This is a genomic window from Bacillus sp. OK048 (assembly GCF_900103525.1).
Classification (GTDB): domain Bacteria; phylum Bacillota; class Bacilli; order Bacillales; family Cytobacillaceae; genus Neobacillus.
Map to the genome: position 1 here is coordinate 1 of NZ_FNHN01000016.1, position 57,671 is coordinate 57,671.

Sequence of the window (57,671 nt, forward strand, 5' to 3'; positions counted from 1 at the left end):
ATACCAAATAAAATTAAAATCATAATCCCCCATTTCCAATTACAGATTAAATTTTTTATACTTAGATATTTTATGTATATAGAAATTCTATGTATTAAGACATAATAATATTATTACCATAAATAAGCAATAGTTATTGAACAAACCTGCCACGTTAGTTCAAGAACAAAAAGCCACCCCGTATGGCAGCTGGATCTAAAACTCTTGCCCCTTTTAGTTGATTAACCCTTTTACATTTTTGAAATGATAAAATTTGGCGATATCATTCTTATTTAAGAATTTTGCTTAATCATTTCTTCTACATAAGTTAGGAAATTAGTATATGGGGAGCTTCCTTTCAAGAATTGCGATACCACGAACAAAGGTAATATAACTATATCCCTCTTCCTAGAATAAAGAACACTCTGTGTTTCGATATTATTGTACACTCCATCAAGTTTGGGAGAATAATTGTATACAGAATCAAACTCATACCAGTAAAAGTCCTGCTTGATATTATTTTTAATAACCTCACCAATATATGCACCTATACGCACCACGAAATTATCAAAATGCTTATTCAACAGTTCAGTACCCATTTCCATATTCATTAATCTTTTTGTATACATATCAATATATCGAACGCTTTCAATAGTGAAATCTAAATTTCTTTTAGTAAGGTTCTCTTGATCCCAGGAATCGTCTGAGACATCCTGATACATTAATTTCGCAATACCTTTTAAATCATCTTTTTTTAATTTTGTTCTGTTTAAGAAACCAAACATACGATGGAATTTCTCCTTTATCAATTGTTTACAAGTTAAGCTATGCTAATTATATCTCTTATTCAGCTATCTGTCTCGTTAGTGGAACAAGAAAAAAGCCGCCGAAGCAGCTGGTGATCTTAAACTATCGCACCCATTACTTTAAGTATAATATTTCACAATAGTGACAATGTAGTTGCCTACTCCTTGTATTGAAAACCAATCTCCCAATGGAAACCAAATGGGTCAACCAAGCGTCCCACCCGCCAACCGTGTGCATCTTGCACAGGAAAAACTTCTGATGCACCAGCAGCTAGAGCTTGCTGAAATACCAAATCTGGGCTTTGCACTGTCAAGATCATCCGAACTGCATTGCAGTTTTCCGCTCCAGTATCTTCACTTACCCAGAATTCCGCCCCGCCTACTGCAAGCCTTGACACAATAGCACCACTTTGATCCTCTATATGATAGACTTCCTTTGCTTGAAAAGCACTTTTGTAAAATTCGACTGCTCGTGCTCCACTACGTACCGACAGCCAAGGAGCTATCGTACATACTAACGAAGAAATATCTGTCTCCTTCACGTCAATCAACCTCCTTTCCCAGCTTTCAATAGCCTAACAATTGGTTTACGTCAAACATTATAAACTACAATCAAATCAGAAAGTCATATCCTCTATCTTCTTTGCAATCATGGTCGTAATTAAATGGATTATCTTTTATCATCAGGCGTTGTTGTACTAACCTGTCCGTTACTTCAATAAGATTAGTGATCCAACTATACCTTCACGGAACCATAATGACCTGAAACTCATTTCATTTAATCGTTAAATCCATATCGAGGGTTATGAAATCCTGCGAATAAGCGAGTATTCGTGAGAAAATCGTATTAAACTAAGTGAGTTGAACAGGGTGACATCTCTTATTTGAATACCTCGTCTATTTCATTTCTGTCGTAATCTAATATCCAATCGTTGTATTTTTCATAAACATCTCTTATTGTTTCGGGAGAGGTTGCCAATAAATCACAACCCCTGTCATCATAAACGTAAAATATAGTTTTCCTGTTTATGTTTATAAAATAGACGCTATTAAAAATACTTGGTCTTATTCCCATATCCTGATTACAGATTGCTTTTAACATAGGAATGTATTTGAAGTCAGACGTTTTACATTTTAAAGTAAATCTATGTGTTTTATAAGTTCCTTCTTCATCATCGTCAGGAAAAATATAAGGAATGGTTTTTTGGTTTAACCCATATAAAACTGATTTTTCTTTAATATAGCGAGAAAAGGTTTTTGATTTATGTTTAAAACCATCTGCATAATCGTTTACGTCAACTACGATATAAATATCATCGTTATGAGAATGCAAGGATTTAAATAAAGCGATAGCCCTTTTATATACTCCTTGTAGATATGGGCTATTTTCATAAGCGTAATCACTATCATAGTCCACACCTAATTCATAACGGATACCAATTTTCCAACTATAAAACAAGGGTGGTCTAAGTTCTAAGTTCGGGAAATTCTCATTCATAAAGTCGTTTAAAAGCATTTTGCACCCCGTTAATTTCCTTCATTGTACAATCTTTTTAAATTATAAGGTTAGCCAGAAGCAGGCGGGCAAAGGAAAAAGCGATTCAACCTAAAGCTGCGGCTGCACGTAATCCTTTTGAAAGACAGTCTATCAGAGTCATATATTAAGCCTTGGTATGTATATTAAAATGATTCTTCAATACAAAGAGCATCTAGCAAAGTTAGAGTCAGAGATGGATGCCCTCGCTAAAGATATTGAAGAATATAATATCATCAAATCTATCCTGGTATTGGAGAAAAAATCGCTGCAACGATTATTTCCGAAATTGGGGAGATAGATCGATTTACAGATCCTAAATAGCTGGTAGCTTTCGCTGGAGTTGATCCAAGTGTATTCCAATCTGGTAAGTTTACAGCCACAAAGAATAGAATCACATAACGAGGGTCAAGTAGGGGATTTCAATAACACATCCAACAGCTCTATAAAACCCACCAATTGCCAAAGTATATGATGCTAATAATGGTGTTGAAGAAAGTGATTCAGTAAGTATTCTGAACGTACTAACAGCAAGAATAAGAAAACTACATACAAGTGTAAAAATTATCCTATTTTTTTCATTATTCAACCCTTCTAGAAGCAAATAATTACCTATTCCAAATGTTAAAATAAATATCTTTTTGCGTTAACAAATATTCGACTAAACTTACCTTTACTTCAATAAGAAATGCCATACATCCTTCTTGCAGTATGACACCCGTTTGTTGCGAAAAAAATTAAAAACTCATTCTGTGTTCAACTTGTTATAAAAAATATCAGATAGAATACCTAATAAACCAATTATTAAAATGAACAAACCATAAATCATGGAACCACCAAAAAATGTATGATATACACCAATTCCTGTTGTCAAATAAGCAATAGAAGCAATTATAAATCTTCTCATTTTTACCCCCCTACCTATCTATATTTTTTTAAACTATCCTGCTTCGTAAGCACAATAAGAAAAGCAATCAAAATGACAGCTGGTTCTTCAGGTATCGCACCCGTTAGCTTAAGTGCAATTTGTCACAAACTCTTTATAATAAAGCATTATCATCATATAGAAATTGATTGGTTTTACTCAGAAAACTCTTTGTTTTTGAGGTGTTTTTTTATGAATCAGTTTTACAATAGTTAAGTTAAGCATTAAGAATACTCCGTATCCTATAAGTATTCCGAATGTATTTAAAATAACATCATCAATGTCGGTACTACGCCCAATAAACATTTGAATAATTTCAATAAAGCAAGTTACTGTTAAACCTAAAAAAAAAACTCTTTTAAAGGAATACCACTTTTTCCATATTAAGGGGATGAAAAAACCTATTGGTGAAAACAACAGTAAATTGGCAGAAATATTCAAAAGTGATACGCTATTCCAATCATCAACATTCGTATTTGTTTCAAAAATATATTGATAGAGAGTGTGAAAAGGTATTAGATTTACCTTAGAAATTTCATTTGAAAAATGAACATTAAAAAAGAATTCACCAGTATCACTAACTATCCCCATATTCCAATTTGGAATGATTGTTTGGGAAACTAAACCAACAAGATATAGAACAAAAATTAACATTAGTATTTCATTCATTATCATTATTTGATTTTGTCTCTTCTTTAAAAGAAAAATTCTCCCAACAACATAAAAAGGTAGTGCGACAATAATATATCCTATCATCCTCTGTATGTACAATAATAATAAGCCCATATTACGTTCCCTTCCTGACGGATTATATTTATCTAAATTATACCACTTCTACTAACACTAAACTGCTTCGTTTGTTCAATAAGGAATTCAACAAAAAAGATGCCTAATCCCTCCTGGATTTAAGCATCCGTTAAACAGCAGAAGGTTTCTTAGTCAAGAACTGCTCCAATCGTATTACGGCATTTAATATATATCAGAAGGTTCAAGCCTCAAAATAAATTCTTCAACATCCTTGCCTCTTGCGTAGGAAAAACCCTTATCTTCAGAGATGATTTTAAACCCGCATTTTTCCAATACCCTGATGGAGGCGAGATTATCTTTAGCTGCACGAGCATAGAGAGGGCGTACCTTAATATACTTCAGGAAATCTAACAACGCTTTAGTTGCAATACCTTGACCCCAATATTCCTTCCCAATCCAGTAGCTTACTTCGGGTTCGCCGAACTGTTCAAAGTTCGAGACGTGTCCAGTGACAATGCCATTGAATAATATGGTCTTAATTGTGACGGTTTCATCAGCGGTAATTTTTGTCCAATGGTCAAAAAATGCGTCCTTATCAGTGGGGTCTTTAGTTGTAAATGCAGCCATATAGTTCGCCGTTAAATCAAGTTGTTGTTCGAAAAAGATAGGAAGATCTTCCTCAGTGATATCTCGTAGCTTCACTTCGCTTTTACTAATGGATTCCATATAATTCACAAACTCCTAGACATATTTTAAAAAATAAATTCTTCTAAGTTTAGAGAAACTCCTTCTTCAACAATCCTGCTTCGTTAGTGGAACAAGAAAAAGCCGCCGAAGCAGCTGCACACCCGTTTACTTTAGGAAGATTGACGCAATTATAACTCCAATTACGAGTACAAGAATAAGTATCCCCGTACCTTTCCAACCTAAGCTGCCTACTAAATCTGCAAGACCTCCACTTTGAGCTCTATTAAAAGCATCGTTCAGAGTACCTGTCGGATTTCTTTTTAATTCTTCTTGTCTTAATCTCTCTCTTTTTCGTTCAGGAGTTTCTTTGTTTTCTTGCACTTAAGCACCCCCTATAAATTAAACAACCATTTTTTATATATTTTACCACAAATAAACATTATCCTGTTGAACTATCCTGCACGTTAGCTCAATAACAAAAAAGGACCGCCGCAGCAATCCCCGTTCTTCAACTCTTGCCCCCGTTACTTTAAGTACAATTCTTCACAAACAACTCAACTTTTTATTAATTATGTAGTAAAAAAACAACCGTGGAGCCATTGTCCATAAATCGAAATTTGACTAACAAGTTAACTACTAATTTCTTGTGAAAATCTCAACAAATAACCATCTGGATCTTGAACGAGAAATTCAATTTCTTTTATTACTGTCTCATTAGTTTTATATTCACTAACAGTAGGTTCTCTAAATAGCGAAATTTCATTTTGAATTAATCTTTCAACTATGGGTTGAATATCATCCGCTTTTATTTGAAAGTTAATGCCTCTGCCAAATGGATATTCTAACAACCCTGTATTCCAATATCCATTAATTTCTTCAATCATGATTTGTGCTCCGTCAAGTGATAAAAAAGCAAATTTATCATTTGTTCTTTCATATTCTAATTGGAATCCAAGTATCTCTATATAAAACCATTTTGACCTCTCAATATCCTTAACTGATAACTCTGGAATTAAAGCATTGAATTTCATTCTCTCACTCACCTTCCTTATTGTATTAAAGCTACCCGTTACTTTAATAACTTTTTTTATATTCTATTTGTAAAAGACCATATACATCGACATCTTCATACATATTTTTTAGAAGTCTATTTTGCCTTAATGTTCCTTCTTTTTGTAATCCAGCTTTCTCCAAAACTATTTTTGATGCTTTATTTCTGGAAATGGCTGATGCCCAAATTTTGTTTAGATTCAATTGAGTGAATCCAAATTCTATTATCTTATGTACTGCTTCCGTAGCAAACCCGTTCCCCCAATAATCTTTTCCAATCCAATAACCAAGTTCACCTTTATTATTACTATTATCAATCCTTATTGTAATAGTTCCTATTATTTCGTTTAATTCATTTGATACTATTGTTAAAGGGTATTCAACTCCCTTTTCGATTTGTTCTGGCTGGACAGCAATCCAATCCTCAGCATATTCCAATTCGTATGGATGTGGAAGACCGAGAATACTTGCTAATTCTTTGTTATTTGCCAAATCTTTAATTCTACTTGCATCTTCTTTTTTGAAAGGCTGTAAAGTTAAACGTTCAGTTTGTAATTTTAAAAACATAATTTAGCACCTTCTTTTCTTAGACTTCTTTTCCCCAAGATTTATTAATTTCCTTAAACTATCCTGCTTCTTATATACAGTATCAGCAACAAATCCTTGGAATGGTGCACCTTTTATCTTTGTTTATATGTATCTATTGATAGGCGTTTAAGGACTTGACTTGGAGCCTCCGTGGGTACGATTTGTCTTGAAAGGCTGAAGCAGTTGTTTCATCAGGCAGCCAAGCCTATCATACCCACCCCTCCAAATAAAGTCCTATGTTTGTTAACGTTGAAAACTATAAATACTTACTGAAGATAATAAGTAAACAAAGGTAGAAAATAGGCTATTTTTGTTTCGTTATTTACGATGAATACGGTCAAAAATCATACTGTATATAACTGCTTCTTTAGTTGAATAACGGTAATGAAACGGACTGCTGAAACAGTCCGTTTGTAGGTACTACCATAAATTACTTACTTTTCTTGCTAAAATAAGGACCGCACAACCCAGTTTCATGTGTTTGTATGTACGTCCAGTTAAATCCTTTATCTACAATATAAATATCTTGTTCATTTATTAGGTCACCAGTATTAAAAACCGAGGCAGTTTCTAAAAACATCACATAATCTGAATGCTGATAAAAAACATAACAATTATTCTTTGGCTCATTATTAAATGCGGCTTCAGCTTTTTCTCCTTCCAAACAATCTTTTTTCTCATAACTAAACAAGTGCCATAAATAGCCGCAATAACCACCAGTATCAAATAGGTAAATAGATTTCTTATCTTTATCGTTTAAATGATTTACAAAACTATTCTCCCATTGCTTTCGGAAATAAGGTCCCCATTTTGGAATTTCGGTTATCTTTATTTTTTTTGATTTAAGTCTATCGTATAGGTCATTCATTTTTTACCCTCCATAAATAAGGTGAAATTCGCCATAAGAAACGAAAACCCTTCTTCAAGTAAACTGCCCTTTACTTGAAGAAGAAAGGAGCTTTACCTTTGTTTCACTAATGCACCCGTTAGCCATCCATGCAGTACAAAATCAGTGCTGCACCACAGAGAATGAAAATGGTTAGGAAGTGTCAATACTGATACTGACCTTAATCCAGTCAACCCTAATCCATAGAGTTATTAATTACCGCTCTCCTCTTTTTTTAACGATTGAGCAGGGTCTTCTTAAGTATTGTCATTTTTCTATTCTTGAAGAAACTTATTTTCATGGTAGATTAAGTACATCCTTTCACAAACCGCATAAACTTCCTTAGCAGAACAACAATCAATTTGAAGTGGAATAAGTTATCAATACACCTTTGGGGGACAGACATACTATAAAAAATAATTAAAGAGAAAAGGAACCAATAAAACTAAAATAGAACCTATACCAAAAACACATATCACTTTTATCATGTCTTTTTTTATGTCCTTTTTCAAGATAACACCACCTATAACACAATTGTAGTTAACTGGCTTGTTTAACAAGGAAAAGGAGATGCCTAAGCTGCAACTCCTCGTTTAACTCTTGCACCCTTTACTTTAAGTACAATTCTTCACAATTGCACTCGTTCATACTATAAGAATTTAGTAATCTTATTATTGAGATTTCAATTTGATAATACGTTCACTAATAAACCCCACTAACATCCCAACTACGATTGGTAGTAGAGCAATCTCAGTATCCGAGAGTGAAATTTTCAATTTAAGAAAATCAATATCAGCTATAAAGCCTATTATATATAGTAATATCATCGTTCCAAATGAAGCCATTAACGGAATACAAAAGGACTTACTCACAACTCCACCTCACATTTATGTATTAATTGCTCAACTAAAGCACCCGTTACTTTAAGCACAATCCTTCACAATTTTTGGATTCTACAATCAACAAGGAAACGAAGAGAGATGTAGTGTACTTTAATAAGTATAAAATTAATGGTGGTTGCTGTTCGAATTAATGAGACTAACAGCAAGCTATTTTACAATTTCTAATTGGTGTATAATAGTGTCAAGAAATTTTATATTAACGGAGGGTAATGAAAATGAAGATTTTGTTTGATGAAACATTCACTTCAAATGACGGAAAGCGAAGAAGCAGGAATATTTGGTATGGTTATGCTGATATATCTGTTGATGGTGAGTAGGGAAAAACATTAAGCTTAATGAAGATATTATGGATAATTTATGCGAAATAATAAAAAATGACTTATCTAAGAATGCAGCAAATGCGCCTACTGAAACGAACTGGTATTTCTATGGAAGTGCTGTAACTCAGGACGCTATTGGCGACAATATCCGTCCGACAATTATGGTTCGTGAGAGATCTGACGAGTTTATAACTAATATTAATATCAGTGACCACGATTTTGCTGTAAATATTGATGCTATTCTGTTGTTTAAGGCGGATTTTGAAAAACGTTTAGCGAGTCATTGATTAGTAATATCAGTATAAGCATTTTCAAACTATTTGAGGGGGTGATTTCATAATGAATTCATTCTCCTTTTTCATGTGGTGGGAGTCTTTTTGTTTGGAGTAAAAGGACAATTAAAAATACAGATTGTGAATAATTACACTTAAATTAAACTGACTCTTTACTTGAATAAGGGAAAAGTGAACCTTCATTATTGAAGAATCGCATCCATTAGTGCAATAAATTGTTTTAAATTTCGCTAAAAATGTGACCTTCATTTTCTAGGACGACTTGTGCCTTTTCAATCGAATGGCTTTTAACAAGCAGGTAATCCGTATTAAAGGTTGAAATAGCAAAGATACTGATTTTATTTTTGGCTAACGGATTCGCTAATGAAGCTAATATTCCAGTTAAGCTAAAGTCTAAAACTCCCTCTACTTTTATACACTTCCAACCGTTTTCAACATCCATAAATGCTTCATTCATCGGTAAACTTTCAGAAGGACACACGATAGATAGTTCTTCATCTGTTCGAGTAATAGAAATTACATCGGTGTTTAATGCCCACAATGGTATTGTTTCAGTTGGGGGAAATTTCACAACGGAAAAATTTGAATCTAAAATTTTTAATTTCATTTTCAGCACTCCCTTTAGAGTTATCTTGTCATTTTTTAAGAATAGCTTTAATGTTCTCTTGTATAATACTTGCAATTTCTCCTGAATTATATTGGTTGCTGGTTCTTAATCCTTTAACAAGGTTTTGTTGTCTTTCTATCGAATGATTTTGGTTTAACTTCCATTTTCCTTCAATTTTATTAATTGAGATTTCAAATCCAACTATACCTTTCATTAAACCATCTATAAATTTATCATCGAATTGAGCATTCCACGGGTTAGGTAAAGATGCTTCATAAAAATTTACCGTCTTTTCCATTAATTCAACCAATTTTTCTTTTTCATTTATAATTCTAACGGTTCCATAGATATGAACTGCTACATAATTCCAAGTAGGTACAGTATTATCTTCGTTATACCAAGTTGGTGAAATATAAGCGTGTGGTCCAGAGAAAATCACCAGGACTTCTTTATTGTTTAAGGATTTCCAGTGGGGGTTTGGTTTTGCCATATGCCCTATTAATACATCGGCTTCACCTTTTTTTTCATCAATTAAGAAAGGTAAATGTGTTGCGAAAGGACCAAATTCTTCTTGGGAAAATAAAATTCCAAAACTGTTTCTTTTAATAAAATCATATAATTTAATTTTATCGTTAATTTCAAATGCTTTTGGTATGTACACAATTAATCCCCCAACTTTATACGTTTTTTATAATTATACAGTTAATTGAATTAACATACAATATATAACTATCATTCTTATTGTACTAACCTGCAACGTTAGCGTGAGTACATATTTTCACAAACTTTATTTCATCTTGACATAAATATCCAATTATAATGTCTATTCTACGCATTTTGTAAGTCTTTTTGTAAATCAAATTGTAGGGGTACAACAGCCATTGTACCCCTACAATTTTTGGGGGTATTTTTCCTATACAAATTTTTAGGTAATTTCCGTAAAAATGGCTATTCACCAATAAAAAATGAGTGTCAATTTCATAAGCAAATTGGCACTCATTTTAACTTATATTTTTAATGTGTTTGCGATAGGAAACGCCAACCCGTTATACCATGGCGTCCCTCTTTTACAAATCTATTCAGATCAATTCTAAAAAGGAACAGATCGTTAAGATCCCTTTATCAAAGTTTTCTAAGTTAAAATGTTCATTCGGAGCATGGAGATTTTCATCTGGCAAGCCAAATCCCATTAAGACAACAGGTGAATTTAGGGTATGGCTGAAATCTGATACAATCGGAATCGAGCCCCCTTCTCTTTTATAAACAGGTGCCTTTCCATAAACCTGTTCATAGGCTTCAGCCGCTTTTTGAATCATCGGATGATCGATTGGGGTTAAGAATGGATTGCCCGTATCTTGAAGTGTCACTTTTACCGTGCATCCTTTTGGTGCTTGTTCTTCTAAATGCTTTTTAATTAAGCCCTGGATTTTTTCTGGATTTTGATTATTGACTAGTCGGCAGGTGATTTTGGCATGTGCCTCGTTCGGAATGACGGTTTTTGTGCCTTCCCCCTGAAATCCACCCCATATGCCGTTTAATTCTAATGTTGGCCGGGAACTGATTTTCTCAGGATATGGGTAATTATTTTCCCCACCAGTTAATTCCTCTAAACCTAATTGTTTTTTTAGCTTTTCTTCATCAAAGCCCAGTGCTTTAATTTGTTCCTTCTCAAATTCTGTCAATTCTAAAACATCCTCATAGAACTGATCCACATTTACTTTTCCGTTTGCATCATGAAGAGTAGAAAGCAACTGCACTAACAAATGGTTAGCATTCTGAACTCCCCCGCCAAACATGCCCGAATGCAAATCCGTATTCGCCGTTTTAAGGGAAACCTCAAGCGCACACAGACCTCTTAAAGAATACGTAATCGCTGGAACTCCTCTATCCCACATATCAGAATCGGATATGACCACCACATCACAGGCTAGTTTTTCTTTATTTTCGGATAAAAACTGTGGAAGATGAGGACTTCCGATTTCTTCTTCTCCTTCGATGCAAAATTTTAGGTTTACCGGTAATTTATTTTCTACGTTCAGTAGTGATTCGACAGCTTTGATATGTAAGAACGTTTGCCCTTTGTCGTCTGTTGCGCCTCTGGCAAAGATTTTTTCATCTCGGATATCTGGTTCAAACGGAGGTGTTTCCCATAAGTCTATTGGGTCAACGGGCTGTACGTCATAATGACCGTATACTAAGACAGTTGGTGCATTTTCCTGATGAAGCCAGTCTGCATAAATAATTGGATGACCTTTTGTTTGTACGATTTCCGCGTGTTCCATTCCAATGTTTTGTAACTTATTGGCGATCCAGGAAGCTGCCTTTTGCATGTCCTCTTTATGCTCAGATAAGGAACTTATGCTTGGAATACGAAGTAATTCTTTTAATTCCTCAACATTTTGATGATGATGCTTGGATACAAATTCGGATAATTGACTCATGTACTCACCTATTCTTTTATATTTTCATTTCTATTTTACACAAAAAATGAAGAAGAAAATAGAAAACCAGCTCAAAAAAAAAAGAAGAGAGTTGATTTGAACAAATAAAAGTGCCTTTTTCTAATAAGGTAGAATACTACAAAAACACCATTGATTATTATTTACGTATTTATTCGTACTTGATCCTCGCCTTTCATATACCCAATCACTTTGAACACTGCTAAAGTAGGGTATAGCAAGTATGCCAAGATTGTTACTCCATCATTCTCCCTAAAGGACCAAGAATGTATTTGAGAAAAGTAATAGGACCTTGTACGTTTTCTAGGTTATGAAAGGACGCCAAGGTCGACAAAAACAGGATAACAGCAAATGTTAGCCTGTCTGCCTTCGAGGAATTTTTTAGCTGTTTTCGTTCGAAAAGAACAATGAACCAATTAAGGACTTGCACCAAAAGAACGGTTTTCCAATCCCATTGCATTAATCCTTCACCTCATCTCTTGGAAGTGCTGCTGGCGGACCAACATAACCAGGTCTCCTTACTTGCGCATTTACCGTGAATTTAACTTCTACCTCTGGAAACTTTTCATCCCATTTGCTCCTTACTTTCCTCCATTCCTTTGGGTATTTTTGATGAAATTTTCTCCCGAAATTAGTGACATCCACTTTATATTCTTGTTGGAGCTTTTCAATGGTTTGCGTAACCCTTTCCTTTACGGCTACTTCAAAGTCCTTCGTAATATTTGTCATCACATCGACATTCATTAGATTTAAATGCGTTTCGTTTTGAACAATATCGCCTTCAATAGCAATACTTACATTCAACATCCAGCGACCATCCTTGATTTGGGGGCTAACCTTCATTTTTCCTAACGTCGGTGTCATGGTAATGTCTCCATCCTCACCTTTAGGCTTAATCGATATTGTGCTCCTTCTTACATCATCCTTTAACCACAATAAGCCTCGAGTTTCTTTAAGATTCAACGTTCCGACCATTTGATCCTTTTTAAAAATAGCCGTCCCATTAATAACAGGGATCGTTTCATGCGGCTTCCTTGCCTTTTCTTTTGAAACTAATTTTTTTATATAGGGCATAGACACACTTTCACTCTCCCCCATTAAGCCCATATCAACATCTCGTAATGTAGTGATCAATCCACTCTCACTTTCTGTTAATTTCCTCAGCGCTTCCCCTGAATATCGTTCTAATGGTGGGACTAACGTTAAAAGTTGCTTTGCTTCCCCTTCACTTACATATAAAAAGGAATTCCCCCTTGGATTTGGATGGCGGGCCAAATAATCTACTGCATCTCGTATCCCGCTTTTCGCCTGTTTTTTTCCAAATATATAGATTTTACATTGGCCCCAAAATAATTTTCTCGGAACATTGACTTGTAACATCGAAACAGCATTTGCTAGATTATCTCCTATTCCTTCACGAACAAAAGTAGCCCCTTGGCTTAGGTTCTCCCCAGATTGTCCACTTACAATGGCACGAGGGATAAATATTTGAACGGAAACTCTTGTTTTCCCATCGTCTAATCGGTCGATCGCTGTGGCTGTAATAATGGCTAGATCTTTCAATTCTACTCGATCTGAGCAGCCAGATAGAGTCAATAAACATAAGCACATGATGAAAGAGAGTTTTTTCTTCAAGTGCTCCCACTCCTTTTCCTTCGTGCTAAGGCAATGATGAGTAAAAATAATGGCAGTACTGTCTGAACAAGGATGGAGTAGAAAGGCTGAATTCTTGTTAAGTAGTCTACAAGTACCACCATATTAGGAATGTCCCAATAACTTATTAAGACCAAAAGAAGACTTAAAGGAAACACGACAATTCGGTAAGAAGAGAGCCTAAATACCTGCGCTAAACCCAAACTCGCTACATATAAAAAAATAGAGATTTTCACAAAATTCCCAAGAACCCATGAAGCGGTAAAAACTATTTCAAAGTTCTCGAAAAATCCCATTACCGAAATCGCACGGATAATAGTATATACAGGATAAAATTGATTGACGGACGAAACACCCAATAAGGTAAGGACAAAAAAGTTAACATATGTGAAAATAAGCATCACGTAAAGAGATGCTTTCATCCCAGCCTTTAACCCCTTTTTTGGATGATGGAGAAATGGAAAAATAAACGATAGAAGAAAAAATTCACTGAACCATGCACTATGTACCAATCCCCCTTTTATGACAGGAAGCATTCCATTCTCTAGAATTGGAAGCATGAATCCAATATCAATATCCTTAATTAAAAGAAGGAGAAATAAAGACGTGCTCATGTAGATTGTGGTGCAAATAACAGCAGATCTAGCAATCACTTCTATCCCGCCACAGACCGCTAGTGCGCTAACAAACATGATGCCGATAGTAAAGACAATAGAAGGAGTATCAAACATGACATTACCAGAAATGAAATTACCATATTGTCTGACTACTGTCGCAGTGTTATCAATATAAAAGCAGACAAGAAAAAGACTAAAAACCATGCCGAAGACTTTTCCAAGGATTTTTTCACTATATTCAATAGGTGTCAATTTCGGAAATAATTGATGGAGCTTCCATACAATGTATACCGTGATAAAACCAATGATAGAGCCTATTATGGGCGTCATCCACATATCATGCCGAGCGAATTTTCCAGCAATCGATGGGATTGAAAGTATACCTGTAGCTACAATCGTTGGAATCATTATAAACTCCAATTGGATAGTTGATATTTTCCCTTTTTCCAGCATGTCTAAATTCACCACCTAGCTTGACTTATTCACCGCCTTTATTACTCCCAGGCTTTAAATTTGGTCCTTGTCTTACAGCATTGTATTCTCCTGTCAAATGAGGACGATGATTCATCTTCCATAATGGAGAGCGAATGAGCGTATCCTTTAATGAATATTTTTGTACAGTCGCGATAGGACTCAAATAGGGGAGCCCAAAAGATTTTAGTGATGACAAATGGATAATGAGGATGATTAACGCTAGCATCACGCCAATTTATCCTAAGGTGCCTCCTAAAATAATGATAGGAAACCTTAGCAATCGGATCGCAAGGCCCATCGAATAGCGGGGAACCATAAAGGAAGCAATCCCCGTAATACTCACCACAATAATCATGGGTGCACCCACAATTCCTGCTTGAACGGCTGCCTGACCAATGACAAGTGCACCGACAATACTGACTGCTGACCCCACCTGTTTAGGAAGACGGATTCCAGCTTCCCTTAATGCTTCAAAGGCAACTTCCATTAGTATCGCTTCCACAATAGCAGGAAAAGGGATCCCCTCTCGAGCGGAAGCGATACTGATTAGCAGATCTGGTGGAACCATTTCCTGATGAAACGTTGTAATGGCCACATATACAGCAGGGAGGAATAAGGATGATCTTCAATGAATTGCTCAATATATCCACTTTCTAATACCCCATCTATATTTATGGTTTGAAGGCGGTTTTCGATTTCTTCAATTAATGTTATGTCTACCAATCCCTCAATATAAGAAATCACAACCTTGGTTTTCGTATACTTGCCGACAAGGATGGTCTTCATCTTTAATGCCGGGTCTTTGATAATCCGACGCAATAACGATATATTGACACCGAGGGATTCTGTGAAACCTTCTCTCGGTCCTCGAATTGCGGTCTCAGCCTGTGGCTCTTCGATCGAGCGCTTTTCAAATTTTACTAAACCCAAAGAAAATACCTCTTCATACCCATCAAAAAGTAAAATCGGGTTACCGTTACCAATGGCATCGATACAAGCGGAGAACGTAGAAATCTTTTTTATATTGGAAATCGGTAATCTGTTTTTTACAGAAAGAAGGAAGTCATTTTCATCAAACTCGTTTTTATCTAATAATGTTTCAAGTACTTGTTCGTCTAGCTTTTGAGTATCACTTAAACCATCTATATAAATAATGGTAGCGTTTTTCTCACCAACAACAAAAGAACGAAAGATCACATCTGAACTTTCTTTGTATAGAGAGGAGAAGAATTGGATATTTTCTTCAAGCCTTTGGGATAAAGGAATGTCCTCGTATGTTTGTTGAGGTACTGTTTGCGCCTTCGTTATTTTCTTTACAGGTCCCCTTCTAATTCGAATCACCCCAACCTCCTCCTTTAGCTTCACCTATATAGTTAAATTTCCTAATATTATCAAAAACTATACAAATTGGAAATACATTAAAAAATTGACGCAATAAAAAAAGTGCCTGGCACTAGTCGAAATTTGTAACATTCGACAATGACAGGCACTAGTCGAAATTTGTAACATTCGACAATGACAGGCACTTTATTTTCATCTAGTGCTCTTTCAAGTTCTTGAAAACCTAATTTTCTGTAAAAAGATTCTAATGAGCGTTTGATAATTTGCTCTATGGTTTTATTGTCCCTTTCTTCCATCTCACGAATCCGCATTGTTTTCTTCATCCCCCATATCTATATAATTTTTTATATTATTGGCTTTGTTATTGACGTTTCCCCAATACTTTTTGAAAATGCACTTAATTAATATTTAACAATTGTGATCAAGTTCAGCTTGTCAAAAATCTAATTATACAACGGTTGAAATGTTAAGAAGTGCATAAAGAAAGACCTCAAGTATGAGGTCGGCGTATCGTTAAATTAATTTGACTTTCTGAGTAATACTTTTTGAATCTTTATTTGATGTTTTTTGTAATAGGCATTCTTTTTCATTTTTTCACTATTAAGTTTTCCAATTACAAAACGAACGTCTTTATCATTCATAATTAAGTTTTCAAATTTATCATTATCAAGATATTTTTGAAACCATTGATATTCTTTTAGGAAATTTATATTCTTTTCTATTTCTTCTTCCGTTACATCCTTTGTTAAGGAAAATAGAATTGTACCTATAGAACCTAAAAGTTCAAGCAAAGCTCCCAATGCTTCCACCCCCGGAGTAATTCTTATTTGAATACTTTATCTATTTCGACCTTGTCGTAGTCTAATATCCAATCATTGTATCTAATATAGATGTCTCTTATATATTCAGGTGAGGTAGCAAGCAAATCACACCCTCTATCATCGTACACGTGAAAAATGGTTTTCCTTTTAATATTTAAAGAATATATCCTATGAAAAATACTTGGTTGGATTCCTAAATCTTGATTGCATACTGCTTTTAACAATGGAATGTATTCAGATACTAACGGTATTTTTTTGAAACCACAAATTCAGTAATTGGCATAGTTATCCAAGCTAACCCAATTACAATAACAAGTGGGATATTCTTTATATCATTCATTGTACTTACTCTTTCCGAAACAACTAAGACGATTATCATCAATAAAAGTAATAGATAATAACTAATTTTTGAACTTAAAAGAGTGATATGTTTCTCCAATTCATCTTTTTCTCCTTCGTGTTTTCCATCCATTTCACCCCAAGTAATAGATTGGAAGAGAAAACCAACTCCTAAAAATACAAAGAAGAGTGTGGAAGCGTTAATTATTTCTTTTGTGATCCATTCGTATATCCCATAGCCACCAATTGCAGTAATAAGCACTAAAGAACAGATTAAACTAACTTTTTTTACAGTTGTCACTTTTTCTCATTCCTTTCATATTTAAAAATAAATAATTCTTCGATAGAAATACCTAAAACATCAGATAAATTAAATGCCAACTCTAAACTTGGGTCATACTTATTATTTTCAATGGCATTAATTGTTTGCCTTGTTACTTTACACAAATCTCCTAATTTGCCTTGTGAAAAACCGTTCTTTTCTCTGTATTCCTTGATTCTATTTTCCATCACTAAGCCACCTTTAGATTTTGTAAGGTGTAAAACATTCTTTACACCCTGATTATAAAATAAGATAAATGAGGTGTCAAATATATTTTACACTTCATTTATCTTATAAGTTCTTGCTATTTTTCTTTATTGTACTAAACTGTACAGTTAGTTGCACAACAAAAAAGGCTTTACCCTTGTTAAAGTAAAGCACACAGTTCAATCACACTTATAAATACATAATCATAAAGTCTACATCAAAATAAAGATTATTTTTCAGCCTTAAACCTTTTTTCTCTGTACCAAAAACTTCAAATCCCAATGAGGAATAAAGTTTTTTTGCTGGTTCATTTGTTGAAACAACCGCTAAATATACCTGTTCCAACCCTTCTATATTTTTTGCTTTCTCTATTGCTTCTCCCATTAAAGCCTTCCCAATTCCTAAACCTCTTATGGAATCAGAAACATACATTGCTCCAATATGTGCCCTATGTCTTAGTTTATATAACTTTTCTACATATAAAGTAATGACTCCAACCAGTTTTCCCTTCTCAAAAGCTCCGTAAGTAAAAGAGTCGTTCGATTGAAACTCGTTTTGATATTTTTCAATAGAAAAGTCTTTTTCTTCTTCATAACTGGAAGCAAATGCTTCTGGAATATTTTTTAATGATTCGAGTCTAATGCTACGATACTTTTCTGCATCCTCTAATGAATTTAAAATTCTAATTTCCACTATTTTTCCCCTTTAAACAATTAATCTATTTGTTTCATTACAATAAAGTTATTACTTGTTGTTAAGTTAAACTGACAATTAGTACAACAAGAAAAAAGACCGCCGCAGCGATCATTTTCTTTAACTCTTGCACCCTTTTGTTCAACAAGCATTATTTCTTTTTAGAAGATTTAAGCCCAATAATAATAACAACAGCAACAATTACTGCGAACCATATATACCAATCCATTTGATTTCCTCCTTAACTGACGAAAAATCAATATGATGATTTGTAAAATAGCAGCAACATTTCGGAAAACAGCCATATACTAAGAGTTATGCTCTTTACACCAAAATATTCCTTATTCCATGAACCTACTACGTTAGCTTAATTACTTCCACAAAAAAGAGCACTTCTCATCCCAGAAAAAATACTCCTTAGTGTGCAATAAGAAACTTCTAAGAAGAAATTAAAGTGTACAATCGAAATCATCTCGCTAACTTTCTTTTTTTAAAAAAAGAGGAACTAACATGGCAGCTCCGATGATTAGGTAAAAAACTACAAAAACACCATCAATTATTAATTGCGTATTTATTAGAACTTGATCCTCGCCTTCCATATACCCAATTACCTTGAACACTGGGGGGAAGACCCACAAAATCCATTTAAAAAACATTGATACGCCTATAATAGATTTTGAGGCGAGTGAAACGACGATGATAAATACAGCAGATAGCCAGGCGTATTTTTTTGATGCAAGTTTGGTAGCCGAAAACAGGGTTCCTACTAATATTCCAAATGTCATAAAGACCAAGTGGCTATAAAATGCATAAGCATATAGCTTGATCGACATATTCCCTTTAAAGCTTTCTGTCATGATGGGGAAAAAGATCGCAAACAAAAGTAAAGGGATCATGACTACTAGAATCGTTAGCCATTTGCCAAATAAGTAACGCACCTTTCTTCTAAGATGAGAGATTAACATATGCTTTTCGCTTTCTTCGTCCAAAGTAAAAATGGACTTGGTAATCCATGTCATAATTAAGTACATTGCTATAGAAGATACTGCATAACTACTAAGGATTGGTACATTTTTATAGGCATATAAAATAAACACCGATGCAAAAAAAATAACAACTGGTGGGATAAATTTTAAGGATCGAACATAACTTATAATTTGATAACGTACAAATGCTGACAACGTACTACCTCTTCTCTGTTAGTTCCAATATTGAACATTCCCGTTCAAGTAACATAGTCAAAATCTTATCAGACTCTTTAGCTAAAACAATGATTTCAACAGAATCTCCCCCTACAAATTCATGCCTAATAGACGGAATCTCTGCTAGTATCTCCCTAGTGGGGATTTTTGCTCTTATCAATCTTACTTTCTCTTTTTTGATTGTAGTTGAATCGGAGACAATTCTTCCACTTTCTACAGTAAGAACCCTATCGGCTAATCCTTCAATTAGTAGCGACTCATGTGCAGTGAAAATGATCGTTTGATCCCTTTGGAGTGTGTTTAGCTGATTCAAAAGTTCAATTTTCGCCTTATCATCTAACCCAGTTAGGGGCTCGTCTAATAGTAATAAATCGGGGTTATTTAGTAATGACTGGATAATTCCGGCTTTCTGCTTTGTGCCTTTTGAACAATTTTTTAAAGGGGTAGTTAGGAATTCTGTAATGGCAAACTGTTCAGCATACTTCTCAATTCTTTTTAAAATTCCTTCATCCGAATTCGAAGACATTTTACCCATTAACATTAAATAATCCTGTATGTTAAATCGGATATTTTCTGGAAAGTGTTCTGGTACATAGCCAATGTTCAGTTGGGCTCGCTTCACTTGCCCTTCCGTTTCTGTAAAGATACCACCAATCAGTTTCAACAGGCTGCTTTTTCCCGATCCATTTTTACCTGTGATCGCTACTCTTTCCCCTTGTGAAATGCTTATTGATACTTCATTAATTAGCATTCTTCCATCTATCTTTTTGCAAGCATTATTTGCCTCGAATATTTTCATTAAAAACCACTTCCATCTTCCTACATTTTACTTACAGAAATTCTCAAGCAAAGTCGAAAGCCTCCTTTTTCCTCCAGGTCCCTCTCTTAGAAAATAACACGCTTCTTCAATTATACAATAATTTCCACACGGGTTGGAATTATCAATTTTTCTTTTTGTCCACGTATCGTGATCTCTTCACATTTCCTTTTTTAAAAGCTCTGTTATAGATTGGTGTTGATTTTTCATGAAAACTTTTTGGATGAACCCTATTCGTGCCCGCTATAGCTTATTTTTATGGTTTACGGTAACGAATAGGTATTATTCGTTACCGCTATAGTCCATTTTTGTGGTTTACGGTAACGAATAGGTATTATTCGTTACCGCTACAGCTCATTTTTTGGTCTATGGTAACGAATCGACTTTCTTGTATTTATCAACACTACCGTTTAACAGAGCCATTTTAAAAAATTAAAAAGGACTCCCAGAGGAAGCCCTAAACATTTATATTCTCATATTAATTGTATATACTTCCTTTACGATGCATCAAATCCACCATCAACCACTATTATTTCACCTGTAATAAACCCACTTGCCTCAGATGCTAAAAACATCCCGACTCCTTTTAGCATCGCGAAGGCTAACATCACAGCACTCCTAAATAGCATAATTTCCAATTATAATAAAAAATAGGCTACAAGGGTTCCGATAATCCACATGCAGATTGCAAATGGCATATTCTTCAGGGTAATACGGAATGGGCTTTGCTCAGTACCCATAGCGGTTAATGTAACTAGCAACCCATATGTTCCTACTGTGAAGGTTGCAACAGACCCCGTTATTAGGACAAGGGCAATACTAACAGGATTCATCACTTCTAATAAAGGTGTAATGATTCCGGTTAATATACCCACAGTAGCGATTGGGTGAATACCGAACATACTTAAGAAAACAAAGATAAATTGGATAAGAAATAAGATTAGCATTGGATAATCTGAAACAAAGGAAAGTGGTTTTTGAATCACTTCTAAAAACGATGTATCTCCTAAACTAGTAGAAAATAATGAAAGTGAGATAAATAATACGATAAAATTCTGCATTGTATTTGTCTTTGTCTTCCAATTATTCCAACCAATTATCCAAAAACTTCTCCGTCTTTTCATAAGTAACGACCAAATGAAAGCAAATGGGAAGATAATCATCGTTACAATTAATGTAAAGTTTAAATGAAATAGATTTCCAAGCAAAATAACAAGTATCAGGAATAAGATCAGTGCAATAATGAACTGTATCATTTTTTTCACTAATTCTTTTCTATTGATTTTTGGCTGTTTATTTATACTCACTTGTTCAAATGTGTATTTTTTATAATAAATGCGTCCAAAAAGAGCGTCTAATAAATAGGCAATAACCGCCATGAAAATTAACCATGGCAATAGGGTTACATAATCAACACCGGTTGCAAATATAGACACTGCGACCATAATCTCTAACGGACTCCACAATAGTGCTAGTGAGTAGCCTCTTAAGGATGCTGTTGTAATAAATGAATTACGAATCTCTTTACTAAAAGGAGCCAACGTACTCTTAAGGACATCCTGTGAGATTGTCGCAGCTGATAAATTTAAAAAAGCCGCAAGTATATGCGTAGTTAGGGAACTCCGAGGATATAATTTACCTAGATCTGCGACATTCACTTTCATAAGTAGATTCAAATTCCGATCAAATCTTCCACTCCGAACAATGCTATTCATCCAAGGCAGCATGGCTAAAAGTGTCAATAGAGACAGATTCGAAGTTAATAAACTAGGAATAACATGGAAAGATTGACCTGTGGTAATGAATAAATATCCACCTATGATTAGGAATGATCCTCCAAGAATTTTGAAAAGTCGTGATGCCATTGGGAATGACACAATGAGCATTAAAATAGCAAGTATTCCCAGTATGTACTTTATAGTCTCACTATCTATAAAAACATTAATAGTTTGGATCAAAAATACGAATGAATAAAAAATATAAAGATAGCGAGACAATGGGTATTGTTTCATTTTTACCTCCTTAATTGTGGGGGTCTTCTTACGCATTGACATATTTCTTTATTTGAAGAAATATATTTTCATGGTAGTTGACCAAGGTCGATTTTAAATAAGGAGCTAAATACTAGCTCGCTTGTAGGATATTGTTTTCGGTAGGTTTCTTTTTTCCATGAAGTACAAAGTACAAAAAAATACTCGCAAATACTACCACTGCCAAGGTTAAATACAAGCCACGAAAACCAACAATAGGAATCATAAATCCTACTAGAAAAGGGCCAATACCTACGCCCGAATCCATAAATACGTAAAAGGTTGAGGTTGCAAGCCCCACTCGGTGACGCGGTGATTCCTTTATGGCAATGGCTTGACAGCAAGACGACATCGTTCCAAATCCAAGACCAATGAGCGCTCCTGCTAAAAGGAAAGTGAATCCTTGGTGGGCTTGACTAAGGGTAACTAATCCGATTACAAATAATAGTAACGCTGGATACATCACAATGTTATCCCCTTTTTGATCTAATAACCGTCCAGTGAATGGTCTTGAAATCAAGATGAATATAGCATATACAAGAAAGAAGAAACTTGCAGCCTCCATTAAATCGATTTCTTTTGCATAAGCAGTCATAAATGACAGGATACCAGAGTACGCAAACCCCATAATGGCAATTATGATAGAGATTGGAACAGCCTTTATTTCGAAAAAATCTTTCAACTTGAAACCTTTCATTTCATTAAGCTGATCTTTTGTGATGCCTCCTTTTGGGATATGCACAAATAATAAGATAATCGTACTTATGAGAGAGAAAAGTGTACAAACTACAAATATCATCGTAAAACTTCCTTGCTGGCTAATATAAAGACCTAGGAAGGGACCAACGGCCATTGCAAGGGTTATACTTAATGAAAAATAGCTTATTCCTTCCCCTCGACGATCATTTGGAATAATATCCATGAGAACAATTGATACAGCTGTGGTAAACACTCCAAACGCTGCTCCATGAACAAAACGAATAAACAATAATACGTTCATGTTTTCTATAAAAAAATATAACAACATCACAATCAAAAATATAAATAGCCCGCCATAAAGCATCTTTTTACGTCCAATGATTTCAATATATTTTCCAGCAAAAAGACGTGAAACTAGTGCCCCCACTACAAATATACTTGACGCAAGACCCGCCATGCTTTGTGAAGCGTTAAATTCTTCAATCGCATAAACGCTTAAAGTCGTTATTAATAAATAAAAGGTTAACCCCCCAAAAAAAGTGGATACGGACATGATGATAAATTCTTTTGTCCATAATTTTGATTTACTCAACTTTATGCCTCCTCTCTCTGTTGTTTTTATGTTTAGTAGTATTAATTATACTATTTTCGATAGACCTCCTTAAAAATGGTCTACAAAGAAAAAACGGACATCCATAAGATGTTCGTCCTAGAATAATCATTTTTCAGTTGCTATATTCCCCATTGCAATGGAAATTCTGTTCCAACTGTTAATTTGATTAATGATTAGAACAAGGTCAACATACTGTTTCTCATCATAATGTACACGCACTCGTTGATAAAGCTCATCTGGAACACGTTTTGTCGGGATTAATGTCACATGTTCTGCCAACTCTAAAGCTACTTTTTCTGCTTCTGTATAAAATTCACACTCTTGCCAAGCACTAACACAGTATATTCGTTGTTCGGTTTCACCCATTTTTCGAGCATCTGCTGTATGCATATTCAAACAATATGCACAGCCGTTAATTTGAGATGCACGAATTTTAATAAGCTCACGAAGTTTTCGTTCGATTGCTGTCGTTTTCGTGTATTTTTCCATCTCCATCATTATTTTCATACCATCAGATGCAATTTCATAGTAAGAAACTCTTTGGCTCATAAAGAAAGACCCCTTTGCTTTAGTATACGATCATTATACCATTCCTAAAAATATAGACATTGGCGGATTTTACTATAAATGTTGTAAATGAAAACGATCATTCCTTTTAACACGCAAAACGAACAGAGCTTTTTGCGAATCACGTTAGGGTATCACGCCCTAATTCTAAAATGGAAACATCCGTACACTAGAAGTTTTTCATAACTCTTTTATATACCAAGCATCCATGGCATTATGTTCTGAATCCTCTAATGCTCTCTCAAGTTGTTGGAAGCCTAATTTGCTGTAAAGGAGATTAGCTGTTTGAAGTTTTTTGACTGTTTCTAAGTAACAGTATGTGTAATGCTCCTTGGCGAAGTTTAGTGCCACTTTCATAAGTTCCTTCGATAGACATTTCCCTTGAGCCACGGGTGTAATATACAGCTTCTGCAACTCGCAAATCTCCCTCTTTTGACCAAATGGTGCAATCCCTACACCACCTACTACTTCATCTAGTTCATTCACCGCAACCCAATACTTTGCATTTGATTGTTCCTTGTAAAATTGTGCTAGATTGCTTAGTTGGGGATCAAAATAGGCTGTTCCTGGAATGTTTAAATTAAAAGATTCCAATGAGCGTTTGATTATTTGCTCAATTTTTTGATTGTCCCTTTCTTCAATTTCACGAATCCGCATTGTACTCTTCCTCTCCCAGATCTAAAGTTGATTTTAAAATGGGAGACGCCTATTTATGGCACGTTTCCCTTAAACAAAATTCAATTAAATACCTTATCAATTCTAGGTCTATCATAGTCTAAAATCCAGTCATTATGTCTATTATAAACATCTCTTATTGTAGCGGGTGAAGTTGCTAACAAATCACACCCTTGTCATCGTAAACGTCTGTCCATTCATTGAGAAGGATTACCTCTATAGCGAGAATTAAGGAAAATATCTAATATCAACATTTACCTTTAAATTTGCTAAACATTATGTATAATAATTGTTACAATTATAGGAAGTAAGTGTCAACTAATAAATGAGATTAAACAAATCATTAGAAAAAAACAATCCCCCGCCCTTCTACATTGTGATGCGGTACAGGGGTATGGAAAGTTCCCATCTACTGCAACGAGCATTGGTGCCGATCTAATTAGTATAAGTGCTCACAAAATCCATGGTCCCAAAGGTGTTGGAGCACTATTCGTGAAAAATGGCACAAAAATGTTTTCTAGTATTCTAGGAGGCGGACAGGAAAACGGTTTGCGGTCAGGAACAGAAAACACTCCTTTTATTAGTGGTATTGGTGAGGCGGTACGAATTAAATTTTCTACTGTGCAAAAAGATTTTTTGCATATGAAAGAGCTTAGGGAATATTGTACAGAAATGATAGTAGAACAAATTCCGAAAGCTGTATTAAATTCAAATAAGCAAGGATCCCCACACATTGTAAATTTCTCACTGCCAGGGCTTGATAATAGAAAGGTAGTAGAATTTCTTGATTCCAGGGATATATTTATATCCAGTGCAGCAGCATGTAAGTCTAAATCTCCTTATTCTCGTGGTCCATCTGTGCTCGAATCACTAGGAGTTAGTCGTTCCCTTGCAGACAGTGCACTGCGGATTAGTTTCTCCCACCTTACTACTAAAAGTGATATTGATACCCTCCTGAAAACACTTGTTGTGTATTGTAGCCTTCAAAATGGTGTGCTTTAAAAAAGGCTCTATTCTAACTGAATGTTGATTTTACTGAAATTAATTAACCTTTTATTATTAATACTCATCCCTTACCGTGCTCTGTTAATAAAAGGTATCTTAATCGTTTTATTATTAAAATCAATCTTAGGAGTTAAGTCATATAACGTTTTTTTAAATTCAATTACCCCTCCATTGGAAATGCTAATACGAGCTATATATTCATCATTATGATCAATAATTACAAATTCATCTTTGTTTTTAAATAAAGCAAAATTGAATTGCATTATGAGTTTCCAATTGTGAACTAAATTGTATTTTTCTAGAGGGATGATTTGTTCTTCTACGATTATTTCTTCATTCAGCTTTTGTTTTTGTTTATTATCATTCCCCACAAACGACTTCTTCTCCTCTCTTTTCTACTCATTTAGATAAACTATGATTGGTTTTGTATCCGAGTGTGGATGTTTGTACCAAAAATAAAAAAAGAAGAAAAGGGGTTAGTCCCCCGGTGCGTTAAAGCTTTATTTCACCGAGGGACTGACCCTATTTTATTTTTTACTATAACGTTTTTCTTTATAATACTGGAAAAACCAAATGGCAACGGCTAACCAGAACCCGCTCGCTAAGTACCCGCCGATGATATCACTGGGATAATGAACCCCTAAATAGATGCGACTAATTCCAATAGCTAGAATCATCACAGTACTTATACAAATTAACAGGCTTCTTCCCCATTTACTTGGAATATGACGCCAGAGCAAGAAGGAAATGATCACATAAACTGTAAAAGCATTCATGGCATGGCCGCTTGGGAAACTGTACCCAGAAATATCAATCAGACGATGGAAATTGGGACGAATCCTATGAAAAACCTGTTTCAAAATTTGGTTTAAAACGGCTGAGCCAAGAATGGCTGAAATAAGCAAAATTAATTCTAAACGATGATGCAATACCTTATAAAGAAAGATGATTACAAGGATCATTAGGACAATCACAACCGGCGTCGAACCAATAAAAGTGAAAAATCTCATCACTTTTGTTAACAATGGCGATTCGAGTCCTTGAATAGCAGCAATGATATCGTGATCAAAATCGATAATTTTATGGTCACTTATGAACAATGATGTAATGGTGAATCCGACCACGCAGACTAAACTAATGATGAAAGCGATCAATAGATGGGTTTTTAGATTCATAAAAAGGTTCCTCTCAAGCAATTTGGAAATGGGTCTGTCGACAATAGTGTGATAAGTAAATCGTATTCTTATTCATTCTTTGATCTAGGAAGCTCGTCTCTTTTCGTTTTTGTCAGGTAGAGGACTAAGCTTAAAATCGTTACAAGGAAGATGGCACTCGTTCCCACCGTACCTAGGCCAAGACCGCCGTCTTTACGTGACTGTGATAAAAAGTCGCCAAGAGAGGCTCCGAGAGGACGGGTCAAGATGTAGGCAATCCAGAAGGACAGCACGGCATTCAGCTTTAATCGATAATAAGCAAAGGTAACCACGACAATAAGAATTGCAAACATGAGAGCCGACTTCCAATAGCCCATGTTCAAACCCTCTGCAATGAGGTCCCCTGCTGCCGTACCTAATGCGAAAGTGAACAGAATCGCCAACCAGTAGAACGCCTCCCGCTTGGAGGTGTAGATAGAGTGAATGGAAAGTGTTTTTTCACTTGAGTACCAAGCCCAAAAAGCCGCCAATAATGCGAGACCGAAGATGACGGTTGTCGTCACTAGTGATACACCAAGATTGTCCACCAAATTATCAGTTACTAGAGTGCCAACGATACTAATCATGACGACTGCGAGCCAGTAAATACTTGGCACGTATTTCCGCAATCGAAACTGGAAGAAAAGTGCGATGAGCAATAGAACTGCCATAACGATCGTCGTATTTGTTAAGCCCCAGTTCAGGTTAAAATTCAGAAAGTCTGCTGCCGTTTCTCCCACAGTCGTGGCCATAATTTTAATGATCCAGAAAAAGATGGTGACCTCTGGAACTTTATTTAACATCTGCCGTCCTATAGATTGATGATTTTCGTATTTATTTCCTGAGTATCCCACTAGTGTTCCTCCTGTTTTTTAAGAGTTCATGAAAATCACATTTCATCAATTCTTACGTTGCTTAAAGAGTTGAGCTTCGCTTAAAAAAGCCACCAGAACCGTCCCTACGGCTCCCTTACCCTTTAAACCGGTATCCTGCACCCCAAACCGTCTCAATATATTGAGGATTGGAAGGGTCCGTTTCGATCTTCTCCCGGATTTTTCGAATATGAACGGTAACGGTTGAAATGTCACCCAAGGAATCATAGCCCCATAACTTTTCAAATAACTGTTCCTTACTAAACACATGGTTGGGATTAAGGGCAAAAAAAGTTAGGACATCAAACTCCTTTGTTGTCACAACCACCTCTTGGGTATTGACATAAACCCGTCTTGATGCCTGATCAATCCGCAAACCACGAATCATAATACTGTCATTTTGGGGTTCCTTACCAATTAGTCGTTGATACCGAGAGAGATGTGCCTTTACCCTTGCGACTAGTTCACTAGGGCTAAAAGGCTTGACAATATAATCATCTGCCCCCAATCCCAACCCACGAATCTTATCAATGTCTTCTTTTTTGGCCGAAACCATCAGGATGGGAATATCCTTTTCGGTTCGGATTGCTTTGCAGATTTGAAAGCCATCGACCCCCGGCAGCATCAGATCGAGCAGCACCAAGTCGACTTCCTCGCTTAACGCCTTTTGTAGGCCGTCATCACCTGTTAGAGCAATCTCAACCAAAAAGCCGTCTATTTCTAAGTAATCCCTCTCAAGTTCTGCGATACTTATATCATCTTCTATGATTAAAATTCGTTTCACTTCTCTTCACCCGCTTTATTTAACGTAAATGAAATGGTTGTCCCTTGCCCTTGCCTGCTTTCCGCCCAGATGGAGCCATGATGTTCTTCGATAATTCGCTTCGCTATCGATAAACCGAGGCCACTTCCGCCCTTTTCCGTTCCGCGTGCCGTATCAACGCGGTAAAAGCGGTCAAAGATGATCGATAAATTTTCTTCGGTAATCCCTGGTCCATTGTCCGTCATGCTGAAAAGAACAGTAGAATCAATTGTCGCTATATGAAAGGAAAGCACTTTGTCCGGCTTATCAATATACTTCAACGAATTGTCGACAATATTGGTAATCACCCGTTTCAAATGCTCACGGTCCCCAATGATGTGATAATCACCATTTTCTATGTTTAGTGTGATTTCGACCCCCTTTTCCTCCAAATCAAAGCGAAGGTCCTCCACAAAATCCTGCAGGTAGTGATCAAAACGAATCTTTTCAAAATGAAATGGCAGCCGCTGCAAGTCTAATTTAGAGTATAAGAAAAGTTCATCAATCATATGATCCAATTCAATGGATTTCGAATGAATCGTTTGCATGTAACGATCAATTTTTTCAGGGCTGTTGGCGACCCCATCCCTAATTCCTTCCACATATCCTTTAATCGTCGTAATCGGAGTTTTTAAATCATGAGAAATATTGGCGATCAGTTCTTTGCGATTTTCCTCATAGGCTAGCTGCGTTTCAATCGATTCTTTTAACCTCACTCTCATTTCTTCAAACCCTTGGGCAAGCTGCCCGATTTCATCCTTGGATGTTACCGGAATGGGCAGTGTCAGATCGCCTTCTTCCATTCGCTTAGCAGCCTTTTGTAATCCCCGAATCGGGCGGATGATACCTCTTGACACATGGTAGGTCAACAATCCATTTGTACCAATTAAAATAATGATCAAACCAATAAATAAAATCGGAAATGAGGTCCGTACAAATTTAGCAAAACTGCTCGCATCCGTTACAAAAAATAATGAACCTTCTGCTCCGTCAGGATAGAAAAAATCAAGCTTTTTAATTGAGATAAATTGATGATCGATCCGTTCGACTGGGTCTACTTCGCCAAAGAAGCCAAATGGCGGCAATTCATTCATTTCTAATCCTTTTAATTTGGCGGGGACATAAATCATTTGTTTTCCTTTTCTCACCGCTAATGAAGTGCCGACCGTTTTATTTAATTGGCTGTCAATTTTCTGTAAATAGGTTTGGTCCAAAAATTCTCCTGGATTCTTCATGGTTTCCTTGTGCAGATCAATTAATAATTGATTTTTTTCCGTCATATGACCGTAGTGCTCCGGCGGCAGGTAGATGTTTCGCAATTCTTTTATATCTCCTCTAAAAAGTAAGGCTACTAACAGCGCAGATAAGCAGACAAATATGATGGGCACAAGAATCATGGCGAGATTCGATAATAAAAGTCTTAAACGAATAGACATCGAAACACTACTTTCCTCATTAGAATTCTTTTTGACTAAACTTATAGTATCCTAGTGTGAAGAATAATGCACAAAATGATACAAGATAAAGACTTCTACCGAAAGTTGCGACATTCAACCCATTATTGATCCAGCGTTGATACCAGTTACTATCGTATACCGGCAGCCACGCAGCTATAGCAGGCACAAGATAAGTCAGGACCACCATTACTAAGTATAGAAGGATTGAAAACGTTAAGGCCTTGCTGCTCGAGCCAACCCATTGGGCAAGGAAAACCAAAAGGATTCCCATGGCCATTAATGGAAACCATGATAACAAGAACGATAATAAACTTACTGCCATGCCACTAAAAGTGAAGTTTTCCAGCCAAATGGCTCCTGTAATTAATGAAGAAAGGCAGACAACGAGTAAAAGGGTCAATAAATAGATGCCCGTACAGACTATCTTGGAAGTGAACAGCTTGAACCGTGAGAGCGGCCTTACAAGCAGGAAGGATAGTGTCTTTTGCTCTTGTTCCCCCGCAAATAGATCACTGACGCATAGGGCCAATAATAATGGCAGGTAAAAGGTGACGGCTAAACTTAAGATCACAAGCGGGAAAGACTCACCATCAAAGGCAGTGAAGCCAAATTTGCTTTGCATCATTTGAATAGCAGGGCCAACAAGTAAAGGGAATAAGGCTGAGAGGCATATCAAGACAAGCGTTGATTTTTTTCGTACTAATTTGATCCACTCATTTTGTAAGTTCAGCATCTTGGTTCACGTCCTTCCCTTTCCGAATTTTGCTCATATAAAAGGACTCAAAGTTTTGCCCTTCTTCTAATTGATTTCTCGCCACTTCACCAATAATTTTCCCCTTTGATAAAATCGCGATTCGATTACATAAACGCTCCACTTCATCAATCAAATGAGTGGAAAGGATGAAGGTAACACCCTCTTCTTTTGCCAACCGGCTAATCAGCTCCTGAAAATCCAGTTTCCCTTCAATATCGAGGCCATTTGTTGGCTCGTCTAGGATCACCAAAGACGGATTGGAAAGTAAGGCCGCTGCCAAATACAAGCGCTGCCTCATTCCCGTTGAAAAGGATTTCACCTTTTCATGCTTATGTGCCTCCATTCCCACCCACTGAAGCACTTCGTCGATTCTTCCTTTTTCAAGAGTTGGATAGAGTCGGGACACTAGGTGGAGATTTTCATAGGCGGTTAAAAAATCAAACGCCTCCACCCCGCTGATGAGTGTTCCTACCGATTGCATCGCTTGTTCAAACTGTTCCCTGACATGATACCCATTTATCAAAATCTCCCCCTGATCGAGGCGGCATAATGCTACGATACACTTCATTAGCGTTGTTTTCCCGGCACCGTTTGGTCCTAATAGTCCGAAAATTTCACCCTGTTCGATGGAAAAACTAATATTTTCAACACCACGGCCATTTTTATATTGCTTCGTGACGTTTTGCACTTCAAGAACCTGCACATCGCTCACTCCTTTTTACAGTAATTTTTATCTAAACAAGCTGCCTGCTTGTAAGTTTCAAATTTTAGAAACAAGAGCAGAGGAAAAGCCCCCTGCCTCGTTGTTTATTTTTGCAAGCTAATCTTCATGTCCATCATGCTTTTCTTGTACGGTGACAACCTTTTTGCCTGTTAAATCAACGCTTGTTACTTTTGCCTGATTTAATTGATTAAATTTGTTTGAAAGCTTTAAGACAAGGTCATGGTGTGTTCCATTTACATCATCACCGGAAACATAAATCGCTGCTTCTTGCCCGACTAAGTATTCACTCTTATCCACTACACCGTTTAGGACGACACGGGATACATTTATGTTATTTTTCAATTGCGGAAGCTGTGGTTTTAGGTCTGTAAACTGTAAGGAACCAAATTCCGCTTTTTCGCGCATGTCCTTCTGTTGGTCGATATTCTTAAGGAAGAAGGACACAACCGCCTGCCCAACGGCAGGTATTTGATTTTTCGAAAGATCTAGTTGCAATTCTGTTTGACCATTGCCGCCATCCTTCGTGGTAATCTTGTCCTGATAATTTTTTGTAATCGCATCAAAGATGGCCTCTACATCTTTTTGCATTTGTGGTGAGAGGTTTTCATCTTTATGTTCCTTTCGGTTAGACTCTTGCTTATCTTCTTTTTCTTGTTTGACATAGTAGTTATCATCCTTGCTGCTTTTCACGACCGTTTGATCGGCCTTTGAAAAATAATCTACCTTTGTCGTTGTACTGCCATTTGTCACACTGACGGAGCTATTTCCGGATTCATCCTTTACATTTAAGGTGTTCAACGAATCCACCTGGTAAATCTCCTTGCCGTTATCCGTTAATGACGCAGTGGTATGGGCAGTAAAACTCTCGACGGTGTGCGTTTTCTTCACAGCTGTTTTGAACAGGTCGTATCCAGATGTGGACGCAGATGCAGATAAAACACCTCCTGCCATTAATAATCCACTAATGCCCGCAGCAGCCAGTACTTTCTTCTTCATTGACGTTCCTCCTCCAACTAAATTGATGGTACAGAATAATCATAGATAAATACCCTTAACTGGCTATTAATGAAATATTAAAAGTTTCTTAAATCACATAAAGTGTGAAGCAGGGGCGTTTCTTGTGCTTCAACAAAAAAGTGTCAGGCACCAACCATTTTTTAAATAATTTCAAAATCAAAAAATGGGTATCTAACTAGTCCACAATAATCACAGTGCTCATAGACTAATGGTGACACAAGACAAATTCACATGGAGGTTCTTTTTATGACGAATAGAAATATGCGGTATGGTGGTTTTCCAGGACCTATGATGCCAGGACAATACGGTGCACCACTTGGGTGTGGAACTCCTCCTCAATACTGCCCGCCACAAGTGTTTCCTGCACAGTATGATCCACCACTTGTTTCCCCTGGACAACAATATGTCAAAACAAATTTATTTAATAAGGTAGTAACTCATGTCCATCCATCTCACACGACAACTGTCAACAAGCATATGATTAATCATCAACACTATTTCCCACATACAGAATCATGTGTTAATGAATGCTGTGAAACACATACAATGTGCGGTGTGCCATACAATCCTTGTTGTCCATCAGGACCATTTGGATTCTAGCTTTACCCCCTAATTAGGGGGTTTTTTTATTAAGGGGTGTTTGTAAACATTGTTGTTAAAATCCAAAAGCCGATTTTAACGGGAAACAACATATTTTTGTGCTTTAAAAAAAGTTTGCAAGCTCTTTTCTTACAATGAAAGGCTTTTTTGCAACAAATCATCGTTCATTCAAGCGCTTTTCGTCTCCAAAATCGCAAAAAGAGCCAATCACCAAGAGACATTATAATCCCTTGGTGACAGGCTCTTCCTCTTACTAGATTCTGTGAACCATCCACCTAGTTAGTGTTAGTATAGTTTTACTATTATTGGTTATTATAAACTAGCTGACTTTTTATCGTGATGATAAAAAGTCAGCAATGTTGTATTTACATTCTTACAATCGTTTCTTTTATCAGATTTATAAATTTCTCTCTTGCCAAGGCAGCTACTTCAATGACCTCATCATGACTTAATGGTTGATCTAGAATCCCGCATGCCATATTGGTTAAACAGGAAATACCAAGAACTTTCAACCCTCCGTGAATCGCTACAATCGCCTCTGGGACTGTCGACATACCAACAGCATCCGCGCCTAATGTCCGAATCATACGGATCTCAGCCGGAGTTTCGTACGCTGGTCCACTCCACCAAGCATAAACGCCCTGTTGTAAGGTGATGTTTTGTTCTTTTGCTACGTTAACGGCAATGTTTCGTAAATCACGATTATATACTTGAGAAACATCTGGGAACCGGGTTCCTAACTCATTATTATTTGGCCCAATCAATGGATTGGTTCCGACTAAATTAATATGATCCGTGATTAACATTAAATCTCCTGGGTTGAAGCTTGTATTGATCGCACCGCATGCATTCGTGATGAATAGATTCTCTACACCCAGCGCCTTCATGACACGGACTGGAAAAGTGACTTCATCTAAAGTAAAGCCTTCATAATAATGAAAACGTCCCTTCATCGCCACTACGGTTTTTCCCATTAGTTCCCCAATGACTAATTCGTTGGCATGGCCGATTGCTTCCGTTTTTGCAAAGTGAGGAATCTCGCTATAAGGAATGGTGACAGGGTTCGCGATTTCATCTGCAAGAGTTCCTAATCCCGATCCTAAAATTATTCCAATCGTTGGACGATCGCTGGTCTTACTTATGATGAGATCTCTAGCTTCTAAAATATTTTGCAAATTGTGCATGTATATTACCTCCATTATTTAATGAGCTACTATATTACCTGTTTAATCGCTACTAACAACTTATAAAAAAAGTTTAATAGATTTTACGTCTATTGTAAATAACTAAAAACCATTTTGAAAAAAAGTTTATAAAATTTCAGTAAAAACAATCAGTATATTTTTGTTTATTAGGTGTCTTTTTTTACGGACGGAAAAAAGTTCGCTTCTCCTTTATAAAAAAATTAGTTAAAATATAGAGTAACCTAATAATTTGGAGGAAGTTTATGTTAAAGCAATTTGCAGGCTTAACGTCGCAAAAAACAAAAAGCCTAAAAGTTTTATATAGCCTAATTCGTAAGTTAGGACCAGTAAGGATTAATACACTTACCGAACTAACTGGATACAAACATGTGACTTGTACACGGTTACTGGACGAACTTGTTCAAGAAGGACTTATTTACGATAGTGGGATTGGAGAGTCAAGTGGTGGACGTAAACCATTGATGTATGCCATCAAGCCTGACCATTATTATTTAATTGGTGTAGAAATCACCAACTTATACACAACCGTGCTACTCCTTGATCTAAAATTAGAGATCTTAGACGTTGAAAAATTAAGGATGGACTCACAATGCACGGGAACGTACACATTAAATTATGTAACCCGATGTATCGATACACTTGTCACAAAACATAAAATTCCAAGGGAGAAATTGCTAGGAATTGGAATAGGCGTTCTTGATTCAATTGATCCAGAAATGGGAGTTATCATCAATCCTCATTTGTTCCTTGCAGGTGGATGGGATAACCTAAATATTGTCGACTATTTACAACAAAAAAATAATACCTATGTATGCATAGATAATGGAACAAATTTGGCAGCTTTAGCTGAATACCGGAAAAACTACTGGAAGGAAACAGATAATTTAGTTTTTGTCTCAAGTGATATGGGCATTCGTTGCGGCACCATTTTACATGGTAAATTGGTGCGTACTAAAATGGAGATGGATGATGCCTTTGGACATGTGGTGGTTGATATACACGGACGCCGTTGCTCATGTGGATCATATGGGTGTTTACAAGCATATAGCAGCCTGCCAGCCATTCGTGATGAAGTAGTCCGTCGAATGAAGCGTGGTAATGGATCTACCCTTCTAGATAGCGTTAAGGATATAGAAGTGATTGATTTTCATCATATTTTACATGCTCTAGAAAAAGAAGACCCCCTTTGTCTTGAGGTAGTGAAGGATGCAGCTTATTATTTTGGCATCGGCCTTAGTAATCTCATTTTCCTTTTGCGACCGGATATCGTTGTCTGCGGAGGAACCTTGGTGCCAAAACCTCTTTTTTACGAAGTGGTCTCTGAAACAGCAAAAAATCGACTCATGCACTATCCTAAAAGTCACGTTCAAATTATTAAGTCAACAGCAGCCTACAACATCGTAGCCCAAGGAGCTGGATGTATGGTACTGGATTATTTCACTGAAGAGAAACTGTCATAAGACCAAGAGTACGATTCTTGGTCTTTCACTATTTTCTTTCTTTTTCTATCATTTTCCACAGCATTTTTTATATTTTTTCCCGCTTCCACAAGGACATGGATCATTTCGGCCAACTTTCGTTTCGTTTCGAACTGGTGCTATGGCAGGATCCTTCCCCTGTTCACTTGACTTTCTAAATTCCATCTCTCGTTCCAGTGCTACTTGTCTCCAGACATCTTTTTCAGGATGCTCTTTTCCCATAATGGAAAAGTAACTATAAACGGTCTGTTCTATATCTACAAGCCCAGAAGAATATTCCAGCTTCATATGTTCATTTATTTCGGGAAGAGCCTCTTCAGAAAGCTGATGACAAAGTGCTTCGGCAAGAATATCTTGTTGGTCTAGCTCTTTCGCAGAACGGTAGGCTTCTCTAAGAACTTGAACAGCCAATTCAGTCTTAATGTTTTCCACAACGGAAGCGGCAAAGATTATCGCTTCGTCTATTTTTAGATAAGGTCCTACCTCCCTCACCACCTCATCCGATTGGAGGCTAATTAACGTTGCGGAAACTTCTTCTAACAAACGGTCATCATCACGAACCATTAAGCTGGCAAGTAAAGGAATATACTCCTTCAATTGTAATAACCCAATCATATAAACGGTTAAGATTCCATTTGATGTGAACCATTGTTCCTTTAATTCCTCTTGAAGCACTATACTTATTTCATCTTCCGTCACCCAGCCATTTTTCACTATACAGTCAGCCAATTTTTTAGCTTTAATAATGATGTTATTTTGATAAGGTTTTGCACTATCAAGGTCATTTAAGACTTGTCCATATTCCATGTAAACGTCTTCTTCCGTACCTTGTAACAATAGTGCGTATAATGGCCATGTATCCTCGGGAAGATAGTTTTTAAGCTGTTCCTTAAATTTAAGGGCTAGTTCTGGTTCGATACGGTGTAATAGGTTTACCGCTAAATGGCGTTTGGTTGGATCCATCAAAGGGATATTTTCAATCAAAATCCGAATCGACTCTTCATTGAAAGTAAGATTTTCTACATAGATTAAGATCGAGGTTTGTTTTTCTATGTTTTTAAATGCTTCTTTCAGTAATTCATTCGTCCAATCTTCAGGGACATTCGGATAATCATGAAGTGCATGCAGGACTACTTCTTGGATTAATACATCATCACTAATCAAGTGCGGTTTAAGTTTTTCTAAAAATGTCATTTCATATGCCTCACATTCTACTGTTTATTATCATTATCATTGTACTTTGGTCCACATATAAAGTAAAAGTTCAATGTGGTGCCTTATCTTTATTTTAGAATAATAATAGATCCATGAAAAAATGGTTATTGACATTCATTCTAAATCAATGTAGAATAAAAAAAGTAATTTTGAATCAAAAAAATTTGTTAGTGGACTTTTCTAGAGACATCTCTATTTTCGCCACACAGCTTATTTAGCTGTGTGGCTTTTTATGTTTTATAGAATGAAAGGAGTAATTAAAAAATGAAAACTTGGCATTACGCACTACTTGTGTTATTGGGGGGATGCTGTTACGGTGCATTATCCACTTTTGTAAAGTTAGCATATGCTGCTGGTTTTACCAGTGCATCGGTGACAGGAAGTCAACTCTTAATGGGTACTTTAATAATCTGGATCATTGCTCTTTTTTCGAAAAAGAAAAAACTGACCCTGCCGAAAGTAGGAAAATTACTTTTATCGGGAATTCCACTTGGTTTAACGAGTCTATTTTATTACCAATCACTACAAACACTTAACGCATCGCTTGCGATTATCTTTTTATTTCAATTTGTCTGGATTGGCAGCTTATTTGAATGGTTTTTTTATAAAAAGAAACCAACAATGGGAAAGGTTATTTCCATTGCTATTCTGGTGATTGGTTCAATATTTGCCTCTGGAATTATTGCTGGAGGCAGCGGGGAAATTACGTGGCAAGGAACTATTTGGGGTATGCTTTCTGCCATAACCTATACCACTTTTATCTTTCTTAGCGGTAGTGTGGAAAAAGATACACCTGTTGTGCAAAAAAGTGCTTTATTTACCACTGGGGGCATGATTACCGTTTTCATCATCAGTCCGCCAACGGAGTTACTACAATTACCAGTATTATTAGAAATTGCACCGTACGGTTTTTATCTTGGCCTACTAGGAGTAGTCTTGCCGCCAATCCTATTTACCATCGGCATGCCACATATCGGACCAGGTCTTGGGACCATTTTAACATCCGCTGAACTCCCTATAGCGGTTATCTTATCAGCGCTAGTCTTATCAGAACACGTAAGTACGTCCCAATGGCTCGGAGTTGTTTTAATATTAGGCGGAATTATAGCGGGAAATCTCAAGATAGCTAAAACGAAAATAAAGCCTTCCTATTTGGAAAGGGAATCTACCTTATAAGAATGGCGGACCAGCCCAAGGGGACAGTTCTCATGTGTACCATGAGAACTGTCCCCTTTTGCAATTCTCATAGAAAGCTATTCTTAGTATCTTGATCTAATTTTTTCATCTCCAGCTCTACCTTTTTTTCCTCTAACTCCAATTCTTTTATCTTTAGTTCATTATCTTTCTTCTTAATATAGCCGTAATATATCAGAGAAATGCCTATAACGATTGTTGCATAGAAATAAAATCCCAAAATGTAACCCCCCCTTTTAATTTCTTCTATTCACTTTTACGAATCAAAACCTTTTTAGTTTCACTTCTTCAATCAAAAAGAAAAAGACCTCCAACAATAAAAGTTGAAAGTCTACATAATAGAAATTGACCAAATGGACATGTTATATATTATGAAGCTTTTTTAATGTTTTCGACTTCAATGGGTGGGGAAAATTGACCTTCCCATTTTGCGACAACAATCGCTGCCAGTGAATTTCCAACCACGTTAACGACAGTACGTCCCATATCTAGAATACGGTCAATACCAGCAATAAATGCTAATCCTTCAGCAGGTAAACCCATTGTACTAAAGGTAGCTAACAGAACCACAAAAGATACACCAGGTACTCCCGCCATACCTTTAGACGTGACCATCAAGACTAACATGAGTGTAATTTGTTGAACAATGCTCAGTTCAATGCCATACATTTGGGCAATAAATAAGGATGCGATTGCTTGATATAAAACAGAACCATCCAAATTAAAAGAGTAGCCTGTTGGAATAACGAAAGTCGCAATGTGTTTTGGACTTCCTGCTCGCTCCATTTTGTCCATAATTTTTGGAAGTACGGTTTCCGAACTTGCTGTTGAAAAAGCTAAGATTAACTCTTCTTTTATCATCTTTATTAATTTAAAGATACTGAACCCAACGAATTTGCCCATCAAGCCGAGAACAACAAATACGAAGAAAAACATCGTTCCATAAACCGTAAGGGCTAGCTTACCTAATGGGAGAAGTGATGCAAAACCATATTTAGAAATGGTTACACCGATTAATGCAAAGACACCGATTGGGGCATATTTCATAAATAAGTTCGTCACATAAAACATTGCATTTGCCATACCTTCAAAGAAACGCAAAACCGGTTTTCCTTTTTCTCCAATGGCTGCAATTCCAAGACCGAATACAACGGCAAAGAAAATAATCGCTAGCATATCGCCTTCAACCATGGCTTTAATCGGATTTGTAGGAACAATATGAAGTAATGTATCAGTAATTGATTTACCTTCTTGTTCTTCTGATGTGTGTACATAGCCTGAAATATCAGTTTGCTCTAGTCTGTCCATATTGATTCCTGCACCAGGCTGAAATATATTGGCAGATATAAGTCCGACAGCGATTGCGATCAATGTCATTGCGATAAAATAAGTAAGTGATTTAGCACCTAACTTACCAACAGATTTCAAATCACCAACACCAGCTATCGCAACGATAATACTAGAAAGCACAATTGGCACTACTATCATTTTAATTAATCGGATAAAAAGATCTCCAAATGGCTGTAACACACCCTGTGCCGTTTCACTTCCATAGAAGATCCCACCGACAATAATACCTAAAAGTAGACCGATAAGAATCTGAGTTGCTAAACTTGATTTAATTTTTTTCATAAATAACCCTACCTCCCTGTTGATTTTAATAACCGAATTTCTCAGGTAAGGGAAACAAATAGAACGATATTTAACACAAAAAAACGGCTTATGCTGAATCATTTTCCTATCATTTTGTTTCCTCTCAATCGCATACGAGGTTAGCTTTCAGGTTAGGACTATGGGAAACGATAAGCCCCTTCATTTTAAGAATTCACCAATAGCGGCGAAAATATCCGCATAGAAAATTTGGGTCCCCCGCTCTAAAAAAAGATTAAGCGCAAAATAAATTTTATATCAAAATACTATATTAGTAAACAATTTATTGCTTCCAGTTTACTTTAAATGACCATGGGGCGGTTTCTTCATCTGCTATCGTGAACGAATGGACTGAGCTTCACTCCAATCACACCCACTAGATTCACTAAGACTTAAGTCGTAGAGAAAATTCAGTCTCCTCAAAACAAGGCAATTATGGGATATTTAGGTAGCAGGAACGAGGAAGACGTGTTCATCAATAATTCTATTCGCAAAAAGGCGGTGTTGATCCAAATTCATTATCGAACTTTATTAAGAGTTTGAAAATTAATGGTAAATGTTACCTAAAATTTACAAAAATGTGTTAAGATTTTACCTGGATTTATACGATTCAAAGGGGGAAATATACTTATGTCAGTTTTTACAAAATGGGCTTTTCGAAACAAAGCCGCTGTGTCATTAATGACGATATTAATACTAATTATTGGGGTCGTTAGCTATTTTCGCTTACCGATGGAGTTCTTGCCTTCCGCAGACAATCCGCAAGTAACGATTATTACTATGGGCCAAGGAGCCGATTCAAAAACAATGGAAAGTGATGTCACTTCTCCTATTGAACGGGCAGTTAGCGGAATTAAAGGGAAAAATTCGATCTATAGCTCAACGGGAGACGGCTTTTCAAAGGTTGATTTATTTTTTGAAGCTGGCTCAGACATGAAGCAGGCAAAAGTAGATGTTCAAGAGGCATTAACCCAGGTGGCGCTCCCAGCCTACATTTCAAAGCCAATTATTTCACAGCTAAATACATCCATGATTCCCATCTCTAACATCGCTGTCACCTTTAAAGATGGCCTCACGGCAGAAAACCTGGAATTGGTAAGAGAAAAAATTGAGCCGTTATACAAAGGAATTGACGGAGTTTCTCAAGTTCAAACCTATGGCTTAGTTAACCCTGTTATCTCAGTAAAAATCGATAATCAAAAGTTAGCTGAAAACCAAGTATCCCTTCAGACGGTGCTGGGAATTCTTCAAGGTCAAAATACCGCACTTGCTATTGGCGAAAAGAATATTGATGGAAAAACAAGCAATATAAAGGTGATTGGCGACGTATCCAGTCTTGAAAAACTAAAAAATCTTCCAGTAGCACCAAATGTTACGCTTGAGAATGTCTCATCGATTGAAGAAACCACACACTCTAATTTTCTTAATCGGTTCGACGGAAAAGAAGCATTAAGCATCAGTATTACGAAGGACAGCAATTCGAATGCTGTCACCATTAGCAAAGAAATCGAAAAAGTAACAAAGGAAATTAACAAAAAATTCGATACACAAGAATCGACGATCTATGTGGCCTCAGCGGATATGGTTGAAACATCGGTCCAAACGATGATGAAAGAAGTCCTTCTTGGTGCTTTATTTGCTACGATTGTCATTATGATCTTTTTACGTAATATCCGAACGACGTTTATTACGATTGTATCCATCCCGCTGTCACTTTGTTTTACCTTGTTCTTACTATCACGTTCTGGGGTAACGTTAAATATTTTAACACTCGGCGGTGTTGCGGTTGCGGTTGGGCGGCTTGTCGATGACAGTATCGTTGTCATTGAAAATATTTACCGCAAAATGCAAACAGAGAAATTTTCGGTTCAAATGGTGATTGATGCAACCAAGCAAGTTGGTGTTGCGATTACGGCCTCCACATTAACAACGGTCGCAGTTTTCCTGCCCATGAGTTTATTGAACGGTGGACTTCGGGAATTCCTGTTACCTTTCGCCTTAACCGTTACCTATTCACTATTGGCCTCGCTGTTGGTTGCATTAACATTGGTACCGTTAATGAGTGCTGGTTTGTTGAAAAATACTAAACTTCCAGAACATAAACCGGCAGTGCTTTTTCCAAAAGCTGTCAAATGGTCATTAAATCATAAATGGGTTGTCTTTACGATTAGTATCCTTTTGTTTGTCGGATCGATCGGTGCATACTTTATCGTACCGAAGGGTGCCGTTGACAATTCTTCTGCTGACTTTGTCTCCGCCACCTTGAAATATCCAAATGAAACGCCTTTTGAAACAGTCAAAGAAAAGGCACTCGAGCTTGAAAATTCGATCACTGACATGGATGAGGTTGAATATGTTTTTAACCAAGTCGGTTCTTCGGCTGATTTCGCTCAATTTGGCGAAATTGGTTCTCCAACCGAAGCGGTCATCAGTATCCTATTAAAAGATAAAGCCGATACCGATAAGGTTTTAAAAGAAATTGAAAAGAAAAAGGATGACTATAAGGATGCTGTATTAGAAGTCGCCTCGGCTTCGTTTATGATGGGTGGTTCCGGAACCAATATTACCATTGATGTGATTGGTGAGGATATCAATCAACTGGAAAAAACAGCAGACTCGATTAAAGAGAAAATATCAGATATTGACGGGGTTGAAAAAGTAACATCGAATCAAGATGAAAAGAAAACCGTCTACTCGCTTGTCGTTGATCCTGCAAAAGGGAATACACAACAAATTGCCCAGCAGCTTGGGGTCATGCTAAATCAAACCCCGCTTGGAACGATTTCGGTAAATGAAAAACAAACCATGGTGGTCCTTGAACCTTTACTTAATACGAAAACACAAGACGATTTGAAAAAAATTCCGATAATGACCGAAAGCGGAATGGTACCCGTATCGGAGATAGCAACATTACAAAAGGCTGAGAGCTCGACTAGCCAATTCCATAAGGACGGAGAAACGTACCTACGCGTCATAGCATCCGTCGATCCTGCTAAGCTCTCTGATATTTCGACCAAGATTAATGTAGAATTATTCGGAGATCAAAATGGTGGCAATAAAGGAATGGACCTTCCAGAGGATGTCGACGTTCTCGTTGGCGGAGCAAGTGCCCAACAGATGGAGGACTTTACCGATTTATTCTTAACGATGCTTGTTTCCATCGGAATTGTGTTCTTAATTATGGTTATCACGTTTAAGTCAATTAAGGCGCCCATCGCAATCTTGACTTCCCTGCCGCTAGCAGCCATCGGTGCGATTTTAGGTATTTTAATCAGCCGGATATCCGTTGATATCACTGCCCTGCTTGGAGCGCTGATGCTGATTGGAATTGTCGTCACCAATGCGATTGTTCTGATTGACCGTGTTAGACAAAATGAAGAAAAAATGACGATTCGCGAAGCACTAGTGGAAGCGACGGCTACGAGAATGCGTCCGATTATGATGACCGCCATCGCAACGATCTGTGCGATGATTCCACTGTTGTTTAAAGCGTCTCAGACCGGCAGCTTGGTTTCTCAAAGCTTAGCAGTTGTCGTTATTGGTGGTCTGGCTCTCGCTACACTGTTAACATTGATCGTCATCCCATGCGTATACGAATTATTGTATTTTAAAAAATCAAAGAAACAAAGAATGGCAGAATCAACTGACCAACCGATTCAGATGTAAAAAAGCAGGCAGCTTTTTGATGCCGGTTGTTGCACTTTACATTTGATCTTCCCATGGTGCCTCCTAGATATCTGATAACGATAAACGAACATTTTATTGAATAGTTATCCACAAGTCTATGGATTTTATAGTTTCCTAAACCACGAGAAAAGCCAATGATTCCAACACAATCATTGGCTTTTCCATTCTCTAATTAAGAAAACTTTTTATTAATATGGCAATAGGATCTTACTTCAATATTTTCTCATAAAAATTTAATCTATGTTGTGAATTCTCTTTTATGATAATATCTACACCACTGTCGACGAATTTTTCTACATTTTCTCCTTTTATCACTCTCATGGCGGTTTCAACGCTTAAATATCCCATATCATAAGGGTTTTGGCCCACGGTCCCAGGAATGGTTTCATCTGCAATTAACTCCACCATTTCGGTAAGTCCATCCGGCCCAATGACAGGAATCAGGAGTCCTTGCCCCTTTAACTCCTGGATGACCGGTAACGCGATTGTGTCATGCGTGGTCATGACACCCTTAATATCAGGCTGGTCGCGTATAAGCTTTTTTATCACACTTTGAATCGTTTTGGTGTCATTCGGAATCCCTGTTTTTAAATAGGCGATTTTGATCCCTGCATTTTGTAAAGAAATTTTAGCGCCCTCGATCCGCTCCCTAAATACGGAATTAGACAATTCTCCTCCGAGAATGGCAATCTTATTCCCTGGTTGCAGTTGCGAGGCTAAAAATGCTCCCGCTTTTTTACCTAATTCGAGATTATTGGTTCCGATGTACGCTGTTTTGTTTTTCACTGGAATATCATTATTTACCAGTAAAATTGGAACATCCGTAAAGGATTCTAATGTTGGGCTTAAAGATGATCCAATTGGTGCCGTAATGATAACATCCGGCTTTTCTTTGTACGTCTTTATTAATAAATCTGCCTGTCCTTGCGTTGTTGATTCACTAGGAACCATCACCTTACCATCGATGTCAAAGTCTTTAAACCCTTTTTCCATTCCAGCTCTCATAATTCTCCAATATTGGGAGTCTCCTTCTTTTAACACAACGACCACAGTAGGCTTTTTATCAGCTAGTGTTACGGATATAAAACCTAGAACCATGACAGAAATGACAGCACTAACAACCAAAATAACTTTCACTTTCTTTAACACGGCATCCTTCCCCCTCTCTTTTCGTGTTGTAGATGAACCTAAGCGTTGGTTAAGCTGGGAATGAGCTGGAATCGGGCAGAGAAAGTGGTCCCTTTTTCACTTGTTTCAATTTCAATTTGGGCATCATGCCGTTTTGCTACACTGTAACAAATGGCTAACCCCAAACCTGTCCCTGTTTCCTTTGTGGTAAAGAAAGGTGTCCCTAATTTTGATAATACCTCTGGGCTGATTCCCTGGCCTTCATCTTTTATTTGCAGGACAACTGTCTCTTTGTCTTTATAGGTTTTAATCGTCAAACTTCCATTAGAAGTCATCGCATCTAATCCATTTAAGGCAATATTCAAGATGAGCTGGCGAATTTCTTTCTCATCCAGGGAGATGTCAGGACATTCTCCTAATTCAAGCTTCATCTGTTTATTCGAACGGAATGCTTCCGCTTGAATAAGAGGAGATAAAGCCTCAATTATAGCGTTCAAGTTTTGCTTCTTTTTGACACTGATTTTATTTTTAGCTAGATTCAAAAATTCTGTGATTATCGAGTTTGCCCTGTACAATTCCTCTAACATTAAATCAACGATATCAGTAGATAAATTGTCGACTTTATTCCTTGATAATTGTAAAAAACCTTGAACGGTTGTCATCGGGTTTCTAATTTCATGGGCAATACCTGCTGCCATCTCGCCGATTAAATTTAATCGGTCTAGCCGATACATTTCATTCTCGAGATGTACCCTGTCCGTAATATCGGTCAGAACAACCAGCATACATGGTTCGGACTGGATATCAATCAACTCAGTAGATAATAACCCTGATCTAAATTCCCCGTTCTTCGTTTCATACCTGATTTTCTTGTTTCTAATCTTTTTCGTTAAATCAATAATCGTCTCGTTCGCTTCATTAATAAAATGCTTACAATTTATTCTTTGATGGATCAATTCATCACAGCTATAACCTATATAGTTTGTCCAACTGGTATTTACTTCCATAAAAGTTAAATCCCTCTGTGATAAAATCGCCATTAAGCAAGGGCTAGATTCAAAGATTTTTCGAAACCTCTCTTGGGTGTGGAACAGGTGGTCAGCCATTCTTTTTCGTTCATCAATTTCTTTTTGCAGTTTTATATTTGAATTGGTCAGCTCAAGCGTCCGCTCTTCGACGATTTGTTCCAAATTCGTAAATCTCTGTCTTTTCACTTCTTCTATTTGTTTTCTTTCTGTTACATCACGTATCGTACAAACAAAAATCTGTTCATCCTCAATGATGGTGGATGCAATTAACAGGTCCGCGTAGAAGCAGCTATTATCCTTTCGACGAGCAACTACTTCAATGATCTTTCCTACCGATTGTCTAAGCGTAGATTGGAGTAAGAGTGAGAGTGAGAGTGACGAGTCACATAACACTTCATCCTCCCATTCAGGAAAAAGTTTCAGAATGTGTTGCTCCAACAATTCCTTTGCCTGGTAGCCAAACATGCTCCTTGCGGCCGGATTTACAGAAAGAATTGACCCTTGATGATCAAACGTGACAATGGTATCGGTTATCGTTTCACTTATGGCTCTTGATAATGCCTCTGTTCGACGTAAATTTAAGGTGGTTCTGTCCAACTTTTTGTTGACTTTATTCAGTTCAAGCAAATGTCCTAGATCCGTTTGAATAATCGTTTCTTTATGAATTTGATGGATTTTGACAAACTGCTCAATTTTCTTTTTCAATGTTTCCGGCTGAAAGGGTTTAAAAATATAATCGATCGCACCTACAGAGTATCCTTGATGAACATGTTCCATATCTTGACTAATCGCTGTAATAAAAATAATAGGGATATTTTTTGTTTTTTCTCTCGCCTTTATAAGCTTGGCAGTATCGAAGCCATTAAGCCCCGGCATTTGAACGTCTAGCAAAATCACCGCAAAATCATGTTGAAGCATGCATTTTAACGCTTCTTTACCTGAATGGGCGCTAATAAGATTGTAGTTTGGTGAAGTGAGCACTGCTTCTAATGCCAAAAGGTTTTCTGGATGATCATCCACCATTAAAATATTCACCTTTTGAGTAGGTGTACTACTTAAGTTTACGATAGAGCCTTTCGGGTCCATCAAATTCTCCGTAACAGTCTTCATAACGTGTAAATTTAACCCCCTCTCTTTTCCCTAAGCCAAGAAAACCTGAGGTGCTTAGGCTTTCATATATTAATTGATGAACATCATTTTGAAGGTTTTTATTAAAATAAATAAGAACATTTCGGCATATTATCAAATCAAACTCGTTAAATGAATGATCGGATACAACATTATGCTGGGCAAAAACCATATTTTTCTGAAGAAATGGGTGGAAACAAACCTTATCATCAATAGCTTGATAATATTCAGAAAAAGCCTGTTTCCCTCCTGCTTCAATATAATTTTTGGTATAGAGCTTCATCCCTTCTAAAGGGAAGGTTCCCTGTTTTGCTTTTTCGAGAATATTCTTATTTAAATCGGTTGCATAGATTCTTGTTTTATCGTAGATTCCTTCTTCCTGCAGAAGTATCGCCATTGAATACACTTCCTCACCTGAAGAACATCCAACATGCCAAATTTTAATCGAAGGATAATCCTTAATTAAAGGGACCACCTTTGTCCGGATACTCTTAAAAAAGCTTGGATCTCGAAACATCTCGGTAACATTGATTGAAAAGTCGGAAAGTATACTTGCCATTACACCAGGTTCACGAAGAATTTTTTCCTGAAGAGCCGATATACTTGAAAGTCTCTCAAGCTGAACACGATGGTTAATCCTCCTTTGGAGAAATGGAAAGGCGTAGTTTCTAAAATCATACCCATAATATCGAAACACAGCCTCAAGTAATAAATCGATTTCAATTCTCTCGATTTCTTCTAGCTGAACTAGATTACGAGATTCATGTGGTTTTACCTGTGCGATTTTTTACCCCTCCTTCGTGAACAGCCAAACTTGCATTAATGAGAACAGCTGGTCCAAGTTAATCGGCTTACTAATATAATCGGTAGCACCTGCCTCCAGGCATTCTTCTCTGCTGTGTTTCATCGCCTTTGCAGTAAGGGCGATGATCGGTATGGTTTCAAATATGCTTATCTTACGAATATGTTGGATTGCCTCAAATCCATCCATCTCCGGCATCATAATATCCATTAAAATCAGGTCGGTAGTAGGATGATCCTTTAAAACCTCCAGCGCTTCCCTGCCATTTTCCGCAACCAGGATCTCCATATTATAGTTCTCAAGAGCAATTGTTAAGGCATATACATTACGAATATCATCATCGACGATAAGAATTTTCTTGTTTTTCAGGATCGATTTCCCATGTGTGATCATGGTCTCTTCCTTTATAACTTGATTATTTGTGTTCACTAAATAGTTCGCTTCCAAACTTACCGCTGCTTCCGTTCGAGCCGTAGATAGTTGCACTATTTTGTTATTCATTTGCACGTGTGGCAAATATAACGTAAATGTACTCCCTTTACCAATTTCACTTGAAACTTCTATAAACCCGCCTAATAAATGAGCAAGTTCCCGGCAAATCGACAGACCTAATCCCGTACCGCCATATTTCCGGCTTGTCGTACCATCTGCTTGTTTAAAGGCATCAAAAATCGTCTCATGTTTTTCTTTTTCGATGCCAATGCCTGTATCACTAACGGAAAAAGCAAGTATCTGTTCAGCATGATGTTCTTCTCCCATATTCATCGTACTGTTTTTCATGACCTTACGGATTTGTAAGGTGACACTGCCGCTTTCCGTAAATTTAAACGCATTGGAAAGGAGATTTTTTAAGATTTGCTGCAGTCGTTGTTCATCCGTAAAGAAAGTCTTTGGTAATTCTCTTTCCATTTCGATTGTAAAATGAACCTTCTTCTGATTTGCAATCGGTAAGAATTGATGATAAATAAAATCTCTTACTTCATTAAGTTCTACTTCTTTTGAAATCACATCTAGTTTTCCAGACTCTACTTTTGCCAAATCTAAAATATCATTGATTAAGTTCAATAAATCATTTCCGGAAGCGTAAATGGTTTGAATGTATTCCTGTTGGTTACCGGTCAGATTCCCTTCCCCATTTTCAGAGAGGATCTGTGCTAGAATGAGCAAACTATTCAGAGGTGTTCTTAGTTCATGAGACATATTTGCTAGAAACTCAGTTTTATATTTAGAACTAAGCAGCAACTGTTGTGCTTTTTCTTCAAGTGCCGCACTGACCTCTTGTATTTCAACGTTCCTTTGTTTAGACGCTTCATACTGTTCCTCTAGTTTTTCATTTGTCGTCCTTAACTCCTCTTGCTGCATCTGGAGCTCCTCTGATTGGGCTTGTAGTTCTTCTGTCAGGGCTTGTGATTCTTGCAATAATTGTTCTACTTTCATGTGATCCATAATACTATTGATCTTAATGCCTAAATTGTTATTCACTTCTTCAAGTAGCTTTATTTGTAATGGGGTAAACGTCTCAAAAGAGGCAATTTCAATCACCGCAAGTACTTGGTCCTTAACTAATACTGGTAAAATCATAATCGTTTTAGGGGAAGCTTCTCCCAGACCTGAACCGATTTTTAGATAATCATCGGGAACCTGATTTAAATGGATGGGGCGCTTTAAAAGTGCACATTGCCCAATTAATCCCTGTCCTAAACGAAATTGCTTTCGTTCGTCCTCGAAAGCTAAAGAGGCAAAGGAAGATATTCTTGTTAAATACTGGTCACTTTTTTCAACTTCCTTTAAATAGAAGACGCCATGGCTCGCTCCTACCATAGGTACTAGCTTTGTGATTAGCATAGTCGCTAGCATCTGTACATTTTCCATTTCCGGATACAATGTTGCAATTTCAGCAATGTTTGTATTCAGCCAACTCAGCTCTTCTGCTTCTTCTTTTACTTGTTTCTCGATTCTACTATGTTTCTCAAGTGCGTTGGCCATTTTATTAAAGGCCACTGCAATTTCACTCAGTTCTCCTTGTGATTTAATTTCAATACGTGGTAATGTATCAAAATCACTTGCCGTTGCTTGTTTCATTACGTCTGTTACCTTGTTAAGATTGTTGCTTGTGCTTTTTATGATCCATATGGCAAAACCTATACCGATGAGTAAGCCGATCACAAGGAAAATATAGATATTTTCAACTGCCCAATTATAGGTATCTTTGGAACGTAACAGTTCATTTTTCATCTCTTGTTCCTGTAAACCATGAAGCAGTTCTGCCATTTGAATCATTCTTTGATTGAATTGTTCAAATTCAGTCCAAAAAGCCGGGGTAAGTTCTACGTTAGGATTGATTTTTCTATCCATTAACGCTTGCTGACCCATTTTTCGATAAGATTCATGTAAGATTTTTATTTTACCTATGAGTTCTTGAGATTTCTCTTGGGTGTCCTTTTTCTCGAGTGAGTTAATCGCAACTTGTAATTTTGAATTTGAATTTTCCCATGCATTCAACGAGTCTGAATGAATTGCCTCTCCATGATCATTCAATATGGTATTTATTTCTTTTGATATTGTTAACGTCTCATCTTTAATCGTGGTAGCAATTTCGATTCTCTCATTAATATCAATAATCACAACGTTCATTTTAACCGTGGATTGTTCAAGCATGTTCATAAGTAGCATAACGATAAACGTAATGAACAAAAGTAATGATCCTATGCTCAAATAAAGCTTCGTTCGAAATCTCATAAATCCTCCTAATTGGACCAAGGAGACGGTTCTTTTGGTCTGTTTTTTGCTAACTTGAACCAAGTGAACCGTCCCTGTGGAGTTCTTAAATAGATAAACTAGTAAAAATTTTCCCACTTTTAATCATACTTTAAAGTCCTTATTATCGTCCATATGTTATTTTAGTAAGTTATAAATTTTCAATTGGAAAAACTAACCATTCATAAAATCGGACATACATCCAACGTAATTGGCGTTAAATAAACAAATTTCATCGAAAAAAAACACGATAAATAAAATTAAAAATAGGGTACAGGAATCTTTGCGATTCTGTACCCTATTTACGTTGCTATTTAGTGTTTCACACCCTTAAAGGGTACCCGTTACTCGAACAACAATTTACCTTTTTGCTTATATTAATTACCAAGTCCAATTTGTGATGGAGAGTAACATTAAAGCTGCTGCTGCTAATGCAAGGTTCTTAAGGAATTGACTCTGCTCGCCTGCTTTTGCCGTCTGATCCTCAACCTTCCAGAAATTATGCATCATAAAAGCTGTAACCACTAGGAATACCACTAATAAATAAAGACCCCATTCAACCCAATATGCCGTAAGGATACTTAATCCTCCCGCTAGGAGCATTAATCCTGTTACGACTACAGATAAACCAGGTGCTGGGACCCCTTTATAAGAGGCATACTGCTTTAAACCTTGAAATTGGATGAAATGATTAAGACCAGAATAAACAAAATAAAGACCAAAAACTGCCCGACCAACCAGCCATAGCCAATCCATTCAGACATCATCCTTTCATTAGGTTAGTTACTTGCACTGTATATATATACATTTTATTTAAAGAATATTCCCTCTTTTCTATACTTATTTTTGTAGAAACTGTACGCTTTTTTCGTAGAACCTGGATAAGCATTTGTCAATAATGTATATTATACTTTACAAAATGAATGGTTTACTTTACAATAATATTGGAGAGGATGGTGATTTATGGAAATTCAAAATCGCGTTAAAGAATTAAGGGCAAAACACCGCCTTACTCAAGGAGAGCTTGCTGATCTTGTACAAATCACGAGACAAACCATTGTTGCGCTAGAAAAAGGAAGCTATAGTCCCTCTCTCCTACTAGCATGGAAGATTTCCAGAGTGTTTGGATTAAGCATTGAGGACATTTTTTTATTTGATGAGGAGGAACAGAAGTGAAAGTATTATGGGGAATAGGTAGCTCAATAGCAACTGTCATCTTATTTGGTTGGACTCTTGTTGAATTGTACGGGATGAGTAGTGTATTTGCTGAAATGATCGGTGATACAGAAAGTTCTTCTTGGTCGGCTGAAGCTAATATGCTGCCATTATTCGGATTAATTTTACTTGGTGTGGTTATGTTAGTTGTCCATCGGTGGCAAAAAAGGAATAATCATCTAGGTTATAAAAAATCAACATGGCTGCCTACCGAAATAGAAGAAAGTGATGAGCGTGAAAAGGATGTTACCGCAAAGGCTTGCAGAGCTTCTTATATTAGCCTATTTTATTCCTTTCCTGTTATTGCCGCACTAATGGTCCTCTATCCGTTCGTTGCAGAAATGATTCCTTATTATCCTGTACTAATCATTTTGCTTTTACCGATTAGTCAAATCCTTGTCTATGCTATTACATGGCAAGTTAAATATAAAGCCTAAAAAGTCTTTCAATTTAAATGTTCTAGTCACCTTCCCATTTTCCATAACGGCTTTAGAGTATACCTTTTTTCGATAATTAGATCGCCCAAGTAATAATTAGCAACAGGATTATCTTTTTGCCCTTGCAGTGCATTTTCTAGCCATTGGGCTTTCTAATAGTAAATTAATTGAACAATGAATAATATTCTATATCAATCACAAAAATAGCCTAGAGGTAGTTTGAGGACTAATCTCCATCATCAGCATGAGGGTTTTGTCCTCAATAAGCGGTCTTGAGGACTAATCTCTATCATGAGCATGAGGGTTTTGTCCTCAATAGACGGTCTTGAGGACTAATCTCCATCATCAGCATGAGGGTTTTGTCCTCAATAAGAGGTCGAAGCCATGGTACCTATGGTATAAAAAAAAACAGACTCTATAAAGAGCCTGCTTTTGTTTGTTCATTATTAAGCTTTACGCACGTTAGCAGCTTGAGCTCCACGTTGACCTTGCTCAACGTCAAAAGTTACTGCTTGGCCTTCGTCTAAAGATTTGAAACCTTCGCCTTGGATTGCTGAGAAATGAACGAATACGTCTTCTCCGCCTTCGCGCTCGATAAATCCGAAACCTTTTTCTGCGTTAAACCATTTTACTTTACCTTGTTCCATTATGTTTCCTCCAGCTGTGTGTTTTACACACAATGTGTTACTATCCTTGAACTCAGTGATCATCAAGACGAAAAGTTAATCTTATACTATCCTTTACACCGAACAAAAATAATTCTTCTAAAGCTTAACACTTTTAAAAAGGAATTGCAAGTGATCATTTGGACGGTTCTCTGATGGTCTAAAAAAGTTCCTGACACTCTTACTATCTATAACTAATTTTACTATCTTTTGGAGTTAACGATGTTAATTATGGGTGGAGTCTGTTTTCTCTCCGTTCCAATCCAAACTAATCCAAAAACAATGACTACTCCACCAACTAACTGAGCTGCCCAAATCGGTTCTTTAAAAAATAACGCACCTGCTACTGTAGCTGCTGCAGGAACGAAATAACGGAAGAAATTCGCTGTCGCTGCACCAACGTGTTTCATCGATATATTCCAAATAACAATGGCAATGACTGTGCAAAATAGCACATTGTAAACAACGGCTCCCCATGTGACGATAGATAGATTGTCCCACTGGATCGTACCCCATTTATCAAATGTAATCGGAAATAAAAATAGTGTACCAAAAAAGATGAACCATGTGGACACGCGAAGCGGAGAGTATTTTTCCATCAGCGGCATGGTGGCCAAATTAAATAAGGCACCGATTAAACTAATAGATAGAGCAATGTAGTTTCCTATCATATACTCCGAACCGAGATCAAAGCCAGCCTTTCCGCCAAGGATGATCATTGTTACCCCCACTAAAGCGATTAAACCTCCCGTAGCCACTCTGGCTGTTATTTTTTCACGAATAAATAACGGTGCAAAAAGAGCAGCAAAAATGGGCCATGGAGCAACATTTAGTAAAGAAGCATTCGCAAGTGTTGTATACTTAATCGAGTACATGACCATAATTTCTAACCCCGTGATACCAATGAAACCAATAAAGGCTAGTTTGAGCAAATCATGTTTCTCTACTTTCATACTGCCTTCTTTCCACTTTAACATAAGAAATAATACAGGTAATGCCAGTCCAAATCTAAGAAATACAAACACCTCTGCGGGAAACACTTCCATTGCCCACCGCGATATCCCAAAATTGATTCCCCAAACAATGGATACAAAAATCAAGCCTAGATAATAATAAGTATTTGACGCCATGTTTCCCCCCTGCCATTCATTCGAAAATAACTACTTGTATAGCATCCTAGATAATCCATGTCCATGAAACTCCTATTTCCATTCATATGCCCAAATTGTGTACGAATAGAACAGTCCTTTCTTATACCTGAATCAATAAACAAAAAAGTGTACAGGTCCCATCCAATTTTATGGATGGGGCCTGTACACTTTTTTATTGTGTTATGAAAAAAGCCATCTGAACTGTCCGAGCTTACCCGCAGTTTAGCGTGACGCTTTTGGCGGTTCGCATGCGTCACATTTACGTTGGTTATTATTTTTAAATTTTGTAAATGTTTTTTCAAAGTGACTACCACACGTACATTCAAAAAGTAACTTTTGAGAAAAACCGTGATATTCTGTCGTTAGCAACTTACTTTCCGAGTTGTTCTCAACAAATTCTTTAATTTTACCAATTGTCCATCGTTTATTCATTCTCATACACCTCCATATTTTATCGCTAGCGGAGGCTTATCTAGGCATCCGTTCAATTCCAAATTTAAGTCGTAATCATCCTAAGTTTCTTATTATAGCATGAGCTTACACACAATAAAACAGATTAAAGACCCTTCTATCATGGAAATTATGAATCAATAACCGCATTCGTCATCTTAGTGTCTTCTTTAGAATCTTTTATATATTCCAAAACCCGCTGAGCCATTCGTTTATATCCAGTTATGTTTGGGTGGAATTCATCATCCGCCAATAAATCCATTGTAGATTGACTAAAGAGGTCAATCGTTGGAATATACCTGACATTCTCATATTCTTCTGTAAGAGATTTTCCGGTGTCATTCCAATTGTCGATAATCATGCCAAGTTCTTTGATTTCACCAAAGTGCCGTTCAAATGGATTATAAAAGCCTATCAAATAAACTTGGGTTTCTGGATTTATCTCATTAATTTTATCCATAATAGCAGTTAATCGTTTACTATATTCCACCTTTTCTTTTTCAAAAAGATCCAATGTAACGTTCATAAAATTGGATTTTAATACTTTCATAATATCATTCGCACCAATGGTAACTAGAACAATATCAGCCTTTTCAATGGCAGCTACAATGTCTTTTTTTTCCAACCGCTTTAATAATTGATCTGACCGGTTACCTTTTTTACCGAAGTTATCTACCGTGATATTTAGGTTATTGTCTTCAAATGTGTTATTGAGAATACCCACATAACCACCATTCTTTGATTCGTCTCCGACACCTTCGGTTAGAGAGTCACCGATAGCTACAATCCTATGTTCTTTTATAAATAAATCTAAGGTACCTTCTACGACTTCCCGAACCTTAGCCTTAATTTCTTCGGTTATTGAGTTTTCATTCTTTTCAACGGCTTCTTTTGGTACATCCTTAATGGTTACATTTTCAAGCGCAGCCACTGTATTTTTCAGTTTTTCCTGGTTAACAGAAGCGATCGCCTCAACACTTTTCAGTCCTGATTGATTATGGTCTGGCAAAAATACAAATAGAAATACACCCAGAAAGATGAAACCAGTAATAATAAATATAGCTGTTTTTATTTTCTGCAAAATTCCATCACACCTATTATTAAAGTAGTACTATATAAAAAAACATTCTTGTACTATAGTTTATTCATTTTACCATGGAGTGCAACAATCCGATAGACAACAAATTTTAGAATAAACAAAAAATGCTATTCATCTACCAATTTTTTGGATAGTTTAATTATTTTCCTTGATCATTAGTTGACATAATATTTTTATGGACTAGTCAGTCGTCCCGGTTGCATTAAAGCAGCCGTTCACCGGGACTAGCCCATTTTTCCTTATCGCTTAATTTCAATTGGACCGCCATCGTAAATTATACATTTAAGGAATAGTTATTAATTTGAAAAATAATTTTCAAACAATGCAAAAAACGGGTAAGCAATTCCTCGCTTTCCCGCATCAATGATTATCGCATCTTTTGAGACATTGACTAGACAAAATTCCAATAGCAGTTTAGATAATATTATTCAAGGATTAACTCAATCTTATTTTCTATGTTCTCTATTATTGAATTGATATCTGCATACCCATAATAACGAACATGTATGACGGCTTTTCCTTTAGAAGCAAATACTTCTTTCATCGCCTCTTCCTCATGAACAATCAAAAGATCAAAAGTTGGATGCTTTGTTTTAACAAAATCTTCATCACTAGATTCATATTTATATCTTTTTATTAAATCAGAAATTAGATGATCCGCCATACTTGGTATACTTAGCTGATAAACCCTTGTAAGAATACTTGGCGAGTATTCGCCACTCCCGTCCTTCCACATTTTTCCGGGTACCACCCCGTTTTCATCTGTTTCATAATGTATTGGTGCAAACGGACTCCAATAGTATGTATAGCTGTTAGCCCAATCAACATCATCATTCGTATCGGAAGATTCCACTCGAACCAAAGCAGGATTCTGCTCTACATCTGCTAATCTGACAAACGGTAAGTCAAGACTTGCCTCTGGCAATGTTTTTGTATCCATTTTTACAAGCTGTACGAATGGAATTATTGCACTCAATCCAACCACTACTGTAAAAAGAAAAGCGATAATCGAATTAAATCGGTGGTGCTTCTTCCAAGGAGCATGATGATCAATCTGTTTTCCCTCAATAAGATTTTTTCGCAAAGCACGAATGGATATGGCTGCCTGTAACGAAGTATAGGCCGAATATCCAAGGAAGATGGCTAAAATCGTTTGTTGAATAGCCATCCCTTCAACCAAAACGAAGATAGGTGTTCCATCAAGAAACCAAATAGCAAACAACATACTGATCATTAAGATCATGGCGACAGCAACGAAACCAGCATTAAAAGCTAATTTCTTGTCCAGTTCCTTTAAGGTATAAGATTGCTCGGCAGGGTCTGTATGAAGCTCTGCTGCATTACGCTCAACGGGTGATGAAAATACGTGAAAATATTTGTTGCTTGTCACATAATCCCATCCACTTTCCGCATACATCTGGATTTGATCTGGTGTAATCTTCTTTTCTATTGATACATCTATTCTGTACCTCAATTCTTTCGGCTCACCTTTAACAAACTTGACAAATTGTAACCCCATCTTTTTTAGATGGAATCCCTTAGCTGCCATGTCCGCAAACCAGTTTTCATGCTCGCCGATTCGCCAATAATCACTGGGCCGAAGTTTGTAAACTGTTTTATTCATTCTCATCACCTTCCTCTAAAATGCTGCCATCTTGGATCATGGCTTTTAATCGACCAAACTCTATACGTAGTGCTTGTTCTCCTTCTGGGGTAATTTGGTAAGTCTTCCTTCTGCCATCATCTTCCGCCAATGAAATTAGACCGTCTTTTTGCATTCGTGTGAGTACTCCGTAAAGTGTCCCCGGCCCCATTATTACTCTGCCATTCGAAACTTCTGTGATTGCCTGCATTAGCTGATAGCCATGGTTGGGATGCATTAATGCTAGTAATACATAATACATTGCTTCTGTCATCGGTCCCCCATTATATGCCATTGCTTTTATCCCTCTTTCGGTTTTTTAAGAATATTATGTAACGCGATATTATGCATCGCGATATATCGTATAACATAATACTACTTGATAACCTATGTATTGTAAATATAAATTCTAGGGTTAGGCGCTAGAATAAAAAGAAAATAGAATTTCGGATTTTTTGCATCA

Annotated in this window: 60 protein-coding genes, 4 pseudogenes and 1 riboswitch; of the genes and pseudogenes, 9 read left to right on the plus strand and 55 right to left on the minus strand. The window is 36.7% G+C overall.

What is annotated here, in order from left to right; translation table 11 throughout:
• Positions 1-272 precede the first annotated feature (272 nt).
• The 3 genes from BLR86_RS22095 to BLR86_RS22105 form a co-directional block, all read right to left on the minus strand.
• Positions 273-764 (minus strand): hypothetical protein, encoded by a 492-nt coding sequence (locus BLR86_RS22095; protein WP_090766865.1) that lies wholly within the window; start codon positions 762-764, stop codon positions 273-275.
• Between the two features lie 179 nt (positions 765-943).
• On the minus strand, positions 944-1,327 hold the full coding sequence (locus BLR86_RS22100) for a VOC family protein (RefSeq protein WP_090766868.1): 384 nt from the start codon (positions 1,325-1,327) through the stop codon (positions 944-946).
• A gap of 338 nt (positions 1,328-1,665) precedes the next feature.
• Positions 1,666-2,283 carry a DUF3885 domain-containing protein gene (locus tag BLR86_RS22105; RefSeq protein WP_139185700.1) on the minus strand — a complete coding sequence of 206 codons (618 nt, stop codon included), beginning with the start codon at positions 2,281-2,283 and terminating at the stop codon, positions 1,666-1,668.
• Positions 2,284-2,354: 71 nt separating this feature from the next.
• Here BLR86_RS22105 and BLR86_RS22110 point away from each other — a divergent pair.
• Positions 2,355-2,718, plus strand: a pseudogene (locus tag BLR86_RS22110) (transposase); the annotation flags it as partial.
• 346 nt (positions 2,719-3,064) lie between these two features.
• Here BLR86_RS22110 and BLR86_RS26290 read toward each other — a convergent pair.
• The 8 genes from BLR86_RS26290 to BLR86_RS22150 all read right to left on the minus strand — a co-directional run bounded on the left by BLR86_RS26290 (position 3,065) and on the right by BLR86_RS22150 (position 8,074).
• Complete coding sequence (locus tag BLR86_RS26290) at positions 3,065-3,226, minus strand: hypothetical protein (protein ID WP_175493013.1); 162 nt, start codon at positions 3,224-3,226, stop codon at positions 3,065-3,067.
• Positions 3,227-3,403: 177 nt separating this feature from the next.
• Positions 3,404-3,919, minus strand: coding sequence for a VanZ family protein (locus BLR86_RS22120; RefSeq protein ID WP_217642423.1), 516 nt, complete (start codon positions 3,917-3,919; stop codon positions 3,404-3,406).
• A 294-nt stretch (positions 3,920-4,213) separates the two neighbouring features.
• Complete coding sequence (locus BLR86_RS22125) at positions 4,214-4,717, minus strand: GNAT family N-acetyltransferase (RefSeq protein WP_090766877.1); 504 nt, start codon at positions 4,715-4,717, stop codon at positions 4,214-4,216.
• 126 nt (positions 4,718-4,843) lie between these two features.
• Positions 4,844-5,059 (minus strand): DUF6366 family protein, encoded by a 216-nt coding sequence (locus tag BLR86_RS22130; protein ID WP_090766880.1) that lies wholly within the window; start codon positions 5,057-5,059, stop codon positions 4,844-4,846.
• Between the two features lie 248 nt (positions 5,060-5,307).
• Positions 5,308-5,709 carry a bleomycin resistance protein gene (locus BLR86_RS22135; protein ID WP_090766883.1) on the minus strand — a complete coding sequence of 134 codons (402 nt, stop codon included), beginning with the start codon at positions 5,707-5,709 and terminating at the stop codon, positions 5,308-5,310.
• A 43-nt stretch (positions 5,710-5,752) separates the two neighbouring features.
• Positions 5,753-6,295 carry a GNAT family N-acetyltransferase gene (locus tag BLR86_RS22140; RefSeq protein ID WP_090766886.1) on the minus strand — a complete coding sequence of 181 codons (543 nt, stop codon included), beginning with the start codon at positions 6,293-6,295 and terminating at the stop codon, positions 5,753-5,755.
• 451 nt (positions 6,296-6,746) lie between these two features.
• The gene (locus tag BLR86_RS22145; RefSeq protein WP_090766889.1) at positions 6,747-7,184 is read right to left on the minus strand and encodes a DUF4275 family protein; all 438 of its coding nucleotides are present in this window, start codon (positions 7,182-7,184) and stop codon (positions 6,747-6,749) included.
• 689 nt (positions 7,185-7,873) lie between these two features.
• Positions 7,874-8,074, minus strand: coding sequence for an ATPase (locus BLR86_RS22150; RefSeq protein WP_090766892.1), 201 nt, complete (start codon positions 8,072-8,074; stop codon positions 7,874-7,876).
• 376 nt (positions 8,075-8,450) lie between these two features.
• Between BLR86_RS22150 and BLR86_RS22155 the strand changes: the two genes are divergently transcribed.
• A complete protein-coding gene (locus BLR86_RS22155) occupies positions 8,451-8,711 on the plus strand; it encodes a hypothetical protein (protein WP_254782421.1) in 261 nt (86 codons plus the stop codon).
• A gap of 226 nt (positions 8,712-8,937) precedes the next feature.
• Here the strand turns inward: BLR86_RS22155 and BLR86_RS22160 are convergent, their stop codons facing one another.
• The 21 genes and pseudogenes from BLR86_RS22160 to BLR86_RS22255 all read right to left on the minus strand — a co-directional run.
• Positions 8,938-9,324, minus strand: coding sequence for an ACT domain-containing protein (locus tag BLR86_RS22160; protein ID WP_090766895.1), 387 nt, complete (start codon positions 9,322-9,324; stop codon positions 8,938-8,940).
• 28 nt (positions 9,325-9,352) lie between these two features.
• Positions 9,353-9,985: an FMN-binding negative transcriptional regulator gene (locus BLR86_RS22165; protein WP_090766898.1), complete on the minus strand. Its 633-nt coding sequence runs from the start codon at positions 9,983-9,985 to the stop codon at positions 9,353-9,355.
• Between the two features lie 418 nt (positions 9,986-10,403).
• Positions 10,404-11,765 carry a dipeptidase gene (locus BLR86_RS22170; RefSeq protein ID WP_090766901.1) on the minus strand — a complete coding sequence of 454 codons (1,362 nt, stop codon included), beginning with the start codon at positions 11,763-11,765 and terminating at the stop codon, positions 10,404-10,406.
• 477 nt (positions 11,766-12,242) lie between these two features.
• Positions 12,243-13,418, minus strand: a complete 1,176-nt coding sequence (locus tag BLR86_RS22180) for a Ger(x)C family spore germination protein (RefSeq protein WP_090766907.1) — start codon at positions 13,416-13,418, stop codon at positions 12,243-12,245.
• Complete coding sequence (locus BLR86_RS22185; protein ID WP_217642424.1) at positions 13,415-14,521, minus strand: GerAB/ArcD/ProY family transporter; 1,107 nt, start codon at positions 14,519-14,521, stop codon at positions 13,415-13,417. Before BLR86_RS22185 ends, BLR86_RS22180 begins: the two co-directional genes overlap by 4 nt.
• 10 nt (positions 14,522-14,531) lie before the next feature.
• Positions 14,532-15,095: pseudogene (locus tag BLR86_RS26985) on the minus strand (spore germination protein).
• Positions 15,074-15,868 carry a spore germination protein gene (locus BLR86_RS26990; RefSeq protein ID WP_368086814.1) on the minus strand — a complete coding sequence of 265 codons (795 nt, stop codon included), beginning with the start codon at positions 15,866-15,868 and terminating at the stop codon, positions 15,074-15,076. Before BLR86_RS26990 ends, BLR86_RS26985 begins: the two are co-directional and overlap by 22 nt.
• 77 nt (positions 15,869-15,945) lie before the next feature.
• Positions 15,946-16,191, minus strand: a complete 246-nt coding sequence (locus tag BLR86_RS22195) for a hypothetical protein (protein WP_139185698.1) — start codon at positions 16,189-16,191, stop codon at positions 15,946-15,948.
• Between the two features lie 195 nt (positions 16,192-16,386).
• Positions 16,387-16,668, minus strand: coding sequence for a hypothetical protein (locus BLR86_RS22200; protein WP_090766916.1), 282 nt, complete (start codon positions 16,666-16,668; stop codon positions 16,387-16,389).
• A gap of 23 nt (positions 16,669-16,691) precedes the next feature.
• Positions 16,692-16,922: pseudogene (locus BLR86_RS22205) on the minus strand (DUF3885 domain-containing protein); the annotation flags it as partial.
• Positions 16,923-16,930: 8 nt separating this feature from the next.
• Positions 16,931-17,329, minus strand: a complete 399-nt coding sequence (locus BLR86_RS22210) for a hypothetical protein (protein WP_090766921.1) — start codon at positions 17,327-17,329, stop codon at positions 16,931-16,933.
• Complete coding sequence (locus tag BLR86_RS22215) at positions 17,326-17,538, minus strand: helix-turn-helix transcriptional regulator (RefSeq protein ID WP_090766924.1); 213 nt, start codon at positions 17,536-17,538, stop codon at positions 17,326-17,328. The genes BLR86_RS22210 and BLR86_RS22215 overlap by 4 nt, the downstream gene beginning before the upstream one ends.
• 208 nt (positions 17,539-17,746) lie before the next feature.
• Positions 17,747-18,250, minus strand: a complete 504-nt coding sequence (locus BLR86_RS22220) for a GNAT family N-acetyltransferase (protein WP_090766928.1) — start codon at positions 18,248-18,250, stop codon at positions 17,747-17,749.
• Positions 18,251-18,726: 476 nt separating this feature from the next.
• Positions 18,727-19,431: a hypothetical protein gene (locus BLR86_RS22225; protein WP_090766930.1), complete on the minus strand. Its 705-nt coding sequence runs from the start codon at positions 19,429-19,431 to the stop codon at positions 18,727-18,729.
• Between the two features lie 4 nt (positions 19,432-19,435).
• Complete coding sequence (locus tag BLR86_RS22230; protein WP_090766933.1) at positions 19,436-20,251, minus strand: ATP-binding cassette domain-containing protein; 816 nt, start codon at positions 20,249-20,251, stop codon at positions 19,436-19,438.
• A gap of 515 nt (positions 20,252-20,766) precedes the next feature.
• Positions 20,767-20,877: an SDR family oxidoreductase gene (locus tag BLR86_RS25820; protein WP_254782422.1), complete on the minus strand. Its 111-nt coding sequence runs from the start codon at positions 20,875-20,877 to the stop codon at positions 20,767-20,769.
• A gap of 30 nt (positions 20,878-20,907) precedes the next feature.
• Positions 20,908-22,281 carry a hypothetical protein gene (locus BLR86_RS22235; protein WP_090766936.1) on the minus strand — a complete coding sequence of 458 codons (1,374 nt, stop codon included), beginning with the start codon at positions 22,279-22,281 and terminating at the stop codon, positions 20,908-20,910.
• Positions 22,282-22,393: 112 nt separating this feature from the next.
• Positions 22,394-23,590, minus strand: coding sequence for an MFS transporter (locus BLR86_RS22240; RefSeq protein ID WP_090766939.1), 1,197 nt, complete (start codon positions 23,588-23,590; stop codon positions 22,394-22,396).
• Positions 23,591-23,716: 126 nt separating this feature from the next.
• Complete coding sequence (locus BLR86_RS22245; protein WP_090766942.1) at positions 23,717-24,160, minus strand: carboxymuconolactone decarboxylase family protein; 444 nt, start codon at positions 24,158-24,160, stop codon at positions 23,717-23,719.
• A 198-nt stretch (positions 24,161-24,358) separates the two neighbouring features.
• A complete protein-coding gene (locus tag BLR86_RS22250) occupies positions 24,359-24,835 on the minus strand; it encodes a GNAT family N-acetyltransferase (protein ID WP_090766945.1) in 477 nt (158 codons plus the stop codon).
• Between the two features lie 80 nt (positions 24,836-24,915).
• Positions 24,916-25,026, minus strand: a pseudogene (locus tag BLR86_RS22255) (DUF3885 domain-containing protein); the annotation flags it as partial.
• 127 nt (positions 25,027-25,153) lie between these two features.
• Here BLR86_RS22255 and BLR86_RS22260 point away from each other — a divergent pair.
• On the plus strand, positions 25,154-25,855 hold the full coding sequence (locus BLR86_RS22260) for a cysteine desulfurase family protein (protein WP_302847247.1): 702 nt from the start codon (positions 25,154-25,156) through the stop codon (positions 25,853-25,855).
• Positions 25,856-25,926: 71 nt separating this feature from the next.
• Here BLR86_RS22260 and BLR86_RS22265 read toward each other — a convergent pair whose 3' ends face one another.
• The 8 genes from BLR86_RS22265 to BLR86_RS22300 all read right to left on the minus strand — a co-directional run bounded on the left by BLR86_RS22265 (position 25,927) and on the right by BLR86_RS22300 (position 32,656).
• Positions 25,927-26,229: a hypothetical protein gene (locus BLR86_RS22265; RefSeq protein WP_090766955.1), complete on the minus strand. Its 303-nt coding sequence runs from the start codon at positions 26,227-26,229 to the stop codon at positions 25,927-25,929.
• Positions 26,230-26,385: 156 nt separating this feature from the next.
• Positions 26,386-27,033, minus strand: coding sequence for a phosphatase PAP2 family protein (locus tag BLR86_RS22270; RefSeq protein WP_090766958.1), 648 nt, complete (start codon positions 27,031-27,033; stop codon positions 26,386-26,388).
• A gap of 68 nt (positions 27,034-27,101) precedes the next feature.
• Positions 27,102-27,854 (minus strand): COG4705 family protein, encoded by a 753-nt coding sequence (locus BLR86_RS22275; protein ID WP_254782430.1) that lies wholly within the window; start codon positions 27,852-27,854, stop codon positions 27,102-27,104.
• 166 nt (positions 27,855-28,020) lie between these two features.
• Positions 28,021-28,707, minus strand: a complete 687-nt coding sequence (locus BLR86_RS22280) for a response regulator transcription factor (protein ID WP_090766964.1) — start codon at positions 28,705-28,707, stop codon at positions 28,021-28,023.
• Entirely contained in the window at positions 28,704-30,161 is a 1,458-nt protein-coding gene (locus tag BLR86_RS22285) for a sensor histidine kinase (RefSeq protein ID WP_090766967.1), read from the minus strand. The genes BLR86_RS22280 and BLR86_RS22285 overlap by 4 nt, the downstream gene beginning before the upstream one ends.
• A gap of 19 nt (positions 30,162-30,180) precedes the next feature.
• A complete protein-coding gene (locus BLR86_RS22290) occupies positions 30,181-30,915 on the minus strand; it encodes an ABC transporter permease (protein ID WP_090766971.1) in 735 nt (244 codons plus the stop codon).
• The gene (locus BLR86_RS22295; protein ID WP_090766974.1) at positions 30,896-31,639 is read right to left on the minus strand and encodes an ABC transporter ATP-binding protein; all 744 of its coding nucleotides are present in this window, start codon (positions 31,637-31,639) and stop codon (positions 30,896-30,898) included. The genes BLR86_RS22290 and BLR86_RS22295 overlap by 20 nt, the downstream gene beginning before the upstream one ends.
• Before the next feature lie 117 nt (positions 31,640-31,756).
• Complete coding sequence (locus tag BLR86_RS22300) at positions 31,757-32,656, minus strand: hypothetical protein (RefSeq protein WP_090766977.1); 900 nt, start codon at positions 32,654-32,656, stop codon at positions 31,757-31,759.
• Between the two features lie 312 nt (positions 32,657-32,968).
• On the opposite strand from BLR86_RS22300, the gene BLR86_RS22305 reads away from it, so the two are divergent.
• A complete protein-coding gene (locus BLR86_RS22305) occupies positions 32,969-33,277 on the plus strand; it encodes a CotD family spore coat protein (protein ID WP_090767103.1) in 309 nt (102 codons plus the stop codon).
• 365 nt (positions 33,278-33,642) lie between these two features.
• Here BLR86_RS22305 and BLR86_RS22310 read toward each other — a convergent pair whose 3' ends face one another.
• Positions 33,643-34,461 (minus strand): purine-nucleoside phosphorylase, encoded by an 819-nt coding sequence (locus BLR86_RS22310; protein WP_090766980.1) that lies wholly within the window; start codon positions 34,459-34,461, stop codon positions 33,643-33,645.
• A 263-nt stretch (positions 34,462-34,724) separates the two neighbouring features.
• Between BLR86_RS22310 and BLR86_RS22315 the strand changes: the two genes are divergently transcribed.
• On the plus strand, positions 34,725-35,942 hold the full coding sequence (locus BLR86_RS22315) for an ROK family protein (protein WP_090766984.1): 1,218 nt from the start codon (positions 34,725-34,727) through the stop codon (positions 35,940-35,942).
• Between the two features lie 48 nt (positions 35,943-35,990).
• Here the strand turns inward: BLR86_RS22315 and BLR86_RS22320 are convergent, their stop codons facing one another.
• Complete coding sequence (locus BLR86_RS22320; protein WP_090766987.1) at positions 35,991-37,154, minus strand: YecA family protein; 1,164 nt, start codon at positions 37,152-37,154, stop codon at positions 35,991-35,993.
• Positions 37,155-37,439: 285 nt separating this feature from the next.
• Here BLR86_RS22320 and BLR86_RS22325 point away from each other — a divergent pair, with 285 nt between their 5' ends.
• Positions 37,440-38,351, plus strand: coding sequence for an EamA family transporter (locus tag BLR86_RS22325; protein WP_090766990.1), 912 nt, complete (start codon positions 37,440-37,442; stop codon positions 38,349-38,351).
• 67 nt (positions 38,352-38,418) lie between these two features.
• On the opposite strand, the gene BLR86_RS26295 is transcribed toward BLR86_RS22325, so the two are convergent.
• Positions 38,419-38,589 carry a hypothetical protein gene (locus tag BLR86_RS26295; protein WP_175493015.1) on the minus strand — a complete coding sequence of 57 codons (171 nt, stop codon included), beginning with the start codon at positions 38,587-38,589 and terminating at the stop codon, positions 38,419-38,421.
• A gap of 149 nt (positions 38,590-38,738) precedes the next feature.
• Positions 38,739-40,001, minus strand: a complete 1,263-nt coding sequence (locus tag BLR86_RS22330) for a cation:dicarboxylate symporter family transporter (RefSeq protein ID WP_090766993.1) — start codon at positions 39,999-40,001, stop codon at positions 38,739-38,741.
• Between the two features lie 114 nt (positions 40,002-40,115).
• Positions 40,116-40,271, minus strand: a riboswitch (cyclic di-AMP (ydaO/yuaA leader).
• A gap of 378 nt (positions 40,272-40,649) precedes the next feature.
• Here BLR86_RS22330 and BLR86_RS22335 point away from each other — a divergent pair.
• Positions 40,650-43,685 (plus strand): efflux RND transporter permease subunit, encoded by a 3,036-nt coding sequence (locus tag BLR86_RS22335; protein ID WP_090766996.1) that lies wholly within the window; start codon positions 40,650-40,652, stop codon positions 43,683-43,685.
• A gap of 228 nt (positions 43,686-43,913) precedes the next feature.
• Here BLR86_RS22335 and BLR86_RS22340 read toward each other — a convergent pair whose 3' ends face one another.
• From BLR86_RS22340 to BLR86_RS22360, 5 genes are all read right to left on the minus strand, one after another.
• Positions 43,914-44,855 (minus strand): sugar ABC transporter substrate-binding protein, encoded by a 942-nt coding sequence (locus BLR86_RS22340; RefSeq protein WP_090766999.1) that lies wholly within the window; start codon positions 44,853-44,855, stop codon positions 43,914-43,916.
• Positions 44,856-44,893: 38 nt separating this feature from the next.
• Complete coding sequence (locus BLR86_RS22345; protein WP_254782423.1) at positions 44,894-46,972, minus strand: PAS domain S-box protein; 2,079 nt, start codon at positions 46,970-46,972, stop codon at positions 44,894-44,896.
• Positions 46,914-47,774, minus strand: a complete 861-nt coding sequence (locus BLR86_RS22350) for a CheR family methyltransferase (RefSeq protein WP_302847248.1) — start codon at positions 47,772-47,774, stop codon at positions 46,914-46,916. The genes BLR86_RS22345 and BLR86_RS22350 overlap by 59 nt, the downstream gene beginning before the upstream one ends.
• Positions 47,775-47,777: 3 nt before the next feature.
• Complete coding sequence (locus BLR86_RS22355) at positions 47,778-50,531, minus strand: ATP-binding protein (protein WP_090767007.1); 2,754 nt, start codon at positions 50,529-50,531, stop codon at positions 47,778-47,780.
• 399 nt (positions 50,532-50,930) lie between these two features.
• On the minus strand, positions 50,931-51,305 hold the full coding sequence (locus BLR86_RS22360; protein ID WP_090767009.1) for a DoxX family protein: 375 nt from the start codon (positions 51,303-51,305) through the stop codon (positions 50,931-50,933).
• Positions 51,306-51,512: 207 nt separating this feature from the next.
• On the opposite strand from BLR86_RS22360, the gene BLR86_RS22365 reads away from it, so the two are divergent.
• Together BLR86_RS22365 and BLR86_RS22370 are read left to right on the plus strand one after the other, a co-directional pair.
• Positions 51,513-51,725 carry a helix-turn-helix transcriptional regulator gene (locus BLR86_RS22365; protein ID WP_175493016.1) on the plus strand — a complete coding sequence of 71 codons (213 nt, stop codon included), beginning with the start codon at positions 51,513-51,515 and terminating at the stop codon, positions 51,723-51,725.
• Positions 51,722-52,201, plus strand: a complete 480-nt coding sequence (locus tag BLR86_RS22370) for a hypothetical protein (RefSeq protein ID WP_090767012.1) — start codon at positions 51,722-51,724, stop codon at positions 52,199-52,201. The genes BLR86_RS22365 and BLR86_RS22370 overlap by 4 nt, the downstream gene beginning before the upstream one ends.
• A 446-nt stretch (positions 52,202-52,647) precedes the next feature.
• Here the strand turns inward: BLR86_RS22370 and BLR86_RS22375 are convergent, their stop codons facing one another.
• The 6 genes from BLR86_RS22375 to BLR86_RS22400 form a co-directional block, all read right to left on the minus strand.
• Positions 52,648-52,848 (minus strand): cold-shock protein, encoded by a 201-nt coding sequence (locus BLR86_RS22375; RefSeq protein ID WP_027322891.1) that lies wholly within the window; start codon positions 52,846-52,848, stop codon positions 52,648-52,650.
• A 221-nt stretch (positions 52,849-53,069) separates the two neighbouring features.
• The gene (locus BLR86_RS22380; protein WP_090767017.1) at positions 53,070-53,996 is read right to left on the minus strand and encodes a DMT family transporter; all 927 of its coding nucleotides are present in this window, start codon (positions 53,994-53,996) and stop codon (positions 53,070-53,072) included.
• A gap of 243 nt (positions 53,997-54,239) precedes the next feature.
• Positions 54,240-54,449 (minus strand): hypothetical protein, encoded by a 210-nt coding sequence (locus tag BLR86_RS22385; protein WP_090767020.1) that lies wholly within the window; start codon positions 54,447-54,449, stop codon positions 54,240-54,242.
• Positions 54,450-54,597: 148 nt separating this feature from the next.
• Positions 54,598-55,548, minus strand: coding sequence for an SGNH/GDSL hydrolase family protein (locus tag BLR86_RS22390; protein ID WP_254782425.1), 951 nt, complete (start codon positions 55,546-55,548; stop codon positions 54,598-54,600).
• 442 nt (positions 55,549-55,990) lie between these two features.
• Positions 55,991-57,190: a DUF2812 domain-containing protein gene (locus tag BLR86_RS22395; protein WP_090767023.1), complete on the minus strand. Its 1,200-nt coding sequence runs from the start codon at positions 57,188-57,190 to the stop codon at positions 55,991-55,993.
• A complete protein-coding gene (locus BLR86_RS22400; protein ID WP_090767025.1) occupies positions 57,183-57,503 on the minus strand; it encodes a PadR family transcriptional regulator in 321 nt (106 codons plus the stop codon). Before BLR86_RS22400 ends, BLR86_RS22395 begins: the two co-directional genes overlap by 8 nt.
• Between the last annotated feature and the right edge of the window lie 168 nt (positions 57,504-57,671).

Coding starts and splice junctions, on each gene's coding strand:
- BLR86_RS22095 (WP_090766865.1), bottom strand. CDS start 764: ATGTTTGGTTTCTTAAACAGAACAAAATTAAAAAAAGATGATTTAAAA.
- BLR86_RS22105 (WP_139185700.1), bottom strand. CDS start 2,283: ATGAATGAGAATTTCCCGAACTTAGAACTTAGACCACCCTTGTTTTAT.
- BLR86_RS26290 (WP_175493013.1), bottom strand. CDS start 3,226: ATGAGAAGATTTATAATTGCTTCTATTGCTTATTTGACAACAGGAATT.
- BLR86_RS22120 (WP_217642423.1), bottom strand. CDS start 3,919: ATGATAATGAATGAAATACTAATGTTAATTTTTGTTCTATATCTTGTT.
- BLR86_RS22125 (WP_090766877.1), bottom strand. CDS start 4,717: ATGGAATCCATTAGTAAAAGCGAAGTGAAGCTACGAGATATCACTGAG.
- BLR86_RS22135 (WP_090766883.1), bottom strand. CDS start 5,709: ATGAAATTCAATGCTTTAATTCCAGAGTTATCAGTTAAGGATATTGAG.
- BLR86_RS22140 (WP_090766886.1), bottom strand. CDS start 6,295: ATGTTTTTAAAATTACAAACTGAACGTTTAACTTTACAGCCTTTCAAA.
- BLR86_RS22145 (WP_090766889.1), bottom strand. CDS start 7,184: ATGAATGACCTATACGATAGACTTAAATCAAAAAAAATAAAGATAACC.
- BLR86_RS22155 (WP_254782421.1), top strand. CDS start 8,451: ATGGATAATTTATGCGAAATAATAAAAAATGACTTATCTAAGAATGCA.
- BLR86_RS22160 (WP_090766895.1), bottom strand. CDS start 9,324: ATGAAATTAAAAATTTTAGATTCAAATTTTTCCGTTGTGAAATTTCCC.
- BLR86_RS22170 (WP_090766901.1), bottom strand. CDS start 11,765: ATGAGTCAATTATCCGAATTTGTATCCAAGCATCATCATCAAAATGTT.
- BLR86_RS22195 (WP_139185698.1), bottom strand. CDS start 16,191: ATGAAGAAAACAATGCGGATTCGTGAGATGGAAGAAAGGGACAATAAA.
- BLR86_RS22215 (WP_090766924.1), bottom strand. CDS start 17,538: ATGGAAAATAGAATCAAGGAATACAGAGAAAAGAACGGTTTTTCACAA.
- BLR86_RS22230 (WP_090766933.1), bottom strand. CDS start 20,251: ATGAAAATATTCGAGGCAAATAATGCTTGCAAAAAGATAGATGGAAGA.
- BLR86_RS25820 (WP_254782422.1), bottom strand. CDS start 20,877: ATGTTAGCCTTCGCGATGCTAAAAGGAGTCGGGATGTTTTTAGCATCT.
- BLR86_RS22235 (WP_090766936.1), bottom strand. CDS start 22,281: ATGAAACAATACCCATTGTCTCGCTATCTTTATATTTTTTATTCATTC.
- BLR86_RS22245 (WP_090766942.1), bottom strand. CDS start 24,160: ATGAGCCAAAGAGTTTCTTACTATGAAATTGCATCTGATGGTATGAAA.
- BLR86_RS22250 (WP_090766945.1), bottom strand. CDS start 24,835: ATGCGGATTCGTGAAATTGAAGAAAGGGACAATCAAAAAATTGAGCAA.
- BLR86_RS22270 (WP_090766958.1), bottom strand. CDS start 27,033: ATGAATCTAAAAACCCATCTATTGATCGCTTTCATCATTAGTTTAGTC.
- BLR86_RS22275 (WP_254782430.1), bottom strand. CDS start 27,854: ATGTTAAATAAAGTTCCAGAGGTCACCATCTTTTTCTGGATCATTAAA.
- BLR86_RS22285 (WP_090766967.1), bottom strand. CDS start 30,161: ATGTCTATTCGTTTAAGACTTTTATTATCGAATCTCGCCATGATTCTT.
- BLR86_RS22290 (WP_090766971.1), bottom strand. CDS start 30,915: ATGCTGAACTTACAAAATGAGTGGATCAAATTAGTACGAAAAAAATCA.
- BLR86_RS22300 (WP_090766977.1), bottom strand. CDS start 32,656: ATGAAGAAGAAAGTACTGGCTGCTGCGGGCATTAGTGGATTATTAATG.
- BLR86_RS22305 (WP_090767103.1), top strand. CDS start 32,969: ATGCCAGGACAATACGGTGCACCACTTGGGTGTGGAACTCCTCCTCAA.
- BLR86_RS22310 (WP_090766980.1), bottom strand. CDS start 34,461: ATGCACAATTTGCAAAATATTTTAGAAGCTAGAGATCTCATCATAAGT.
- BLR86_RS22315 (WP_090766984.1), top strand. CDS start 34,725: ATGTTAAAGCAATTTGCAGGCTTAACGTCGCAAAAAACAAAAAGCCTA.
- BLR86_RS22320 (WP_090766987.1), bottom strand. CDS start 37,154: ATGACATTTTTAGAAAAACTTAAACCGCACTTGATTAGTGATGATGTA.
- BLR86_RS22325 (WP_090766990.1), top strand. CDS start 37,440: ATGAAAACTTGGCATTACGCACTACTTGTGTTATTGGGGGGATGCTGT.
- BLR86_RS22330 (WP_090766993.1), bottom strand. CDS start 40,001: ATGAAAAAAATTAAATCAAGTTTAGCAACTCAGATTCTTATCGGTCTA.
- BLR86_RS22335 (WP_090766996.1), top strand. CDS start 40,650: ATGTCAGTTTTTACAAAATGGGCTTTTCGAAACAAAGCCGCTGTGTCA.
- BLR86_RS22345 (WP_254782423.1), bottom strand. CDS start 46,972: ATGAAGACTGTTACGGAGAATTTGATGGACCCGAAAGGCTCTATCGTA.
- BLR86_RS22355 (WP_090767007.1), bottom strand. CDS start 50,531: ATGAGATTTCGAACGAAGCTTTATTTGAGCATAGGATCATTACTTTTG.
- BLR86_RS22360 (WP_090767009.1), bottom strand. CDS start 51,305: ATGGATTGGCTATGGCTGGTTGGTCGGGCAGTTTTTGGTCTTTATTTT.
- BLR86_RS22365 (WP_175493016.1), top strand. CDS start 51,513: ATGGAAATTCAAAATCGCGTTAAAGAATTAAGGGCAAAACACCGCCTT.
- BLR86_RS22375 (WP_027322891.1), bottom strand. CDS start 52,848: ATGGAACAAGGTAAAGTAAAATGGTTTAACGCAGAAAAAGGTTTCGGA.
- BLR86_RS22380 (WP_090767017.1), bottom strand. CDS start 53,996: ATGGCGTCAAATACTTATTATTATCTAGGCTTGATTTTTGTATCCATT.
- BLR86_RS22385 (WP_090767020.1), bottom strand. CDS start 54,449: ATGAATAAACGATGGACAATTGGTAAAATTAAAGAATTTGTTGAGAAC.
- BLR86_RS22395 (WP_090767023.1), bottom strand. CDS start 57,190: ATGAATAAAACAGTTTACAAACTTCGGCCCAGTGATTATTGGCGAATC.
- BLR86_RS22400 (WP_090767025.1), bottom strand. CDS start 57,503: ATGGCATATAATGGGGGACCGATGACAGAAGCAATGTATTATGTATTA.